Genomic DNA, 57,671 nt, shown 5'->3' with positions numbered 1-57,671 from the left:
GTGTAATTGAAACATCGAACAATTCGTCTGAGTATATACCAAAATTACGAATATTCATTTCAATATAAAATGAATCAGCCTCAGCCAAGAGTTGATTGCCATCAAATGTACCTGCTTGTAGATAGGCTTCATTGATATCATAATCTGGCTTGTCAGGTCCAAATACCTTTATAGCAGGGTCACCTTGAAGATTGATCAACTGTACTTGCGAGATAGATGATTCTGAAGTTCCAAAAGAATTGATATATCTGATTGAAGTCTCCTTTTTGATTTCGCCCAGTGTCTTGCTTATGAAATCAGGATCTGCAAAGGCCAACTCATAAAAGAGATTGGTATATCGGCGAAGATTGGATGAAAACCCAACATGACTATGTGCCATAAAAGCGAGGGCTCCAAGATCAGGAGTCAGTACCCAATCGACTCCAAAAGATTCGGTCTCACTAAAAAAGTCCCCGGCCAGGCAGCCATTGACCATAAATACCGGATATTTCCCCTTGTTGTCATATCCAAAGGCTGGATCAGAAACGGTCCCAATTTCTATGTCGGTGACACTGCCACTAGAATGGCCAAAGAAGGTGACCATCATCACTCCGTCATTGATTTCGTCCGAGATGTTGATCAACTCTACAGCGTCATTGTTGTTTTTTGATAGCTGTGTGGATGCTCCACCTAGAAGCTGCCCATCAGCTATGGCCGCAAATCCATCAATATAAGCTCTGAACGCATTAAGCTCAATTTCTGTGTTGCCACCGCTCAAATGGACCAGATTCTTTTGCCTCAAGGAATTAAATGGTAAGGATTCCTTCTCTATGACCTTATTCAAATACGCCTCAATATGATCTGGTTCAGAGGCATTGATTCTGCCGGTGGCCAATACTCCATAGCCGGAGCCACCATCAAACCCTTCAGAGAACGGAACATCTGCACCGGGATAACCATAAGTAGGAATATAATGTCTGAAAGGGGAGGTCGCTGGATCCAATCTGTAATAATTGGCCTGAACATTTGAAGCTTTTCCAATCAAAAAAAGAAATTCCGGACTTCCATTGTCATAAGCGTACTCACAAAATCGTTTGATGGCTATAGGAGATGGGTTGCCATAATTAAACTGATTGAAAATGACATCGATATCAATGTCCAGAACAGTATGCCCTCCTCCTGCAGTAGATTCTCTGTACGCCTTGTAAGCGGCCACCTGATCTCCCTGTCCGCTGCTCGTGGTACCACGTAAACCGGAATGGCTGACCATCAGATAATTGTAATCCGTCGGATCGAACGAATTGAATTCAATCTCTTTCAATTCGAAAATGCTTTTTTGACCTGATTGTGCAAGTAGCGTTCTCTGGGTATTGGTATTATTAATAATTGCGTTAAAACTTCCACCCGTGTCGTTGAAGCCTATTTCTATCGGATCACTAGCGGCAGTGATATCATATAGGACTACATTGGATGGTGAATTTTGAACTTCAATATAAGACTTGCCTCCACTGCTAGTCTTCATAATAAATTTATCTTCTGAAGCAGAAGCCATGTCGTAAGCTTTGCTATATCTCAGTTGAATGTAGGAAATAGAGATTTGATCGGCCACACCTGATACACCATTGACATTGACTCTGACGAATAGATCTCCAGCTGCCGAGATATCAGACCATGCAATATCCTGGGAGAGTAGATAGAAGTCGTCTCCCGCAAATTCGGCCACATCGATTTCGCGAAGTGAGCCTGCGCTAGGACCGATCTGAATAGAGGCATTATGATTATTGTTGTTTCTGCCTGCAAGCATGATCTCCAGGTGAGGGTTGATGTCGTCTTGAACCTGATTTGTAAGTCCGGTAAGAGTGTGATCAATACTTTGACCTAATGAGGCCAAAGCACCTGTCCAACCTTCACCGATATCGTAAGTGGTCAACAATATGCTATTGCTTGACCCATAACTTTGACCTTCAAAGTACCCAGCGGTAAACAAGACTCTGTTTTCATCAATGTGATAATTCTCTGCAGTCAATCCATCTACATTGTTTTCGGTAAAATCATCTATTCTTTTACCCGTTTCTAGGTTGAGCTTATAAGTAAGAAAGTAAGCCGAGCTATCCGAGAAAATATTATAAAAAGTATGAGGTTGTGCTGACGGAGTTTTGAACAATGGTGTATCAGTAGTGCCATCTGCCTTTTGTCCATAAAACTCAATATAGTCGGAAGGATCAAAAATACCATCCAGCTGACCTTCCAGTTTGATAGACACTTCTTCGCCTTGATGAAAAAGCTGAATTTTACGTGGATCTACACTCCCTACCGGGAATCCATAATTGGAAAGCTCAGTGCGTGTTATTCTATAGATACCGTCTTCGGCAATGCTAAATTTGAAATATCTTTGGTTTTGATCTATCCACTCATTGCCATAAGGCTGAGCCCAGGCAGATGAGAAAGCGACAAGCCACAGAAGAACTAAATAATATCTATTTCTTGTCATTGAATCCTAGGTTAAGAGATATAACATGAGAATAGGGTGTTTCGGCTTGATCACCAATATCGGTAAGTGCGTAGTCGATACTTAGCGATTTTATCTTAACTCCTACACCAAAATTGGGCTGGTAGACTGTGGAGGTCGTTCGATCAAAGTTTTGAATTTCTTGAAATTGGCCAGCGCCAAACCTTAGAAAGAATTTGGAAATAAAGCCAGCCTCTATACCGAATCTGGGATCAACAGATACTGTACTAGACTTGATGATCGTATTTCTTTCTCCGTCTAGTGTTGTCTCCAAATCCATGGAAACAAGGAAGCTAAATTTTTCTTTGATTAGAAATGTGTAGCTGGCTCCCAGAATCGCTCGTGGCAGCGTAATTTCAATTGAATTTTCAGGAATAACGTTATTCGTTTTTGTGTAGATGTCGGCTATCAATTCTGTATTATGCGACCATGAGTTGTAGGTGCCTGTGACATCTTTTAGCATTAGTGCCAATTGTAGTCGATTGATTTTTTTGGAAATGCTGAGGTCTAAACCATAGCCCCATGCCGTTGCAAAATTGCCTGCATGACGGTAGATGATCTTGGCGTTGCCGCCTACATTCATGCCTCCGAGCCAACTGATCTTTCTGGCATATGAAAATAGAAAGGCATAATCGGATGCTGAGAAGAATTGAATATTGTCATAATTCAGTGCACCATTGGCATCATATAGAAATCGCGTATCAGGGATGTCGTCGATGCCAAATCTGATCACAGATAGCCCTAAAGTACTGACTGAATCAATTTTTGTAGCAAAAGCCAGATAGTCATAATTCGCAATGCCTGCAAAATACTGTGCGTGCATCAGGGATATATCGTATTTATATTCCAATTGTGTAAGGCCTGCAGGATTCCAATAGCCTGCTGTGACATCGCCTGCTACTGACGTAAAAGCACTTGCCATTCCTAGTGCACGAGCGTTCACACCTATCGCCAAAAACTCATTGCTGTACTTTGGTGTACTTGATTGTGCAAAGGAGTATAATGTACTGAAGCATCCAATGATGATGCTGATAATAAAAATTCTTGCAGGCATTAACATATGTATATCCACAAATCTAAATACTCTCGGTCTGCTATTCAATTATATTCTACCAGTGCATCAAATATGTCGGTTGGTACGAAAGAATGATAGTCCAGTCGGAAAGTGTTTTTCGATTTGATAATCAACATTTTTTTCATATTTATAGTTCTATTATGTAATTATTATAATAATAAATTGTAAGTAATAAAGAATATTTAGTATAACTGAATATTTTTCACCTAGTACTTGGTCTTGCAAGGTACTGTTCCGTATAGGGTAATCAAGGTCAAAAACGAATTTCAAAAAATGGGATTGAATCCAACAAATTCACCCATATCTAAACTCACTTAAATTCAAGACTATGATAATTTTAATTTTTCTTTTGTTTGCTCTAGTCTTCCATTGGATAGGGAGTTTGATAGGTTGAACGGAGGCCAAGATGATTGGATATGAAGATAGAAAACACACAAATACAGATGAGAAAGGGCATTCTCGAATTTTGCATCTTGAAAATTATTTCAAGGGGAGAGGTGTATGCCTCAGACATGCTCGAAGAACTCACGTCGGCAAAAATTATGGTAGTGGAGGGTACCTTATACCCCTTGCTCACCAGGTTGAGAAAGGCCGGCCTGGTAGATTACAAATGGGTAGAGTCCAAATCTGGTCCACCTAGGAAGTATTATACAATCACAGATTTAGGTAGCGAGTTTTTAAGTAAATTAGACGACACCTGGAAGGAACTAGTCACGTCTACTAAAAAGATCAGTTCTAAAAAATCTGTGAAAACCAAGGCGGTTAAATCATGATTGCTACAGATAAAACAAACAATAGAATTTCCAGCAGGATGCCATCCTATCTGGATCAGGAATTAAATATAAGACAATGAAGAAAAATATTAGTATCAATATTAGCGGTATTATTTTTCATATTGAAGAAGATGGATATGCTCAACTAAAGGAGTATTTAGAAACGATCAATAACTATTTTTCAAACTATGAAGACAGTGCCGAAATCATTGCGGATATCGAGAGCAGGGTGGCAGAGATATTTCTCAGTAAGCTGGACGATGGGAAGCAAATCATCAATGCAGATGATGTGCAGGCGCTCATTGATACGATGGGCACCGTAGCCGATTTTGAAGCACTAGAAGATGATGAGCCAGCGAAAACTATCGAAGAGGAGAAGCAGGAAAAAGAACAGCAAAAGTCGGCCAAAAAAGAAAAAGCTGAATCTGATGCTGCCAATGATATTGGGAAGCAAAAATTGCATCGCGATGAGAAAAGAAAGGTTATTGGAGGAGTAGCCGCTGGTATAGCCTATTATTTCAGCATTGATCCCTTATGGATCCGGCTCATTGCAGTGTTGTTATTACTCAATATATTCTTTAGCTTTTTGAGTGGGGCAGTTTTCATTGTCTACATCTTGCTATGGATTGTGATTCCTGGTTCCTCAACATTAGGTGATGATGAGGAAGTCAAAAAGATGTTTCGTGATCCGGACAGTCAGGTCCTTGGGGGTGTCGCAAGTGGTATAGCAGCCTATTTTGGTACTGATGTTACACTTATCAGACTGCTATTCGTAGTTTCCATTTTTCTTGGTGGTACCGGTCTGATTATTTATATCATTCTTTGGATGATTACGCCTGTGGCTAAGTCATTAACAGACAAAATGCAAATGCAGGGTGAACCAGTCACTTTATCTAATATAGAGCAGAATGTAAAGCGCAGCCTCAATCAAAAAGACGGTGAGGAGAGTTCATTAGCCAAAGTATTACTGTTTCCTTTTCGATTGATTGCAGCATTATTTGGAGCGTTAGCCGGCTTACTGGGCCCCTTTTCCAGAGTATTAGTGGATATCGTGAGAATTTTTGCTGGCATTATTACTACCATGGTTGGTGTCCTAGGCATGATGAGCTTGTTTGTAACCGCTGGTGTATTGATGGGGCTATTTACTGGCTTTGGAGATATGATTAGTGCATCAGTCTTGCCAGTCGGAATTATGGCTGAGAGTGTATCAGGCTTTACGTTTCTGGCAATATTTCTCACCCTTTTTATTCCATTTTTAGTCATATGCCTTTTGGGGATTTCGATTGTTACCAAGCGCATGGTGCTTCGCGCACCGCTTGGATGGTCAGTATTTGGTATCTGGGTTATCTGCCTGATTAGCCTGTCAGTGGCAATACCTGGTGTAGTTGGTGAATTTAGAAATGATGGTTCCTTCAGAGAAACCAGAACCTTCGCCATGAATGCAGAAGAGCCAATTATTCTATCTCTTGATTACGTCAATTTTGCCAGCATAGAAGCTACCAGCTTAAAACTGCGAGGGCATAAAGACTCAGTTCTAATGTTGGATATGAGATATGAGTCCCATGGTCGTACACGACAAGATGCAGAGAGAAACGCTCAAATGATTGATTATCAGGTACGTCAACGCAATAATGAATTGATTTTCGACTCTAATTTTTCTTTTAAGGACAGGTCAAAATATCGTGCACAGCAGCTGAATATGACTTTGTATTTTCCATACAATAAAGTATTTATAATGGATGAGGACATGACTGAAATCCTAGAACAGACGCTCACTCGAAATGGATACAAGAGCTGGCAGGTGACCAAAACTAATGAGTGGATGTTTACAGAAGACGGACTGGATTGCATTACCTGTACAAAGAGATTTAGTAAGAGGGGTGGCGGACTATTGGATAGATCCGATCGAGCCAAAATAAAGGATAAGGCTAAAAATAAAATCAAATATAAGGGCTCAGGAATGGGAGTTTATGATGACGAGCCAATGGCCTTTGATATCAAAGATTTTAATGAAATCGAAGTGAGAGGCATTTACAATGTTTACCTCACACAAGGTGAAGTGTACAAAATAGAAGTGAAAGGAAAAGACAGGTACAAAAAAGAGGTGCTTATCAAAAAGTACGGCGATGTACTGGAAATCGATATGTCAGGAAAAAAATGGGATATGTTTAAAGATCTGGATGATGATTTTAGACTGGATGTACATATCACCCTGCCTGAATTACAGAAATTGAGTAGCAAGGGGTTGAGCTATTTTGAAGTTGAAAACTTCCGGGTGGACAATTTGGAAATAGAATTGTCGGGAGCTTCATCAGCTGAGATCAACGTCGAAGCAAGAGAATTACAAATTTACCTCAATGGTGCCAGCTCTATGGATTTGGCTGGAGAAGCAGAGTATTTGGATGCGGATCTATCCGGTGCATCTACCCTTAAAGCTTATGCTATGGAAGCTAGTACGGCAGAAGTATCCGCTTCCGGTGCGTCTAACGCTCGCGTAAACGCCCAAAGCCGCCTATCGGTGGATGCTTCTGGACTAAGTACAATCAGATATCGAGGCGATGCAAAAATCAACATCATAAATGAAGATGAACTGAGTACTGTAAAGCGCTCAGGTAGTTAGCTCTATTAAGATTTCACATTTCAAGTTTATAGTCTAACCCTGGCCACGTGTGGTCAGGGTTATTTGTTTAGTGCTCGTTGATTACAGGACTCGACCATTTCTTATATTCGGATTGATGCCAAAGGCCTCAATGAATGATCTAGATCTGTAGTCTACTACTTCAAAGTGTGTTCTGAAATTTTAATTAAGCAAGACTGAGGTTTTTTATCAATGGTGCTCTATAATCAAGAATCTCCTTTTTGGATTTCTTTAAGTATTTGTCCGCATACTTCAGGAGGAGATTGGACTGCTTCGTAATCTTGGCAAAACTCGACATGGCTTCCTGCTCGGTGCCAAATTTGATCAACTCTATAAATTTGACTGAATTCCCAGACTCATATTTAGATTTTGAATGAAATCTATCCACTACCTTCTGATATTTACTAGTTTCATTTTTGAACTCCGTCAATTTTTCAGAGGCCTCTGGATGATTGATGAGTTTGCTCCAACTAAGGAATAACAGCGCATCTATTACTCCCTGGTTAGCTTTTTTTACTAAGTCATGATAGTGTTTGCTGGCTTTATACAATTCATAATGCAACTTTCTTTCTGTTACAAGGTTTGCATAGGCTCCGTCATTCTCTTCCAGATATGTGGATGCTATCTTCTTTACTCTCTCAGGCTTTTCCTTTAGTTTCTTTTTGAGCAAATCTATTCGATGACCAATTTCTTCAATTTGAGACTCTGTCTCGTCCACCTTTTGAACTAATTTCCTATCACCTCCAAGTAGGCCAGAGAGATACTTTTCCTTCCATCCCAATTTGGAATCAAGCGACGAAGCCGTGTTGGATAGACGACCCTGTTCCTCAGATAGGTTCTTAACTTCACTTTCCATATCAGAAAACTCTTGATTAAGATCCGTAATTGACGCTTGGAGTTTTTGGGGTATAGTAGCTTCAAAGCTCATAAGATATGTGGCATGATTGTGTAAATCGAATAGTTAATAGATCCAACGCTTTGGTTTTTCACAAAGCTCTGCGGAAAATTGATAAATTTATCCGGTAGATGCAACCTCCGAACAAAGATTCGCATCTACCCCATGAATTCATAACCAATGGTTCTAAAACTAGGTCAAAAAATTACTGAATCTGAGCTGATCAGCCTGTGCAAACGGAAAGAGAGGCAGGCCCAAAAGATGCTCTATGAGCAGCAATCGCCTGTTATGCTGACTGTCTGTAGAAGGTATATCAGTGATTTGGATATGGCTGAGGAACTGATGATTAATGGGTTTCTCAAAGTCTTTGAAAAAATCGAGCAGTTTAAAGCTGAGGGAAGTTTTCAAGGATGGATCAGACGAATCATGGTTACGACCTGCTTAGAATGGATTAGAAAAAATAGGCAGTTGTATAAAGAAGTGGACTTAGATGATATCAATCCAGTAGTTGATTTTCAAACAGCGGATAAAAACCTGGAAGCCGAAGACTTGTTGCAAATGATTAGAGAGCTGCCTCAGGGATATCAAACCATCTTCAATCTATACGCCATAGAGGGGTATAGTCACAAGGAGATAGCAGAGCAATTGGGACTTTCGGTGAATACATCTAAGTCACAATTGAGCAGAGCAAGGGTACTGCTACAGAAAAAGCTTGCGGAGCATGAACGGATTACAGAATCTAAAAAAAGAGATAATGGAAGCTAGAGAGACGGATAAATTATTTAGAGATAAGTTGAAGCAAATGGGTTCAACTCCAAATGAAGATAGTTGGGCTGCATTGGAATCAAAGCTGGATCAAAAAAAGGCAACTCCGTGGTTTAGTGTCTGGCGTGTGGCAGCCATGGGGCTGATTTTGCTGGCTTCTGCTGCCGTGATTTACTATGGAAATAGAGACCAGACTCTGCCAAAATCTCAGATTGCACAAATTAAAGAAAAACCCTCTGAGTCTATCCAACCAAGCAATACGATCATTCCGGAAACTGGAGTAGAAGAGAAAAAAGCAATCGAGATAATGGATACACAAGAACGCTCTCAATATAAGGTGCCGACGAACAAACACACTAAAGATCAAAATAAAACAAAGCAGGAGAGAAGCAAGTCGGAAAATACACATGCCAGACCTGAAAATCCAGCTAAGGAGGTGCACAGTGAAGCAATTGAAGATACCAATCAAATGAGTCATACTGAGCAGTTGATAGCTCAATCAATTGATGATACAGATGACCATACAAATGATCAAGAAACGTCGTTGGTAGCATCAACTGAGGAGACCGATGGAGAGACTTCAATCTCAGAGAAGAAATATAAACCCATACGAATCACTTATAAACGTGGGAATAATAAAATCAATTCATCAGAAAAAATGATTGCAGAGCAAAAGGCAGACTCGACTGATGGAGGAAAGCTAAAGGAATTCTTTGCACAAACTCGAGAAATCAAACCTGGGGATTTCTGGGCTGATATTAGAGAGGCTAAAGACAACCTTTTTCAAAGAAAAGAGAACTCAAAAAAGAACAACGTCAAAAACTTAAATAAATAATACAATGAGACAATTAGGACTAATCATTTTCGCTTTGTGCGCGATCAGTCTGGCCTCTTTGGCCAATGATCCAGTGAAAGAAGATACTGTGGTAATAGAATTTGGTGAACGCAGCAAAATGGTAATATATGCGGAAACCGAACAGGATCTAAAAGACCTCTCCGCATATGATATAAACGCTATGATAGGAGAGATTAATGCCAATCTCGATTCCGCTTCAGCGGGTAGTGACGAGGTAAGTATTGAAGATAAAAAAGGGACAAGATATTTGAAGGAAAACACCAATTCCGATGATAATACGGGAAGTCTGAGCTACTATGGCGACGATAGGTATAGTGACGAAGATAGAGACCGCTATCTACGCAGAAATAAAAGATATGACTATGGAAGCAGACATGATGACTATGACGACGATGATTATGTGATTGTCACAAGAGATCGATCCAGAAGTAGAGGGACCTACGGCACCTTTGAGCTTGAGATTGGAATGAATAATTGGTTGGAAAATGGCTCATTTCCAGACAATGGCAACGCGGCCTATGCGGTAAAACCATGGGGATCATGGTATCTGGGAGTTGGTGGAGTTTATCATACGGCGATAGCTGGCCCTTTGAAATTGAAGTGGGGCGGTAATATGACCTGGTACAATTGGAAAATGGAAGACACGTCAGTACGAATCACCAAAACGGATGCAGCTACGACTTTCGTGCCTGATCCAACCATCGATGGAAAGAAGAGCAAACTCGCTGCTACCTATATCAACGCCATGGTGGTACCAATGCTGGAATTCAACTCACGACGTAGAACGTCAAGCCGAAATCACGGTTTCAACTGGACAAAGTACCGCCAAAAAGGCTTTAGGATTGGAGCAGGTGTCTACGCTGGATACCGGATTGATAGCTGGACCAAAATCAAATATTCTGTGAATGGAGATAATAAAAAGGATAAAGAGAAAGGCAATTACTACCTAAACAATTTCAGATATGGAATCAGAGGGCAGGTAGGCTTTAGAGGGATGGATTTGTTTTTCAACTATGATCTCAATGACGTATTCGCTACAGATCGAGGACCAGAACTTCAGGCCATTAGTTTCGGGTTTATCCTGTAGTTAATAATATGAAATGCTTGAGATAGAGTCTATTAGCAAAAAGTCAACTAACTATTCGGCTGAAGCAGCCTTGGCTCTATCTCTTTCAATTTTCTTTTTAGACTTTCCCAGAGGCGCTAAAAAATGTTTAGGGTTTTCATTGAAATGAATCAATAAGCGATCTAAATCCTGTATTGTTTGGTTGAGATTATTATACAAGCTGTCTTCTTTCATCAATTTCCCCATCGAGCCCTTGCCAGCATTAATATCTTCTATTACTATGTTTAATTCGCTCAACGTAGCGTTTAGTGAGGCAACTGCACTATCTAAGGGAAGACCCTTCACCATTGTCAATGTAGAATCCGCATTTAAAAGAATTGGTTCAAGCAAATCTACCTTAGAGTTCACATTGGCAAGCAGAGTATTTACCCCATCAAGAGACTCTTTTACTTTTACATTGTTCTGCACAATAAATTTATTAACACTCCTTAGTGTCACATTGAGAGCTTGAATCGTACGTTTGATATCTTCGCCAGCTCCCTCCATTCCCAGCAGAATTTCATTTATTCTTCTGATGGTTACCGTTAGATTTGCTGTGATTGGCTGAGCGCTTTCAAATAGAGCCTGCAGACCTTTATCAATGTCCGAAATTAGAGTGTCCCCACTTTGGATTGGCCGGGACAAGTCTCCAATATTCAATAGTATGGCTTTGCTGCCAAGAAAGTCACTATTGACCAGCTCAGCTACTGTAGAATCGCCAAGAACCACATTTTCGTCCACATCCATCTCTACGATGATTTGGTTATTTTTCTCCTGAAGAATACCAATCGAGCTTACTCGGCCCACTGCAAATCCATTGACAATTACCGGGTTGGATACATTTAACCCATCAATGTTTTTGTACAGCACATAGTATTTATTGGTAGGAGAGAAGAAGTCTTTTCCTTTTAGGTAATTGAATCCGAGATAGAGGATAGCTCCTGAAATGATGGCGAACAAGCCTACTTTTATTTCTTTGCTCACTTTGAGGTTTAGTTTTTAGATTCTATTTCGGTTTTATAATCTCGGAATGCCCGATAGATTCCGGAAGCAATATAGGTTTGTTGCAATTTATCATTTAATTCTTTTTCCTCCTTAGGATTGCTCAAAAATCCAGTTTCGACTAAGATACTGGGCATGGCCGAACTCCACAATAAATATAGGCTGGATTGTTTAACTCCGCGACTCTTTCTACCCACTCTATTCTTAAACTGGTCTTCCACATTCGTGGCCAGTAGGATACTTTGCTCTTGATAAACGGATTGAGTAAGAGAAAATAGAATATAGGACTCAGGCGAGTTAGGGTCGAATCCCTGATACGTTTCCTCATAGTTATCTTCCAAAAGAATCACTGAGTTTTCCCGTTTGGCCACTTCAAAGTTCTTATCAAAATTTTTCAAACCCATGACGTAAGTTTCTGTGCCATGGACCTGGTCACTCCAGGGTGCGTTATTGCAATGAATAGAAATAAATAAATCTGCGCCGTTTTTGTTGGCCAGATCAGACCGTTCGAAGAGGGTGGGAAAACTATCGTCCTGACGAGTATAGATAATCTCTACGTCAGGCATATATTTTTCAATAATTTTTCCGGTTTCCAGAGCGATGCTCAGCGCAATATCCTTTTCTTTAGAATACGCACCGTTGGTGCCCGGATCTTTACCTCCGTGACCCGCATCGATCACAATTTTCCTAACCGTAAAATCCTTGAGACCTGTATAATTAAAGGAGCTAAAGATAAACAGAATCGAAAAAAATGATATTGCAAGAATATTTTTCATCCAGATACGCTAGTTTAAATTATAATGGCAATATTTTTGTACAAAAATGTGAAATTTTCCCGTAACTGAAAACCTTGACGCGCATTATCAAGAACGTAGTCCTTTTTATTTTTCTCATTTCCGTTAGGTTTTCAGCTTTTGGTCAGGATCTTACTCTAGATTCCGCCTTGCTATCGCAGCAATTGCCACAACTGATAGACTCATTAGGAATTCGAGATTCGCTTGTCAATCACCCGGAATTGATCCCGATAATAGTGGATTCTGCTCAGCAGATCCTCGGTAAAAAACCGGATTTAGCAGACAGCCTTACAGAAACCGTGCCGACCAACGCCCCTCAACGCCCCAGAGGAGATATTGAAACTACGATTGAGTACAAAGCCAGAGATTCAATATTTTTTGATCTGAATAATCAAATGATGTATCTCTACGGTGATTCCAGAATTGACTATGGTGAGATCAGCCTCTCTGCAGAGCGAACCTCGCTAGATTGGGTAGAGAACTCTATTCAGGCAAATTATGTGCTTGATACAGCCGGAAATAAAATAGGGAAACCTGTATTCAGCGAAAAGCAGGATGTATACGAAACCGATGATATCAAATATAATTTCAAGTCAAAAAAAGCACTAATCAATGGAGTAATCACTGAGCAGGATGGTGCGTTTATGCATGGCGAAAGAGTGAAGAAAAATGAAAAGAACGAGATGTTTATTCGCGGCGCCAAATACACTACTTGCAATCATGCTTATCCACATTTCTATATCAAATCAAGTAAGCTAAAGGTGATCCCGAACAACAAGGTAGTATCTGGGCCATTCAATCTATACTTTGGCGAAATACCGACACCTATTGGTTTTCCATTCGGGATGTTTCCTCAACCAAAAGAAAAGGCTTCCGGTATAATTTTCCCCTCCTATGGAGAAGACCAATCCAGAGGGTTTTTCATGCGGAATGGAGGATATTATTTTGATATCAACGACTACATTGATTTGAAATTGACAGGTGATATTTTTACAAATGGCAGTTATGGAATGCAAAGTGTCTCAACCTACAAAAAGAGATATGCGTTCTCAGGAAATTTCAATCTCAGATACAACAAGACGAATAGCACTCAATTTGAAGACGATTCTTTTTCGAAAGATTTTTGGTTGAACTGGGCTCATAGCCCTCAGTCGGTAGGTTCCTCAAGGTTTTCGGCCTCTGTATCTGCCGGTACATCCACCTATACAGCTAATGCAAATAATGTAGGCTACGATTATCAACAAAGTGTAAACGCACAGTTCAATTCTAATATCTCGTATTCGAAGACTTTTCAAGGCACACCGTTTAATCTTAGCCTGAACGCACGACATAGCCAAAACATCAGTACAGAAATAGTGAATTTGACCTTGCCAGAGTTGAGTTTCAACATGAATAGGATCTATCCTTTCAAAAACATAGCCGGGTCAAATGGAGTGCTCGGCAAGTTGGGATTCTCTTACAATCTGGTTTCTAAAAATGAGCTGTCCAATGCAGCCGTGAGCAGTCCAAGTTTTGATGTGGTAAATAGAAGTGCCCTCGATGACAGCCTAATAGGTTTTAGTTCAGATAATCTTGCCCAGTTATTTGATAGAGCTAAGCTAGGAGCCAGGCATAGTATTCCCATTGCAACATCATTTAATCTGCTAAAGTATCTGACGGTGAGTCCTAGCTTCAATTATACAGAAGTCTGGTACCCTAAGGAGCTTCAATATACCTATGATAAGGATCTCAACGGGGTCAGGGTAGATACACTTCGTCAGTTTTCTCGAGCTGGTTGGTACAGTACAGGAGCATCAATGTCCACCCGTTTTTATGGAATGTATAATTTTGGTGGTGGCAAGGTGAAGGCGATCCGTCATGTGATCACTCCAAGTATTGGGTTTAGCTATAGTCCTAATTTTGGTGACCCTTCCAGAGGGACGTATAGTGAGGTGACTGTAGACGAGGATGGCAATACCCAGCTACTATCCAAGTACCAGGGATTTGCCTACGGCGGGCCAACTCTTGGAGAAAGCGCAAGCCTTTCTTTTTCAATGAATCACAATATTGAAATGAAAGTGAAGGCCAAAAATGACTCGATCGAAGAGTATAAAAAAGTAAAGATATTTGATAACCTCTCAATGTCCAGTGGGTACAACTTCCTGGCTGATTCATTCAATGTAAGTAATATCAACTGGAATGCAAGAACCAGCTTGTTTAACCAAATGGTGAGTCTAAACATGAGCGGGACCATTGACCCGTATGTATATATTCTGGACAGTATAGGGTCTAGTAATCAAGAAGTATATCAGCGTAGAATCAATCGATTGGCATGGAATGCCGGACAAGGACTTGGGAGACTTACGCGCGGCAATGTAGCCATTGGACTCAATTTGAAACCCAAAGGCAGCCAGTCAAAAGAAGGCGGACGGGATCAAGGGACTGGAATGAACCCCAATCATATCAATAATTCGGATCCGGATAATCCATTCTTGCCAGGGCAGGAAGAAAATCAAGTGGCAGGAAATGTTAACCAGTTTATTTCCAGAGATCCCAACCAGTATGTGCCCTTTGATGTGCCCTGGGCCCTCAATATCAACTATGCGTTCAACTATACAAAAAACGGGTTTGATGATGCAGTGATTACACAGACTTTAAACTTCAACGGAAACCTAAGTATCACTGATAAAACCAGGATTGGTTTCAACTCTGGGTATGATATAAAAAACAAAGAATTTACAGTCACCCGTCTCAACGTAGGTCGAGATCTGCACTGTTGGACACTCAATTTCAACTGGGTGCCATTCGGCAATCGACAGTCCTATTTTGTTGAAATCCGTGTCAACTCTCAACTGCTTAAGGATTTGAAATTAGACAAGAAAAGCCGCTCCACCTACACCAGTTTTTAGTCTGATCACTTTTTGCAATTTGCTTATAGAAAAGAGATATGAACTTCTCCAGGTTTGTGCCGTATTCGATTTAGATTTGCACGCCTACTATGAACGACAACAACCCTATTTTTACGCTCCAATTCGCTTTACTTTGCCTTAGTGGATTTCTCTTTTTTGGCAGTTTCAATATGATTATTCCCGAGCTTCCCGCCTACCTTGACAATATGGGTGGAGGAGAATACAAGGGACTAATAATTGCCCTATTTACTGTGACCGCAGGTCTTTCTCGACCATTCAGTGGGAAGCTGGCAGACAAAGTAGGTAGAATACCGGTTATGGTGGTTGGTGCGCTAGTTAGCGGTATAGCTGCCTTGATCTACCCGTTTGTCACCTCGATCATTGGCTTTTTTGCCTTAAGATTTTTTCATGGATTCTCTACTGGGTTCAAACCCACGGGCACATCAGCTTATGTGGCTGATATAGTACCAGCGGCCAGAAGGGGAGAAGCCATGGGTATTTTAGGCTTTTTTAGTAGTTTGGGTATGGCGTCCGGGCCAGCCATTGGCTCATTTATCGCCGCAAACTTGTCACTGCAAGTCATGTTTTATAGCTCTTCTGGTTTTGCTATCCTGTCAGTTATAATACTGTTGGGAATGAAGGAATCCCTGAAGAATCGAGAGCGGCTATCCGCTAGTCATTTTTATGTAAAACCTGATGAAGTATTTGAGCCCCGCGTAGTGGCTCCCTCGCTGATGATGATGCTATCGGTGTTTTCTTTTGGTGCCATTCTTACTACGATTCCAGACCTAAGCGATGAACTGGGATTTAGCAATCGTGGTCTCTTTTTTACGGTCTTTACGATTGCCTCCCTACTAGTACGAATTGTGGCAGGCAAGGCTTCAGATAAGTATGGTAGAATTCCGGTGCTCAGAATTGGTAGTATGATTCTGCTGGCTGCCATGCTACTCCTCGCAAATACCGAAAGTCAGATTATGTTTATCATCAGTGGAGCCGCCTTCGGGTTTGGTGTGGGTATTTGCTCACCAACCATATTTGCTTGGACTATCGACTTGAGCAACGAGGCACATAGAGGAAGAGGCATAGCCACGATGTATATTGCCCTTGAGATAGGTATAGGAATGGGTGCGTTTCTATCTGGTCTCATCTATCAAAACGATCTGAGCAACCTCTCTCTTGTTTATTATATTTCAGCCTCTACCGTATTGTTTGGTCTCATCTATTTATATTCGAATCCAGTAAAAAAACTTGCGTTAGCCAGTAAAGTGGAATAAAATGAATGACAATAAAACCGCCCAAATTCTTAAATATGTATTTGTGGTCATTACTGTGGTAGAATTGGCCAGCCATGCTTTTGGTTGGAAATTTCTGAATGAGTTTACCAAACCCTTACTGATGCCAGTGCTTTTGGTATATCTACGCAAGGGCATGAAAGTACCAGTCAATCTGTCCTTTATCTTTGCAGTTTTTGCACTTGTATTTTCCTGGTTTGGCGACGTGGCCTTGATGTACGTTCATAAAAGAGAATGGTTTTTTCTATTAGGACTGGGGGCTTTTGCTGTTGCTCAGTCCCTGTATTTCTTTTCTTTTAAGCACGCAAAGACAAGTGGAGGGGATGATAATTTTACTCCTTTTCAGCACGTGTTGAATGTGTTTCCTTTCGCTGTATTCGCAATTGGCTTGCTGTGGACTCTTTGGCCATCTTTAGGGGGGCTGAAACTTCCTGTCACTGTATACGCCTCACTTATTGTAACAATGGCCTTAGGTGCTATTTATAGAAACGGAAGAACAAGTACGGAAAGTTTTAATCAGGTAGTCTTTGGAGCGATATTATTCATTCTATCGGATTCTCTGATCGCCATCAATAAGTTTTATGCCCCGATGGAAAACGCCTCTATTTGGATCATGAGTACCTACATCCTGGCGCAGTGGAATATTATTAATGGGTTGCAGAAGCATTATAACAATCAATTATAATTATGACTTATCAGTGTTGTCAAAAGCATAGGTGAAAGGCAATACCATATTTAATCATTGTGAAAATTATTCTTGACCAGCAATTTTTGAAATGCTTGGCTTAATATATTCTATTTTACTTCCATCAAATGAGACTAACCCTTCTTGATGTATTTTATAAACAGTTTCTTTAATCTGTGTTTCATTGTAATTGCTTACTTGATTACAAAGGTCATCAATTGTAATTATTGTTTTCTCTGTAATACACCCAATTACTGAAAATCTTAAGTTATTCGGTTCACTCGTGTTTGTATCTCCAACTGAAGAATTAAATATATGTCTTTGCATAGCATCTAGCTGTGTTTTTAATGCTCCAAATGTATCTGTATATGTACGATTATACAGTTGATCTAATTTTTCAATTGCATTTTTAATATCAACTTGCATTAAGGCAGTTTCCTTATTCTGCTTATTGCTTTCTCGATAAAACCAAATTGAGAGTAAGATTGCTCCTATTGACAGAATTGTCGAAATAGAAATAGTGACTATATTTAAAATTTCTTGTGTTCCCATAGTTTAATAATTTCTATCCTTCATCCACTTATATTCTTCATCTGTATGTCCAGTGGCCCACCAATGTTTGTGAACTTGAATTACTATTATTTTATCCTCATTTTGTAGATGGTTGTTGAGATTATCTAAAATTTGCTTAGCGGACTGGCTTGACTCAATAAGCCAAGTGGATTCAGACTGATGCCACCAAATACCATATGCTTGGATTGCATCAATCAAATTCTCATAATTTTCGCTCTTTAAGTCATAAGAAATGCAGTATACTGACATGTTAAATCCTATTTATTGGTTTAATTATGTATGATTTTAAGTTTAGATTTTTTCTTCAAGAATTGCTACGGTTAAGTCAGTCTATCGGCGGGCACGGTCTGGTTGCTAATAAGATCGAATGACAAGATATGTGATTAGTTAGAAAATCACAAGATGATCAAACTTACTTTCCGTCATTGCGAGGCTACAATTCGATGCGAATCGAATGTATAACGTGGCAATCTTAAACTTCGTAAGTTGATACGTGCTGGCTGCAGAAGAATCCCGAAAGGGATGGCCACGTCTCATGCTTACTTAGCTTAAAGTTTGTAAAATTGTCAGTGCTCCTCGCTATGACGTGGTTCGCGCTTTTATTATGCCACTTTGCGCATTTATTGCGGCATCCTTTGAGGCATCTCTGAAACTTGGGGAAAAGCGTCATCGCCTTAGCTCCTGTCTGCCGACAGGCAGGTGTCATGGCGATCTGTTGGTTTGAGTGCTGAGGCTATGGAGGCAGTCTGCCAACCGCGAGTGATTACCCGAATGCCGTCTCCTTCGTCGACTTCATCGGGTAATGACGTTATTATAGTTGGGCATAAAAAAACCTCAACGTATGCTGAGGCTTTTGATATTTTAAATCTGTTGGAGTTTATTAACTCGCGCAGAATTCTTTGAGTCTCTGATTCTTAGACGGTTCTCTTAATTTCTGTAGAGCTTTTTCTCTGATCTGTCTTACTCTTTCCCTTGTCAATCCCATGATATCACCGATTTCTTCAAGGGTGAATGGGTTATCAGATCCAATCCCGAAGCTCATTCTTACTACTTCTCTCTCTCTTGCAGTCAAGGTAGAGAGTGCTCTGATGGTTTCTACTTTCAATGAATCATTGAATACCATCTGGCCATCAGTAGGAACAGTAGTTTTATTTTCTAAGACGTCAAGTAATGAACCAGATTCATCTTCTCCGAAAGGAGCATCCATAGACATCTGCTTTACTTCTGCACCAAGTGTATTTCTCACTTCACTAGGCTTCATGTCTAGAATCTCAGCCAGTTCCTCTTCGGTAGGCTCCCTCTCGTACTTCTGCTCTAGTTCTGCATAAGCCCTTCTGATCTGGTTGATCGCACCAGACTTATTCATTGGCAATCTTACAATTCTAGATTGTTCGGCCAATGCCTGCATGATCGACTGACGAATCCACCATACGGCATAAGAGATAAACTTAAATCCCTTGGTTTCATCAAATTTCTTTGCTGCCTTGATCAGACCCAAGTTGCCTTCGTTGATCAAATCATTCAAAGGCAAACTTCTGTTTTGGTACTGCTTAGCTACAGACACCACGAATCTAAGGTTCGCTTTTACTAATTTTTCAAGTGCTAGATCATCCCCTTGTTTGATTCTTTGTGCTAACTCTACTTCCTCGTCAGGAGTAATCATTGGCACACTACTAACTTCAGTAAAATACTTTTCTAAGGTATGACTTTCACGTCTGTTAGTAATTGATTGTGTGATCTTAAGCTGTCTCATATGATATATTTTTCCTTTTTATTAGGGTTCTTTCTCTACAGGAATTAACGAACCCGCAAATTTAATATTTTATACGGTTTATTTCTAATAAGAGGTTAACTATTTGAGATAAATAACACACCCCTATTAATAAAGTTCATTAAGTAGTTTTATTGCTGATTGAAAAGGCTTGAAGTCAAAGTACTAAACTATCAGCATAAATCCTATTAGAATTGGATTTTATAAGGATATTGCTTGCTATTCGCTTAAAAATATGGTAATATAAGAGTTCGTCATAATTTCAACTTCAAACAAAATCAACCATGGTTATGAATTTTAAGGGTGCTCAGGTAGAGAAAGAGCAGGGGATTAAATATGAGACTATAGCTGACTACATGGCTAAGGATCTAATTACGTTTACTCCAGACCAGGAAATAGCAGAGGCTATTGATATTATGCTTAAGAAGAGAATATCGGGAGGTCCGGTGCTGAATGAAAAGCGTGAATTGGTCGGTATGCTTTCTGAAAAGGATTGCTTAAAAGTTCTTGTCCAGTCATCCTATCATAATCTACCTAGTGGAAAAGGAACTGTAGAGAGCTATATGTCCAGCAATGTAAAAACCTTAGAGATGGATATGGACGTAGTAGCATGTGCAAATGAATTTTTGAATACATACTTTCGAAGATTTCCTGTGACAGAAAATGGAATTCTGAAAGGTCAGATCAGTAGGAGAGATATTATGCGTGCTGCACAAAAAATAAAATCTACCACCTGGTAGATTTTATTTGACCCTACTTGGGTTGTCTGTCAAAAAAGCCTTCCAACTTTTTGTCGTTTTTTGAGTGTTTCCGCCTTGGTAGTAATGACAAAGTGCAACAGCCAATGCATCTGAAGCGTCAAGCAATTTTGGTATTTCTTTTAACTTTAGAATAGATTGTAGCATGGCGGCCACTTGCTCCTTGGAAGAATTTCCATTGCCTGTCACTGATTGTTTAACCTTTTTGGGAGCATATTCTGTAATAGGAATTTCTCGCATCAGAGCCGCTGCCATAGCCACTCCCTGTGCACGCCCCAGTTTTAGCATGGACTGTACGTTTTTTCCATAAAAAGGAGCCTCTAATGCCACTTCATCAGGCTCAAATTCAGAGATGACATGTGAAACACGCTCAAATATTTTTTTTAGTTTCAGCTCATGAGTTTTGTATTTGCTCAAATGTATCACTCCAAGTTGCAGTACTGATAGCTTCTTGCCTTCCACCAGAATAACTCCATAGCCCATCACTGTGGTACCTGGGTCTATCCCTAAAATTATTTTTTCTTTAACCTTCATCTAGCGTATGACTGTAGCAACTCTCCATTCCGATTGTTTATTTCAACTCGAAGTCTCAATGCCGTTCTGACTTGGTCGAATTCTTCATTGATTTCTATCAAAAGATCAATAGCATTGTAAGATAGAAATATTACCTTTCATATAGGTATAACTGAATGATCAGAACCGTGAGAAGCCCTGAATTGTCAGCCCTGTTAATGTTAATAGTGAATATTGAATTGACAGAATTAATAGTTTAGCTCAATAGGTCAAAGTTTTATGAATAAAAGTTCCATACGTCTGTCAAGATTCCATGATTAGAGTCCCATCAATTTATGCAAATGCCCTTTGGACAAAGGCTCTTTGGCTGATTTGGGTTTGGATCATACCTATCATCATACTTGCAGCCATTGGTTATAAGGTAATGGCCAGCCCTGACAAGCTGAACTTATTGATCGAAACAGCAGTGGTTGATTGGAGTTGGATGATGTTGAGCATTGTACTTCTTCCTCTCAACATCCTTCTGGAGGCCAAAAAATGGAAAGTAATTCTAGGTGCAATAGAGAATAGCAGTCTTTGGATTTGTACTAAAACGATTTTATCCGGCAAAAGCTTGAACGTCATCAGTCCTTTTGGTATCGGTGACGCCTTTGCAAGAATAATGGCAGTGCCCGTCAGAAGAAGAAAATCAATTATTGGAGGAGTTCTGATAGATCGAGTTTCTCAAATGTTACCTACACTGATTTTAGGTCTATGCTCAGGGTATTATTTGATGAGAAACGGATATGACTGGTCAGTTCAGACCATTCTGATTCCAATGGGTATTGGGGCAATGCTGATGCTAAGCACTGTAGTCTTAGTAAATTCCTACAGAGGTAAATTGATGGCCTATTTGGTTCTTTTAAAAGGCCTTACACTGAACATAGCCCTTTACGTTGCCTCGATTTCATTTGCTCGATTTACTGTCTTTGCACTACAGTTTTACTTTGTTTTTTTGAGTTTCGGAAGCGAATCGCCCGCCATAGTTTTATGGTTGGGTATAGGATGGATCTTTTTTGTGAAGACCATTTTCCCCACTCTATCTATTCTGGGTGATTTGGTCAAGCGTGAGTTGTCAGCTATACTCTTTTTTAGTTTTTTTGCTGCCGATATGGGTATAGTGATTGTGGCAAGTTTCACATTATGGATTATCAATATTTTGGTGCCATCAGCATTAGGAATCTTTTTTATAGGAGATATAAAGAAAAGGTTTTGATTTATACATTGGTTTTAATAGCTACGGCCGCTTATGTTCTATTTATAATTATCCTCATAATCGGCTGGATCAGAACACCCGCAACGAACCTGTTACCAGCTAGTGGAAGTTTTGCTACTATCGTTGTGCCAGTTAGAAATGAATCCTCTCATTTGACAAGACTCATTAATTCTGTACTCAAAGGGTCTACTGAGCCGAGTCAGTATGAAATACTGATTGTGAACGATCACTCCGAAGATGATACATTAGAATTGGCTGAGCAACTGGCGGACAAAAACTCAAATATTCTGGTACTCGATCTACCTGAACAAATGCATGGAAAGAAGGCTGCAATTAACCATGCCGTTCAACAGGCAAACGGCGAATTAATTGTTTGTACTGACGGAGATGGAATAGTACCAAAAGACTGGCTGAACTACCACATGTCTTCATTTGAACAAGGTGCTGAACTTTCATTTGGTCCCGTGGCATTTCTTGATGAAAATCATTCTCGATTTACCGAATTGCTCAACCTGGAGCTGTCTGCGCTGGTGTCTATAGGAGCAGCTACCTTATCATTAGGAAAACCATCTATGATTAATGGATGTAACTATTCTTTTTCAAAGACTGCTTTTTTGGAGGTTGATGGATTCTTGGGCAATGAAAACCTACCAACAGGTGACGATGAGTTTTTACTAAGAAAAGTATTCAAGAAATACCCTGGCAAGATCAGATTTATAAAACAAGACGGTGCTCAAGTGCTTAGTCAATCGCCATTGGCAGTGACAGAGTTTTATCATCAGCGCAAACGTTGGGCTTCAAAGTGGAGATTTCATACTGATGGTTTTTCTCTTGCCATGCCAGCCATTTTATTTACCTGTTATGCTCTGTGGCTCCTGTTAGTTTTGCAATCAATGGCCACCAACAACTACTCTCCATTGTGGGTGCTAGGAGTGAAGTTTCTGACAGATTTTGTATTTCTAAATATCGCCAGGCTTGGTCAGAACGCAGGGATTTCTATCGTCAATTTCTTTTTGCTTCAAATTATTTATCCGTTTTATGTTGTATTCTTTGGGGTTGCTTCTAATTTTGGTAAATACAGCTGGAGAGAAAGAACCTACAAAATCTGACCTAACCTTAAAAAATCTGGTATGAGTGATCTCGAATTTGACATATTGGATGAGTTGTATTTTTTGATTCATTTTGATGATTTGAAAAAAGCATTGGGTCTTTCGGACGAAGACTTGAAGCCGCTATTGTCTAAAATGGCAAGGAAGAAATGGCTGAGATGTTATTCAGAACCGGACGTCGAACTGGATGCGGCAAGCATTGACATTGAAATTGGCTATAGAAACTACTACTATCTCGCTTCAAAAGAAGGACTCAAAGCACACAATAGCTAAATGAAGCAAACCAAAACCATAGAATCCAATCTAAAAGAACTGGAGCTCAACTCCCTGCTCGAAGTGACTGAGGCCATCAATAATAATTTGCCGGAAGAGTCCTTATACAAGATTTATCATTTCACTTTATTGGCTAATTTAAAGGTGAAAAAACTTGCTCTATTCGTAGCGCTGGAAGATCAGTGGAACTGTAAGGTTTTTTTTGGAGTCGATAGTGAAGTCATTGAAAAAATACCCGTAAGAGATTTTGAAGGGCATGAGAGGATTCAAACGCTTGAAGATTCAGAATGTATTGATTTTGATCATATCATTCCAGTCATGCACAAAAAGCAACTACTCGCTTTGGTTTTTGTGGGGGATATTGCTGAAACTGATCATGGGATATCTGGTAATTCGGCCACCACATTTCTTGAGGCCCTGACCAATATAATATTGGTAGCTATCGAAAACAAGAAATTAGCACGCCAGCAGCTAGAGCAAGAAGCATTCAAAAAAGAACTTGAGATTGCCAAGCAAGTGCAGAATTATCTCTTTCCGAAGGATCTGCCAGCAACGGACAGTTTCGAAGTGGCAGCCTACTACCAGCCACATCATAATGTTGGTGGAGATTATTATGACTACATACAAATCGACGAACACAAATTCCTATTATGTATAGCCGATGTGTCTGGTAAGGGAGTCCCAGCTGCCCTTATGATGTCCAATTTTCAAGCTTCACTAAGAACACTGGCCAGGCAAACGGTAGACTTGGAAACCATTGTATCCGAATTGAACTACCAGATCAAGTTCAGTGGAAACGGTGAGATTTTCATTACATTTTTTGCTGCTGTTTATAATTCCGAAACCAAAGAATTTAAATATGTGAATTGCGGCCATAATCCTCCGTTATTTCGAGGAAATAAAGGCTCGATTGGAACATTGAAATTGGGAACAACCGTGCTTGGCATGTTTGCTCCATTGCCGTTTATTGAAATTGGAATATTAAATGATATTAAAAATTTTGATCTGTTTTGCTACACCGACGGACTCAATGAAGCTATAAATCAGGAAGAAGAGGAATTCGGAGAAGAGCAGATTGATAAAATCGTTGAGGATTTAATAGATACTTGTCCTCATGAACTCAACGAGACAATGATGCAGGCAGTTAATCAGTTTCGAGATGGAAAAGAGTATCGAGATGACGTAACCATTCTCTCCGCTAAATTTAAATCCTGATTCTTGGGTTTTTACCTTCATAGAATTCCGACGATTGCCAGTCGTATTTTTCCAAGCTATCGCTGGTCAATACCGAATGCAAATCGAGAAATATATCTAACCTTTGATGACGGACCGACTCCAAAAGTGACGGAGGACGTGCTTCAGGTCTTGCAAGAAAAAGAGGTTTTGGCTACTTTTTTCTGCTTGGGTAGCCAACTCCATAAATATCCTGATCTGGCTAAGAAAACTCATTTCAATGGACACCGGATAGCCAATCACGGTTTTGACCATTTTAGTGGATGGAGGCATTCCAAGCAACAATTTTATGAAAATAGGAGCAAAGGGCATGATGTTTTGTGTGAGCTTTTTGGCGAAGAGAAATATGCGTTTAGGCCGCCGTATGGGCATTTTCGAGTGCCATCCAGTGGAGTCATGTGGAGTCTGATGAGTGGTGATTTTGATTCGAAATTATCAAAAGAAAAATGTTTGGAGGTATTGAAAAATCAGACTCGCCCGGGTGATATCATCGTATTTCATGATAATACAGCTGCTCATCACAAAATGAAATGGGTATTACCGAGATATCTTGACTTCTGTTTAGCAAGTGGGTTTAAATTTGGACTCTTACCTAATGATTGAGTATCTCTCTATAATTGTGGTTGTATGCTGGATGATTCTGCTGATAGATCTCCTTATCAGACGACCACATACTCAATCCTCTGGACATAACGAGGAATGGCCAAGGGTCTCAATTTTAATTTCAATACGAGACGAAGAAAACCATATGGTCGCTCTTTGCGAAAAGCTAAAACTTTTATCATATCCTCTAGAAAAGCTGGAAATACTATTTGGCGACGATGCTTCGACAGATCGCACTGTTGAAATACTCAAGGCCAACCAACCAAAGAATTCTAAGATATTTCTATTTGCAGAGCACGAGACAGGATTGTTTGGAAAGCAAAAGGTATTGTCCTCCCTGAGTAAAAAAGCTAGCGGCGAATTCTTGCTATTGACAGATGCTGACATGTCATTTGGATCAGATTGGATACAGGCGATGCTAAGTAGGGTCTCATCAGAAGATCAAATAATAGTTGGGTTCACTAAAGTGAGTGGTTTGAAATTATTAGATCGGATGCAAAACCTGGATTGGCTGTTCAACGAAACTGTCGTTTCGCATTTTGCCAATCTTGGGATTCCTCTGACAGCATGGGGAAATAATATGATGGTCAAAAAAGCACTTTTCCAGAAAATTGACACTGGTGGCCTAATGGAGAACAGTATAATTGAGGATTTAGAGCTCATGAATAAAGTAATAGAAAAGGGTGGCAAATTAGTTATCAATGATAGCCCAGCAGCAGTGGGGGTAACCCACCCCGAAAAGAGTCCGGTCGATTTACTACAGCAAAGGAAAAGATGGCTTGCGGGAGTAAAAAAAATTAATCGTATCTTCATCCTGGGAGCTATCATCAAATTGATGCTTTGGCCAGCCATCATTTACCTGGGCTGTATCAACCCTCTCTGGATTATAGTACTGCCGTTGTTAATAGTATTGAGACGACTATCACTTCAACGGACTCTAAAAATGGTTAATAGTAACACTTCATTAGTTGATCTTCTCCTGTTTGAAGTCTATGATTTCGTATTTTATTTAATCACATTTGCGTTTCATCTTTTGCCCATCAAAACAGTTTGGAAAGGTAGAAGATATTAACCCAAAAAATGAATGAGCTCCATGCAGCTAGTAGAAACCCATGCGCATATATATCTTGATCAATTCAAAGAAGATATCGATGAAGTAATCGAGTCGGCACGTGCAAAAGGTGTAGAGAAAATTTACCTTCCCAATATAGATAGTAGGTCGATTGATGCTATGCTGGAGCTCGAATACCGTTATCCGGGATATTGTATCCCTATGATGGGGCTGCATCCCTGTTCGGTCAATAAAGACTTCGAAAAAGAACTTTATGTAGTAGAAGAATGGATAAACCGAAGAGACTTTGTTGCAATAGGAGAGATGGGAACGGATCTTTTCTGGGATAAGTCGTTTTACGAAGAGCAGAAAGAAGCTTTTAGAATTCAATCTCGCTGGGCGATTGAGAAAAATATACCAATTGTTATTCATTGTAGAGAGTCTATTGATGAAACAATTGACTTGGTGTCTCAGCTAAATAGTGATAAATTTCGAGGAATTTTTCACTGTTTCACTGGCACTTCAGACCAAGCAAAACAAATCATTGACATGGGGTTTTTGTTAGGAATAGGAGGAGTAGCCACATTTAAAAATGGAGGTATGGAACCTGTGCTTGAAGCAATACCCTTAGATCATTTGGTATTGGAGACAGATAGTCCTTATCTTACGCCTGCGCCTCATCGAGGAAAAAGAAATCAACCAGCTTATCTAGAATTAGTAGCTCAGAAAATAGCCACGGTAAAAAACATGACTATAAATGAGGTTGCAGAAGCTACATCTGCAAATGCTTATCGCATATTCAATTAAACAACATCAATGACCCAAACAAGTAAATTCAAGACCGTTAACATTGCTACCACCTCAGAGGATCCAAAATCATCGATATTATTGATTTATACTGGAGGCACCTTTGGTATGGTCTATGACGACGAAGGTTCATTGGCGCCGTTCAACTTTAGCTTGGTGTTGGAAAAAATCCCCGAGCTTCACAAGTTAGATCTGAGACTGACAGTGATTTCATTTCCGGATCCAGTCGATTCATCAAATATCAGTGTGGAACAATGGAGAGATATGGCTTCTATTCTGACCGAAAACTATCATCAGTTTGATGGCTTTGTTATTTTGCATGGTACTGATACTATGGCCTATTCTGCCTCAGCGCTAAGTTTTATGTTAAAGGGAGTCAATAAACCCATTATTTTTACAGGAGCGCAGATTCCAATAGGAGCAACTCGATCTGATGCCAGGGAAAATTTAATTACCGCATTAGAAATAGCTTCAGAGCGCAATGGAGACCATGCCATGGTCACAGAAATTTGCCTATATTTCAATTACTATCTACTCAAAGGCAATAGGGCACAAAAAATTCGAAGCAGCAATTTCGCAGCATTCGAATCAGAGAATTATCCATATCTTGCCGAGTCAGGTGTTGAGATTGTATACAATGAATCGTTTCTGAAAAAATTTAAAGACGAACCATTGAAGTATAGTCCCAAGCTGGATTCCAATGTAGTTATTCTAAAAATTTTCCCAAATATTTCACCCGCAGTAGTCCATGGTATTTTGAGTATTGAAGGCCTGAGAGGTGTAATACTAGAGTCTTATGGATCAGGAAATACAATGAATTTCGATTGGTTTCACGATTTATTGACTGACGCTGTAAACCGTGGAATTGTCATTCTCAATGTTTCTCAGTGTATTGGTGGTAGCGTGATTCAAGGGCGATATGAAACGAGTAAGAAATTGACTGAAATTGGTGTGATCAGTGGGCTAGATATTACTACAGAGGCGGCAGTATCGAAAATGATGCATTTATTGGGCAATGAAAAGTCCATAGAGCAAGTGAAAAAGAAACTTAGCATTCCCATACGTGGCGAAATGACCATTTAAATAACCTATTCCAAATTAATATAGAACAATTTGCAAATAGTGTATTTTTATAATTTATTTGTCGCTTGGAGAAAACTAAAAAAGTTATAGAGAGGTGGCCGAGTGGCTTAAGGTGCTCGCTTGGAAAGCGAGTGTACCCCACAAGGGTACCGGGGGTTCGAATCCCTTCCTCTCTGCACTGAATTAGTATTTTTGACTAAAAAGAATAACTTTTAAACCTTTATTAAAGATTTACTAAAAATTAGACTATGAAAAGATTAGTAATTTTATTGATGTTGACTGGTGTGTTTACAATGACCCACCTACAGACAATGGCACAAGAAGATGCGGCTACTGAAGAAGTAGCAACTGATTCTGCTGAGATGGTAGCTGATGACAGTCTTGCCACTGAGGAGTATGCTGAAGAAGAGTATGTGGAAGAGGAAGTCGCTGCAGCTGACTATGAAGAAGCAGTAGCAGAGGAGCCTAGTTTTCATCAAATCGTAAAAGATCAATTCATCCAGGGTGGATGGCAATTCATGGGCATCGTTTTGTTGTGTCTAATTTTAGGATTGGCTGTATCGATCGAGAGAATTATCACTTTGAATCTTGCAACTACCAACACAAAGAAATTGTTGGAGCAGGTAGAAGGAGCATTGAATTCTGGTGGAGTTGAAGCAGCAAAAGATGTATGCAGAAACACACAAGGTCCTGTAGCTTCAATCTTCGTTCAAGGATTGATGAGAATGTCTGAAGGCGTTGAAATGGTTGAGAAATCAATTATCTCATACGGTTCTGTGGAAATGGGTAAATTGGAAAAAGGAATGGTTTGGATTTCACTATTCATCTCGTTGGCTCCGATGCTTGGTTTCATGGGTACTGTAATTGGTATGATCGATGCATTTGATGCTATCGCTGAAGCTGGTGATGTATCTCCTGCCTTGGTTGCCGGTGGTATTAAAGTTGCACTTTTGACTACTGTTGGTGGTTTGATCGTTGCGGTTATACTTCAGTTGTTCTACAACTACCTAGTTTCTAAAATTGATTCACTAGTTAACTCTATGGAGGATGCTTCTATTTCTTTAGTAGATATCTTGGTTAAGCATTCTGCTAAATAAGATTTTCACTTAAAAAGAAAGAGATATGGATTCTATAGATATAGCATTATATGTGTCATACACATTGACGATCCTAGCAGGATTAGCTGCGATTGTCTTTCCAATAATAAACTCCGTGAGTGATCCAAAATCTTTAACTAAAGCAGGAGCAGGTGTTGCTGGATTAGTTGTAGTTTTTGTTCTTTCGTGGGCATTATCCGGTTCTGAAGTGACCGCTTCTGCACTTGAAAAAGGTGTGGACGAAGGACTCTCTAAGTTTGTAGGAGGTCTTTTGACAATGATGTACATTTTGATCATTGGCGCACTTTGCGGAATTGTTTATACAGAAGTTTCTAAAGCAGTAAAATAAGATTATGGCGAAAGGTAAAAATAGACCTGCGGCCGAGGTGAACTCGGGTTCGATGGCGGATATTGCCTTTCTTTTGTTGATTTTCTTTCTGGTAACTACCACGATTGCGAATGACAAAGGAATTGCAATGCTTTTGCCTCCGAAGCCGGATCCCAACGAGCCGCCACCAGAGGTGAAAACTAATGATAGAAACATCTTTAAGATTTTGGCTAACTCCAATGATCAATTGCTGGTCGAGGATGAGCCAATGAGAGATGTGACGAAGCTAAGGCCGATGATCAAGGATTTTGTTTTGAACTTCGGAAAACCTTCAGCTGACGGTAGATTACTATACAACCAACTTCCGGCAACTTTGAGGAGTCATGTCAATAGCAGGGGTAGAAAAGCATCGTCTTCCGATGAGCCCGGCAAAGCTATTGTATCCTTCAAAGCGGATAGAGGTACGAGCTATGAGCTCTATGTAAGGGTGCTTGACGAAGTCAATGCAGCATACAATGAGATCTATGGCGAGAGAGTAGGTATCTCAGCAGAGGAGTTTTTGCAACTGGATAAAAAAGAACCAGAGCAGAAGGAAATGTATTTAAAAGCAAGATCTGGTATACCTAGAGCGATATCTATTGCTGAACCAAATAAAATAGGAGGTTGATATGGCAAAGTTTAAGAAAAGTTCAGGGACTACTCAGGAAATTCCAACGGCTGCACTGCCAGATATTATCTTTATGTTGTTGTTCTTCTTTATGGTAACAACCGTATTGAGAGAGACAACTATCATGGTGGAGCAGACACTTCCAAAATCTACTCAATTGAGTAAACTGGAAAGAAAATCGTTGGTGAGCTATGTATACATTGGTAAACCTAAAAGGACAGCAGTATATGGTGTTCAACCAAAGATTCAAGTCAATGATGTATTCATTGAGGTGAAAGACGTGGTAAGGTTTGTAAACCAAGAGAAGGATAAATTAAGTGAAGTAGAGAGAGATCAGATTACTATGTCGTTAAAGGTTGACATAGATGCCAAAATGGGTATTGTAACTGATGTGCAGCAGGAGTTCAAAGAAGCGAACGCTAGAAAGGTGCTTTACAGTTCTTCAAAAAGAGTTGATTAATTACTAATCTTTAATAATATAGAAAGGTCTCGATTTATCGAGACCTTTTTTTATGAATATGCAGCAAAACCGTAAGATTCTAAACGCCTGGTGTATGTATGACTGGGCCAATTCCGCATACCTGTTGGTGATTACATCAACGATCTTTCCAATATATTTTAACGGCGTAACAAGAGCAGCTTTCAAATCAGAATCCGTACAATTCTTTGATTTTGAAATCGTCAACTCTGTTTTGTACTCTTATGCTGTGGCTGCAGCTTTTCTTATCGTAGCTCTCATTTCTCCTTGGTTATCAGGAATGGCTGATTATGGCGGGAAGAAAAAATTATTCCTGAGGCTGTTCACATATCTGGGTTCAGCAGCCACAGCTGCTTTGTTCTGGTTTCGAGGTCCCAATGTTGAGTATGGTATAATATGTTCGGTACTGGCAGGTGTAGGCTATTCTGGTAGTTTGGTGTTTTACAATTCATATCTTCCAGAAATCACCACAGAAGATAAGTACGACAAACTAAGTGCCAGGGGATATGCGTTCGGGTATATTGGAAGTGTATTGTTGCTTTTAGTGAGCTTTGTGATCATTCAATTTCACCAAAGCTTGGGCTTCGCTGTCGAGACTGGAGCAGTACGCGTTTCATTTCTATTGGTAGGTATTTGGTGGTTTGGTTTTGCACAATATAGCTTCTATTACTTACCGAAAAACGTCAATAGACAAAAGCCTGATGAAAGCTTATTTTGGAAGGGAGTGAAGGAACTAAAGATCGTCTATCACTCCTTGGAAAACTTACCAAATATGAAAGCCTATCTATTGGCCTTCTTTTTCTACAGTGCAGGTGTTCAGACAGTGATGCATCTAGCGGCTATTTTTGGTGAAAAGGAGCTTAGACTGGAGGCTTCAAAATTGATTGTTACCGTTACTATTATTCAGTTGGTGGCCATTGCCGGAGCATATTTTTTTGCGACACTTTCAAAAAAGTACAACAATGGAATCTCTATTCTGACCATGCTTTTTATTTGGATTGGCATTTGTGGATATGCCTATATTCTAAAAACAGAGTTTCAGTTCTATGGACTTGCCGTAATAGTAGGCTTAGTAATGGGAGGCATTCAATCAATGTCACGATCTACATTTACAAAACTGATTCCAGCCAATACTATTGACAACACCTCTTATTTTAGCTTTTATGATGTGGTAGAAAAGCTTTCGATTGTGGTCGGGACTTTTTCATTTGGGTTTATAGAGCAACTTACAGGCTCAATGAGAAACAGCACCATTGCACTGATGTTATTCTTCATCGTCGGAGTAGGACTACTTTTAAAATCCAGAATTCATAAGACTAGTCAAACCTCATATGCTTAACGGAATCGCCTGAATTATAGAGTTCTAGTAAGGCGTCGATACCTATCTGAATGTGCTTGTCAACAAAATTCCCAGTTACCTTTTTGTCAGAGGCATCCGTTTTAACGCCAGCAGGAGTCATAGGATTGTCTGAAACCAAGAGAAGTGCCCCCCTGGGGATTTCATTAATGAAGCCAACTGTGAATATTGTAGCGGTCTCCATGTCGATACCCATAGCGCGAATTTTTCTTAAGTATTTTTTGAACTTTCGATCATGCTCCCACACACGGCGATTTGTAGTATAGACCGTTCCAGTCCAATAGTCTAGTTCATGTTTTTTGATCATAGAAGACACAGCTCGTTGCAATCTGAATGAAGGTAATGCTGGGATTTCAATTGGAAGATAGTCGTTAGATGTACCCTCACCACGAATGGCCGCTATAGGCAAAATTAAATCTCCCAGCTGCGTTTTTTTCTTTAATCCTCCACACTTACCAAGAAACAGTACAGCTTTAGGATTGAGCGCTGATAATAAATCCATGACGGTAGCAGCCATGGCACTTCCCATTCCAAAATTGATGATCGTGATATTATTGGCCGTTGCGGATTGCATAGGCTTGTCCTTACCTTGTACTTCTGTGCCAAATTGTTCGGCAAAGATTTCTACGTAATTGGCAAAATTTGTGAGCAATATATATTCTGCAAAATCTTCTAATTCAACTCCTGTATATCTGGGTAACCAGTTGTCTACAATTTCTTTTTTGGTTTTCATATTTGGTGTGGCGTTTGAAATTTGCTGTCTTCTTACAAAACGATTGGTGGCTCTGTTATGCTAGAGCTGAGACAGTTTTAATACTGTGGCCTAAAAGTAACTGAATTGTATTAATATTGGAAGCTAAACAGGAAGCCATAATGAAAGAGTTAAATCTTCCGAGATTTAAGTTTAAAGTGAAAGAGTCTGATCATGGGACAGACATCTGGGACGAATTTCGAAAAAAATATGTTGCTCTGACTCCTGAGGAGTGGGTTCGTCAACATTTTCTCAAGTTTCTGAGTGAGAATTTGGGGTATCCTAAATCACTACTCAAATCAGAATTTGAAATTAAATATAACAGAATGCGTAAGCGACCTGATATTGTTGCCTACAGCAATCAGGGGCAGCCGCTGTTGGTTGTTGAGTGTAAGGCACCAGAAGTAAGTATTTCAAATGAAACATTCAGCCAGGCGACTGTTTATAATCAGGTCTTAAAAGCAAAATTTGTGGTGATCACTAATGGTTTACAGCATTTCTGCTGTGAACAGAGTATAGAAACCGGAACCTTTCAGTTTCTTGAAAAGATTCCGGCTTATAAAGATTATATGAATTTGTCCAATGGAGTATAAGGTAGATCAAAGGCGTCAGATACAGCTTTGTAGACTACTTCACCCTTAATTACGTTCAGCCCAAGCTTCAACTCATTATTCTCCTTACATGCTTTTTCCCAGCCCTTATTAGCCAACTGAATGGCATAAGGCAACGTAGCATTGGTCAGTGCCAGCGTAGAAGTGTAAGGTACTGCACCAGGCATATTAGCTACACTGTAGTGAACCACATCGTCTATGATATAAACAGGATCCTGATGAGTAGTCGGCTTAGTAGTTTCAAAACATCCACCTTGATCTACAGCTACATCTACAAGAACAGTACCCTCTCTCATATCCTTGAGCATGTCTCTAGTGATCAATTTTGGTGCTTTTGCTCCAGGAATCAGAACCGCTCCAATGATTAAATCGTGATCTTTGATCATTTCTCTAATGTTATATTCACTTGACATTAGAGTTTTAACATTAGCCGGCATTACGTCGTCCAGATATCTAAGCCTTGGTAGACTCAGATCAAGAATAGTGACATCAGCACCCAGTCCGGCAGCCATTTTAGCAGCTTCAGTTCCAACTACGCCACCACCTAGAATCATTACTTTGGCAGGACGCACGCCAGGTACTCCACCTAGTAGTATGCCTCGGCCTTTCAAAGGTTTTTCCAAATATTTGGCGCCTTGCTGGATAGACATTCTTCCTGCTACCTCTGACATAGGCACTAATAGCGGAAGCGAACGGTCAGCTTTTTCTACAGTTTCATAAGCAAGACAAACCGACTTACTATCAATCATCGCTCTGGTCAATGGTTCGTGAGATGCGAAATGAAAATAGGTAAATACAAGCTGATCTTCTTTGATCAATTTGTATTCAGCTTCAATCGGCTCTTTTACTTTGATGATCATTTCTGCTTTCGCATACACATCCTCAATAGTAGGAAGTAATTCTGCTCCTACACTAACGTACTCAGCATCTGCAAATCCACTTCCTTCCCCGGCTGTGGCTTGTACGTATACTTGATGGCCCTCTTTTTTGAGTTCCTTTACTCCGGCAGGCGTCAAGGCCACACGGTTTTCATTGTTTTTAATTTCTTTGGGTACCCCGATAATCATGGTAAAAATTTTTAAATACTGTTCTACATTTTACAATAATTGCGCTGAATAATATACATAAACTGAATCATCTTCAAAAGATAATTGGCCTATCAGTTCAGGGTTTAGAAATATAAATTTCAAAAAACGGGGATCGTTTATGATTATATCTAAAAAACTAACATAAACCAAATAATATTCTGTTTACATATTTTATTTAGTCTCAAATATAATATTATTTTGTATTCTTCATAAAAATATTTGATTGATGTGGCGGCTTTGTTAAATTTGTGAAGTCAGATTCTTTTATAATCATCCTAAAAATCTTATCTTGAAATGGTGAAAGTCTCAGAGAAAACTCCCCAGATAATGTCTTCTAAAAAGGAAATTTTGAATGATTATAAATTAGCCGTAGAAAGTAGGGAGGATAGCTATATCGGACGAAAGGAAGTTTTCATGGGTAAGGCGAAGTTTGGAATTTTTGGTGATGGCAAAGAATTACCTCAGATTGCCATGGCTAAAGTTTTTAAAAACGGTGACTTTAGATCTGGTTATTATAGAGATCAAACTTTTATGATGGCTATTGGAGAGTTAACCTCTCAGCAGTTTTTCGCTCAACTCTATGCCCACACATCGATAGATGATGAACCTGCTTCAGCTGGCCGGATGATGAATGGCCATTTCGGGACTAGACTCATTGATGAGAAAGGAGAGTGGAAAGATCTCATGAAAATGAAGAATTCAAGTTCCGACATTTCTAACACCGGCGGGCAAATGCCAAGACTGTTAGGGTTGGCGTATGCCTCAAAATTATATAGAAACAACCCTGAACTCGGAAAATTCAAACAGTTTTCAAGCAACGGTAACGAAGTAGCTTTTGGTACTATTGGAAATGCCTCCACTTCTGAAGGCCACTTTTTTGAGGCTATGAATGCAGCAGGTGTGCTGCAGGTACCCATGGTAATGGCAGTATGGGACGATGAATATGGAATTTCTGTCCCTAAAGAATATCATACCACTAAAGGAAGCATCTCTAAGGCACTAGCCGGTCTGCAAAGAACGGCCAAAGAGAATGGATTCGAAATTCTAACCACTAGAGGCTGGGACTATATGGATCTTTGTGAGACCTTTAAAAAAGCAGAGCAGATTGCAAGAAATGAGCATGTGCCTGTATTGGTTCATGTAGAAGAAGTGACACAACCACAAGGACATTCTACCTCAGGTTCCCACGAGCGCTACAAGTCTAAAGAGCGATTAGAATGGGAAGCTAAATATGATTGCCTCAAAAAAATGCGTGAGTGGATACTCGATGAAAAAATTGCATCTGGCAAGGAGTTAGATGCTATCGAAGAGGAATCAAAGAAAATAGCTAAGACGGCTAGAGTAGCGGCATGGAAGGCCTACTCACAAGCCATATCAGGTGATACTGTTTCGCTGGTTGGAATGATCGAATCAGTCGCCGAACGAAGTGCAGAAAAAACAAAACTACTGTCCATTGCTAAAAGCATAAAGGAGGGTCTTAATATCAATAAACTCGAGCTTACTAAGGGAGCTAAGAAAGCGCTGCGCTTGACCAGGGAAGAGCCTTCTCGTAGCAGAGACATGCTAATCCATTGGCTCAAAACCAATACGCAGAAAAGGCATGACGAGTACTCCTCGCACTTATATAGCCAGTCACAATATTCGGCATTGAATATTGGTACAGTGCCTGCTACATACTCTGATCAGTCCAAAATGGTAGATGGAAGAGAGGTGCTGCAAGCGTGTTTTGATGAGATTTTGAAAAGAAACCCACTCGTTTTTGCTATTGGTGAAGACGTAGGTAAAATTGGAGATGTAAATCAGGGATTCGCTGGTTTACAAGAGAAATATGGGGAATATAGAGTAACAGACACCGGTATTAGGGAGACCACCATTATTGGTCAGGGGTTGGGAGCTGCACTGCGCGGATTACGACCTATTGTAGAAATTCAGTATCTGGATTATCTACTCTATGCTGTACAGACTTTGTCTGATGATTTGGCGACCCTTCAGTATCGGACAAAAGGAGGACAGAAAGCACCTTTGATTATACGATCCAGAGGCCACAGGCTAGAAGGAGTTTGGCATTCGGGTTCACCGATGGGTATGATCATTAATGCGCTGCGTGGAGTATTTGTATTGGTCCCTAGAAATATGACTCAGGCCGCCGGTATGTACAATACGTTACTCGAGTCCGATGATGCTGCTCTATTGATAGAATGCTTAAATGGCTATCGATTAAAGGAAAGACTACCTGAAAATATTGGCGAATTTAAGGTGCCACTTGGTATTCCGGAGGTGATCAGAGAAGGGAGTGATGTTACTATTGTGACTTACGGCTCTATGTGTAGAATTGTTATGGATGCGGCTAACGAACTCGCCAGGTATGGTATTGAGGTCGAAGTAATTGATGTTCAGACCTTGCTGCCGTTTGATCGTCATCAAAGCATAATATCATCGATTCAGAAGACCAACAGACTTATAGTTGCGGACGAAGATGTGCCAGGAGGTGCTTCCGCCTATATTCTTGAAAAGCTCGTGGTACAACAGGAATGCTATAAGCATTTGGATAGCCAACCACAGACGATTACGGCAAACGAACATCGTCCGGCTTATGGGTCTGATGGAGACTACTATTCTAAGCCTAGTACAGATACAGTATTCGATAAGGTATATGAGATGATGGCCGAAAGTGAGCCTAACAAATATCCTGATATTTACTGACCATCCAAAAATGTGAATAGCTATTGGCTGGAATTACCTTCAAGAGGAGTAGGTAAAATATTTATCTGAGCAATTGATCTAAGGTCAGGTCCCCGGTGTCAGCTACATTACTCCCATGCAGCCCTCTATCTATTATTTGAAACTGAAGCTTGAAGGTGTCTTTTCTAAGAACAGTTCTAAAACCAGTAGAGACCATAGAGTATTTTATGACGCCTTCTAAGGAGCTGCCGTCTATTGCGCTTTCTATGTCCAAGATGGGGAATCTGCCATCAAACGAAATACCGCAGCCATATTCGCTGGTCAGATAACGCCAATTAATTTCTTCATACTCGTCGGTACCTCTTTTGCGGAAATATTTTACGATAATGTTGTTTTCGTATGGGTTTCTTTGAATATAAACAGTGTCCTTATAAAATTCCGTTAAGTCAATTTGATCCAAAGGTGTGCCAGGTAGATACAGATCAGACCTGTCATTTTTGATGTAGAGCGTGTCATAATTTGCGCAGTCGAATGCTGGTCGATTGTCTTCATCACTGAATCTACCCACAACACCAAATCGAGGTGTAAATAGAAATAAAGGTAGCTCCACTTCTGGTTGGCCGATCGTCACCACCTTGCCTTCATTGTCCAGGACTATGTCAAAATCGTGAAAGGGAGCCAGGTCCTCATCACCTTCAATGCCAAGGTCTCCATCACCATCCTGAAAATTCAGATAGAGTATAAGAGAATCGGGACTACCATTTTCCAGCAGCTCCACATATTCCATGTTATTGAATTGGATTTGAGGTATTATTGGGAAAGGGTCTGGTTCTGTGCAGGAGGGCAATGACACCACAGTGGAAGCAAATATCACAAATTGGATAGACAACGAAATTTTATTCCAGTATTTTGATTTCCCCTTCATTCAATTAAAATTACATTTGCTAAAATTACTGATAATAATACAATTGAGCCAGCGCAATCCCTTACTATTTATAACTTATGGAGCTTTTAAATAGTTTCAAAAAAAAGACTATAAAAGTTAATTCTGAAACTTTTGAAACACTCGCGCTGGAAGTTTTCCAGTATCAAGCCAAGGCATGTGACGTTTATGCTGAATATATATCACACTTAAGATTAGATCTAAACAAAATTAACCACCTGGAGAAAATCCCATTCCTACCAATAAATCTTTTCAAGTCACACAAAATAAAAACGGACTCATGGAAAACACGCAAGGTTTTTCAAAGTAGTGGTACCATGATAACGGGATTTCGTAGCAAACATCATATAGAGGATGTAGAATATTATTTAAATAATGCACAATCGATCTTTGAAAACTTTTATGGACCACTGGAAGAAAAGATTTTTTTTGCATTATTACCATCCTATCAGGAGCAGGGAGATTCTTCATTGGTCCAAATGGTAGAATTTTTTATAGATAAGAGTGGGTCGTTTACCAATGGTGGATTCTATCTTAATAAGACAGAGCTACTCATTGCCGATTTGCTAATACAGCTTGAAAACAATACTAAACAGGTGATCTTATTTGGAGTAGGCTATGCGCTTCTGGATTTGGCAGAACTGGCTTCATCCCTTGATGTTAAGCTCGATGGATTGACAGTTATTGAAACTGGAGGTATGAAGGGGAGAAGGAAGGATATGGTAAAGGAAGAATTCTATGGAGAACTCAAAGCAAAACTTGGAGACATTAAAATTCATTCAGAATATGGCATGACCGAATTGCTTTCTCAAGCCTATTCGATGAATGAAAAGTCTTTTGTTTTACCTGATTGTATGAAAATATTGATCAGAGATTCTGAGGATCCTTTTAGTTACCTGACCCCGGGTCGGGCCGGTGGAATCAATGTCATAGACTTAGCCAATGTGCATTCATGCTCATTTATTGAAACGAGTGACCTTGGAAAGATTTTGTCTGATGGAACTTTTACTATACTCGGACGCTTAGATAATTCAGATATTCGTGGATGCAATTTGATGATAGAATAAGCGTTCATCAAAATAGCCAAGGAATATTGGATAGATATTCAATATTTCACCTAAAGTGTAATATTTTTTATATATTTATGTTCTAATATTGAAGCAGGTAATTGATAATAACGAAAGATGAAAGTAAAAATACTTATAGTAGCCCTTGTAGTTTTTGCCATGAGTGCATGTACTCAGAGAACTTGTCCTACATACGCAAAAGCTGATACGAATTCGACAGAATTATCCAAGTAAAAGGTTGAAAATATTGTATGCGGATAACATTATTGTATATCCGCATATTTTTTTACGTCCGCAGCGGTGATCTCATCACCACTCATGATTATCAGTCGCTCAACCACATTCCTTAATTCCCTAATATTTCCGGTCCATTTTCCTTTTTGGAGTTGCTCAACAGCATCTTTGGCTATTTCTTTTTTGTTAGTGCCATAGTCACTGGCAATGTCTTGAAGAAATTTATCAACCAGCAAAGGAATGTCTTCACTCCGTGCACTTAGTGGTGGTACTTTTATTACAATAACACTCAATCTGTGGTATAAATCTTCTCTGAATCGCTTCTCCTTAATCTCTTCCTTAAGGTCCTTGTTTGTAGCCGCAAGTACTCTTACATTGACTTTGATTTCCTTCTCACCGCCTACTCGAGTGATTCGGCCTTCTTGTAGCGCGCGTAGTACCTTGGCTTGAGCAGGGAGGCTCATGTCGCCTATTTCGTCAAGAAATAAAGTACCCATATCTGCCTGCTCGAATTTCCCTATGCGTTGTTTTACCGCAGAGGTAAAAGAACCTTTTTCGTGACCGAATAGCTCACTTTCTATTAACTCAGATGGAATAGCGGCACAATTTACCTCTACAAGCGCCTTCTTGCTTCGCTGACTCAATTTATGCAAGGCATTTGCTACGAGCTCCTTTCCTGTACCGTTTTCACCGGTAATCAATACTCTGGCCTCTGTACCTGCTACTTTCTCTATCGTTTCTTTGACTTCGAGTATCGGCTTAGATTCGCCCACAATTTCCAAAGACTTAGAGACCTTCTTCTTAAGAATTTTTGTCTCCTGGATTAAATTTGATTTGTCCAGCGCATTTTTTATGGTCAGCAGAAGTCGGTTTAGATCCGGTGGCTTTTGAATAAAATCATAGGCGCCTTTTTTTGTTGCATCCACAGCCGTATCTATAGTGGCATGTGCTGATATCATAATAAATTGAGGAGTGTGATCGAGAGTTCTGGAAGCCTCCAGGACTTCGATTCCATCCATCTCCGGCATTTTTACATCACATAAGACTACGTCGAAGTCTTTTTCTTTGAGTCTTTCGAGTCCTACCTTTCCATTTTCAGCCTCTTCTACGTCGTACTTTTCATATTCCAGAATTTCTCGTAGGGTATGACGAATGCTTTTTTCGTCATCAATGATTAAGATTGTTGTCATATTATAATAAAATAAAATATAGGCCTGTAAGCCGGGTTCTGTACCCCTGAGGGGGCCCTTATCATTTATCTGGTCTTGACATCACTGCCAAAATCTATCAATCTACCCATTCTACATTCTGATCATCAGCCAAAAGCGAGATGAACACAGCGAAGCGAGCCACTTCTTGCAGAACCTATTTGATCTTTCAACTCGCAAGGTTTACCATGCCTTTGATATCGCTATCAAAGCGGTGAGCTCTTACCTCACCATTTCACCCTTACCTACAGTTGCCTGCAGGCGGTTTACTTTCTGTTGCACTTTCTCCCCCTGAATAAATCAGAAGACTTCCCGTTAAGAAGTACGATGCTCTGTGTTGCCCGGACTTTCCTTTCTGTCACGATAATTATCGAGATCAGAACGATAAGGCGGCCTATCGGACAAAACTAACAAATATAGATTTAGTAAGATTGTGCGGGACAACTAAAAAATGTCACTTCCGGTTATTTCCATCTCCCACTTATCGGCAAGCTGGGCGACTTCTTGAATGGCTCGTTTTAATGTTTCAGGAGAAACAATGTCGGCCGGTGATCTGGACTCTACTTTTAGGAAATCATTAACTATAGTGAACTTCCCAAAAGTAGACTTGTGGTTTTCTTTTAGCAACTCACGAAACTGGATCGTATCGTCTGCCATACACACTTTTGAGGAAATGGAAATGAGATTGTTATCGGCATCAATTTCTCCTACAACTGCCTGTTGTCTATCCAAGTCAAGAGGTACTACTATCACAAATCTCTGATCATCATATTGTGAAAAGTTGCCTTTGATTTCTTCGGCGTAGGACTTCATGAAATTATTCAATTCCATCGTTGTAAGTTTTCGTAAGTGTATTTAAAAATACACATAATAATGGGTTAGATAAAATCTGGTTAAGGTTAATTTATTAGATCTGCTCTTTCTTTTCTTTATCTTCCTTTGATGTCTTTTTTTGAGAGATGTTCTTTTTCCTATTATCAGATAGAATTTGGCTCAACTGATCAAAACTTTTTATGTATTGTAGGCTGAATCCCGTCTCAAAATTGCTCTCTCCAAGTTGCTGATCTATGGTATTAAGATCGGATCTGCTATACATTTTCACTCTGAATCTGCCGTCTTCAGTCAAGAGGTACTCCACTGTCCAATCTCCTATGATATTGGATACATCCCGTTGAGTCTCCTGATTGGCCAGACTACTCCCTCTGGTCACTCGTAGTCTACCGTCCAAAAATGTATAAGAGAGTCTTAGTTGGAAGGTATTAAAGGCATCTTCTGACAGTCCGGCGAGGTCTACGTCTACCTCAAGGTTGTCATCCACCTGAGTAGCCCAATAGCTGAGCTGGTTGGAAACGAATTCACTCAAACTATTGCCAATGGTTTGTCCATTGATCTGAAAGCTGTTTTCCTCAGAAAACTTTCTTAATACGATCAAACTGAAAACCTGACGATTCATTTCCTGTTCATTGTTGCCAATACTAGCTTTAAATGCCGTAACTACTTCATCAAGTGTCACGGCACTGTTAGGTAGCCGATTGTTTTGAGGATAATCCTCTATGGAGATCCCAAATTTTATTTCTGGAGTGAGTAGGTTACCGCTTAGTTTCAGATCTACAATTGAAGGGTATTTTTTTCTTGTTTCAGCAGAATTGAGGTCGTCCGGGTCAAGAAACCTAACCATTAATGGAGCCAGAGATGCCAATTGTCGATAGGATGCAGAAATATTTAGATTCGCACCATATGGATCCCCGTACCAAGAAATAGTGCTCCCATTTTTGATTTCAAATTCTTTGTTTATGATGTTATACATGGTGAAGTTGTATCCACCTTGTTCTATTACAAAGTCACCAAACATAGTGAAATCTCCATCCGTATTAATTTGTAATTCAATGTTGCCATTACCACGTCCCCGTATAATATCTCCTGATTGCACATCGAATATGAGTTCTACATAAGCGTCATTTGTTATTTCAATATCAAAATCTAATTCGATACCCCGGATTTTTAGCTTTTCCCGTTGGTGCACCTCTTCGAATACTCCCTCGATAGTAGCATGATTCTTGAGATCGATGAATTCAATGTATTCTTTTTGTTCGATTCTTGAATCAGATGATTCATCGATTGGAATGGATAATCGGGTGCCCTTGGCCGTTTGTGCTTCCGCACTAATTTTGATGTTACTCAAAGCTCCAAGTAGGTTGATGGTGCCTGTGCCGAAGGCAACACCATAATAGCCGCTGTTGTCTGCTGCAGTTGTATTTAGAAGCTTAAAATTTTCGAATTCACCCTGAAAGTCAATAACGGCATTTTTAAAACCATCATGAAAAATACCTCCACTAAAATGAGCTATGTTTTGCTCATTGTCGCGAAGCAACAGTCGCTGTGTACTGATTTCGTTCTCCTCAAATATCAGGTTCCCATTAAATTCATACTTAGTATTTAAATAATTGACCAGAACTTCACCATCGGTGATTGAACCTTTGCCTTTAAGTATGGGGTAACCGAAGTTGCCATGAATGGTGAATTGGCCCGACGCAAACCCATTCAACTGACTAAACTTGTTTTGGAGAAACGGTTCTGCAATTTTGAGATCAGCACTGTCAAACTTTGCTTGTAAATTGAACTGATCGAAATCATTTTTAGGGTAGTACAAACCTTTAATTTCGATTTTTTTCTTGTCATTCTGAACGAGATCCAAATTGACCGCTAGATTGCTATTGTAGCTATCCCATCTGGTGACTCCGAAAATATTGCCCACCAGAAAGTCCTTTATTTTGACTGCCCTGGCAACCACATTACCTTCAATCAAGTCATTTTCGGGCTGTCTTTTTATTTTTATTCTTCCATCAAGAGTACCTTCTAACTTTGAATTGATGAATGCATCCGCATTTTGCAAGTTAAATTCCTTTAAATCAATGAAGGCCAATTTACCAGGAGCTTCCGAATAACTACCTGATAGCTCGAGTCTTTCGAGGCCATTAGATACCTTGACATTGGTAAACTCCCATTCTTCATCCTTATAAATAATCTCATTATCTTGCTCCCAACTCCATGTTTTGCCAAGCAATTTGATATCCGATCGATTAAAATGAAGCCGCGTTGAATCTGGATAGAAAAGCACAGATGTTTCGATTTCTACTTGGTTGTCAGTATCGGGTTGTTCTATATTCAATGCAACTGTCATGCTATCTTCAAACCATATGAGGTCAGTGTAAATATTCTCTGTTTGAAATTTTTCGGACCAAACCTGACTGCCAGAAGAAACAAACGCTGATGCAAGTGTGCTCTTGTCAAAATACTCTTTGGATACATTGATGTCTATGTAGTTTTTAGCCCAAACAGTTTCCGATACAAAAAGAGAATCCACCACACTGTAGAGGTTTAGTCTGGAAACACTGTCTTGAAGAAATGATCCACGTAAATTCACTTCTTTTGAAAAGCTGATATTAGGATAAAAAGGTTCTATGAATCTGTTGAGATCGCGGAAGCTAAACTCCATCTGAATATGATACTTTTCTAATGGAGCATCTTTTTTCTGTATGTAATACATTTCTAATTCTTCCTCGTCATTGCGAATATTGAGTTTGATTTCATTATAAAACTCCAAGACAGTCCTGATAAACACACTGTTTCTGAATTCACCATTCATTTCGGCTGTAAGGCCATCCGTATCTAGGTGAATAATTCTATTTTCTCCTATGAGTGTTGAGAGCAACTTAACCGAATCTATGTATAATTCTTTCTCCTCATATATGATTTGGCTGTTGTAGAGTGATACATATCCTATGAGATCATCTGTTTTTAACCCCTTGAGATCTAAATCTAAATGAGAGGCCACTCTTATGTCTTGGTTGCTAATGTTGATTTGCTTCAAATTAGCCTTTTTAAGATCTGCTTGAATATTGATTTTGTTTCTATCTTCTTTCAGATCTAACTCAAGTGTACTGCTAAATTCCAGATTAGGGTCTGCAGCCGTTAATTTCCCTGCAAAAAAACCAACCTTAAAAGAGCCATTCGTATAGAGTTTGGTATAAGTGTAATCATTTAGCGAGACTGAGTCGACCGCCGCATTTAGGTTGAAATTAGCGTTTGCTATTTGCAGACCAGAACCCTTAATTTTTCCTTTTAGAGTTATGTGTTTTAATTGGTTTTGGTCAGGGAAAATACTCCTCAAATCGAAATGTTGCAGGTGTAAGTTGCCCGTGTATCGGGCCCGTTTTGTTCCGTCTATTTTAAAATTAATATCTGTATCAATTTTGCCTACGGATGAGGTCACTTTTGCTTCGGCAACAAAATCCGAGAGAAATCCCAGAAATTGTCCTTCCACTTCGACGGCACCAAGGTTTAATACTTCTTTCTGAATTTTGTCACTAAGCAATTCACTGTGATCACTTGGGTCAATGATAGATTTTTTAACGTCAAGATCGATAAATGTCTCGGTGATTTTAGGCAAGCCGTTGAGTTGGGCATTCCCCGTTATGATGGTGCGGTTTCCAGTTTGTAGTGTGAATTCTTTGATTTTTAGATTATTAACAGCTCCATAGAGTTTACCCGAAAACAACACCTTTTTATCAACTGCTTTGAGGTTATGATTGAATAGAGCGAGCTCATTTGTGCTTAGAGTTGATTGATCCAGATTTGCAAAAAAAGTTATGCTATCGTTAAAATATTTAAAATTTGAAGGGTGACTGTAACTGAAGGTGATCGAATCAGTAATGAAACTCTCCTCGGTTTCGAGAGCCAGGTTAGAAAAGATCATTTGTTTTTTAGTAAATGAAAACTTGCTGATTAGGCTTTTGATATTTAGGCCGTCACTGGAGTCTATCGAAGTGAAATAATCAATTTTCATTCCGAGACTATCGTCTATGAAGCTGAAGTCCAGTAGATCTGCCTGAATAGATTTATATTTGAAATGGTGATAGTCTTTGCCCGTTTGGATGGAGTCATAACGCATATCGTTGTATGAAAAGATACCATCATTGATTTCGACGCGATCCAAACTGATGGACGTTTTTCTCTCCTTGTTTTTCCTGTTTTTCCTGAATAGTTCCTTTAGATCGGCCAGAAGCCTGGAAATATTTACTTCAGTAGAGTCAGTTTCTTTAATGATATGAAGGTAGGGTTGATTGAGTTCAAGCTTATCAGCATTAAGTCGTCTATGAACTATAAAATCATATAGCTTTAGATCAATCTGAAGTTCCTTGATATGTATTAGGGTACTGTCATTTTGATGATCATACAGTCTTACATTTTTTACAACCATGTAATCAAACCAAGTAAGATTGGCATGACCGATTTTTACGTCGAATCCGGTGTTTTCTGAAATTAAAAACGAAACTTCGTTAAGTACTCTGGTTTGAACTTTTGGAATTTGGAAAACGGAAAAGAGCAAGATACCAAGAGCAAGGAAAAGGATCGGAAACCATAGAAATAGTCTCGACAAGATTCTTCTCAGTGTTAATGTATTGCGGGATTTTTCCTTCATGAAACTTCAGTTCCTCTAAAGCTGTTAGGGTCATATTTTTTAATATGACAGGTAATTACGGAACTTTGAATGATGGTACAAAAAATATGCCCAATTTTGTGCTGAAAAGTACTACAATATCAGAGCTTCAAAAAATTGTTATAGTGAAAAATGTAATTCTGGCTATCGAGTCATCATGTGACGAAACTTCCGCTTCCATTTGTATCGATGGTAAGGTGATGAACAACGTAATAGCCACCCAGGAAATACACAGCAAATATGGGGGTGTAGTCCCTGAACTAGCCTCAAGGGCACACCAGCAGGCTATAGCGGCTGTAGTAAAAGAAGCTATGGCATCTGCAGAGGTGGAAATGAGCGAGCTCAGTGCTATTGCCTTTACTCAGGGTCCAGGATTGCTCGGAGCTCTGCTGGTAGGAGGGGCATTTGCTAAGTCGATGGCTCTCGCTTTGGGCATACCATTGATCGGTGTGCATCATATGAAAGCTCACATTATTGCTCATTTTATTGAGGATCCGAAACCGAAATTTCCCTTCTTGTGTCTAACGGTTTCTGGTGGGCACACTCAAATCGTGAAAGTAAATGACCATCTCGATATGAGTGTTCTAGGTCAGACCACAGATGACGCCGTAGGAGAGGCCTTTGATAAATGTGCAAAACTGATGGGACTGCCTTATCCTGGAGGACCACTGATCGACAAACTGGCCAGTGCTGGAGATAAAAACAAATATCATTTTAATGAAACCAGCATGCCTGAGTTAGATTATTCGTTTAGTGGTATCAAGACTGGCTTTATGAATTTTCTCAATAAAGAGAAAATGAAGAACGCCAATTTTGTAGAGGAAAACAAAAACGACCTCTGTGCTAGTATTCAAAGACATTTGATAGACATGCTGATCGAGAAGTTGGAATTGGCTGCTCGCCGTGAAAAAATTAATCAGATTGCCATTGCTGGTGGAGTATCTGCGAATAGTGGCCTAAGGCTAAGGCTGGAGGAGCTTGCCGCTGAAAAAAAATGGGATGTCTACATTCCCGCCTTTCAGTATTGTACTGACAACGCTGGTATGATCGGGATTTCAGCATATTATCAGTGGATGGCTGGGGATTTAGTCGATTTGTCGGCAGTTCCTATGCCTAGAATGCAGTTTTAACAAAACCTTTTCTCATTTTTGAGTAGAGTGTAGAATTATTAAGGATAATAAATTTAATTTGAAGAGATAAAGATGAGCAAGGGAAGGTTTTCAAATCAGGTAAATATCCGCAACAAAAAAGCGAGCTATGAATTCGAATTTATAGACAAGTATGTAGCGGGCCTTGTGCTGAAGGGAACGGAGATAAAATCTTTGAAAGAAGGAAAGGCAAGTTTGCAAGAGGCTTACTGCTATATCTCTAAAGGAGAAATGTTTATCAAAGGAATGCACATTGCTGTATATGAGCAAGGTACATTTAATAATCACGAACCTTTGCGTGAAAGAAAGTTGCTGTTGAATAGAAATGAGCTGGACAAGATTGACTCCAAAAGTCAAGAAAAAGGCCTTACAATTATTCCAACAAGACTTTTTATTAACGATAAGGGGTATGCCAAATTAGAATTGGCGCTAGCTAAAGGAAAGAAGATCCATGATAAAAGAGACAGCATCAAAGAGAAAGATGTAAAAAGAGAGCTAGAACGAAATCGATATTAGTATGAACGAAGCGCCTAAAGGAATCTGTAGATTGAGCGTGATTCCTATGAGAGCCACACCAAAGCAGGAGGCAGTTCTGGTATCAGAGCTACTGTTTGGGGAACATTATCAAGTACTGGAAGAGAAGATGGACATGTTGCGCATTCAGCTTCACTTTGATAACTCGGAGGGGTGGATTCGTGCCGATCAGCATACGCCGATTAGTGAGGAGTACTTCCAACAAGTGAACCTTTCTGATTACAAAGTGTGTATTGATTTGAGTGGTACGATATTTTTTCAGAAAAAACATGTACACATTTTGTTTGGAAGTGTACTTCCTATTACCACCAATGAGTTGTTTAAATTGGAAGAGCAGGTGGCTTTCAATGGTGAATCGAAAAGTCTGGCTCAAAAAAGAGAGTTTGAATATTTGCGTGAGCTGATGAAAAAATACCTCCACGCACCTTATTTGGCTGGTGGAAAAACCCCATTTGGTGTAGATGCAGGAGGTTTTATCCAACAAGTCTTCAAAGTAAGCGGATACAAACTGCCAAGAACAATTGCAGATCAAAAATTGTCAGGTCAGGAAGTGTCTGAAATGGATTCAATTATACCAGGTGATTTGGTTTTTTCAAAATCTACTAATGAAATTGGATATATCTTTCTTGGAGGAGACGACATCGCAGGATTACATGGAGGCGAGGTGGCCAAATTGAGTTTACAGAATCTCGATGCCGGTGATTTAATTGCACGCCGAATTCTATTTAAGAATCTGGCACCCGAGCAACTCTAAAGCTGTTCATTAAAGTTTCATTTTACATTTCATTTTTTATTGGCTATTTTCATTGTAGGATAAGCTACTGTATGGTAGTTTGACAAATGCATTGATTATGTCAGGAAAAGTACTCGTATTGAATCAGGATTATTCCCCGCTGGCGGTATGTACAGTACAACGAGCCTTCTTGCTGGTATTTCTGGATAAGGCTGAGCTGCTCGAGGCGGATTCGGAATCTAAACTACGAACAGTGTCCCGCAGTTATCCTTCGCCAGCGGTGATCAAAATAAAACAATATGTAAATGTACCCTACCGCGGCGTGGTACTTACCAGGCAGAACATCTTCAAGCGAGATCATGGCCGATGCCAGTATTGTGGGACTGACCGTGATCTAACACTGGATCACCTTGTGCCGCGATCGAAAGGAGGGAAGTCCACCTGGAATAATCTGGTAACTGCCTGCAAGTCATGTAATGCAAAAAAAGGAAACGACTCGCTTGAGCAATCTGGGTTTGTGCTAAAAACTCCTCCTTTTAAGCCTTCTTATATTATGTTTCTCCGCAATAATCTCGGGTCCATGAAAAAGGAGTGGATTCCCTATCTGGATGCTCCTGCCGTTGCCTGATTTTCATGATTTATTAGCCACAGATTTTCTCATTTTTTAGTTTATTATTCCATGAGATGTTAGTTATATTCACTCATTTATAATGTACATAAACCGATCTAATCCATGAACAATACCTTTGATATTGACCATATCAATGAGCAAATGCTAGCTGCGTGTCGGCTTCGAACGGACCCTCAAGCCGATGAGGTGATTGCTAAAGTGATCAGTGCCGGTTTCGAAAAACAGATCAATCAGGTATTTATGACTATCGTGCAAAACGATAGATTCGATAAAGAAACCTTTTCTCCTCTGGGACAAGAGTTGGGTGGTATCCTCTTCGAGTACTTTGAGGATACACATCGCTTACCTGCTTGGGCAGATCCTGAATTGATACTGCAGGGAGAGCAGATTTTTGCTAAATATGGACCTGAAATATTCTTGTTGCTCAATGTGAGCTCCCTTCCGCTGTGCTACACATGTGCTAATGGGGCACAGGTATTATATGATACAGGCAGACTTCTCACTCACAAAGAAAATGTAGACCCTTTGGCCAGGAGGCTAATGGAGACCGCTCAGATGATCACTAATGTGATGTCTCCGGGTGGGTTGGCTACTGGTGGACATGGGATTGTAACGATCCAGAAGGTACGACTCATTCATGCATCCATTCGATATTATCTTAAACAGCGAACCGGAGATGATTCCTGGGATTTGGAGAAATTCGGAGAACCTATCAATCAGGAAGATTTGGCAGGCACATTGATGTCGTTTGGTCCGGTTATCTTATCAGGGCTGAGTCAATTGAATGTTGAGCTATCTGAGGATGAAAAAGCTGCATACATGCATGCATGGAAAGTGATTGGTTTTCTGATGGGCATTGAAGAAGCATTATTACCTGATACCTTTGAAGAGGGATTTGAGCTTGCCACAGCAATTTTGAAGCATCAGGCTGCGGCTTCAGAAGCAGGACAGGCGTTGACACAATCATGCATTGATTTTGTCAATCATATTATTCCCGGTGATACGTTTGACGAACTGCCGGCTTTTTTCATGCATACTTTTCTTCAGGATTACACCAAATCTTCTGGGGTTGATCTTGATTCATGCATCGGTTTGTCTCATGATCATGATCGGGCGGACGACTTACTGCTCAGACTGACAAAATTCATCGTCGGAACGGTAAGTCTTTTTGAAAAGGGTCATCTGGTTAGCGACATTGCCAAGCCATTCAATAAACTATTGTTAGATGGGATTATAAAATTCTATAATGATGGTAAAAAAGTAAATTTTTTCATTCCTCCTTCGCTTCGAAAAAACTGGGGTGTGGAGGATGACCAATAAATTCAGCTAAAACATGGAAAGAACTTTGATAAACGGAATGGATCGGCGAACTACACGCGTAATTTTGGCATCCTCTGCAGTGCTAGTCCTATGGTCATTGATGAGTTCAGTACTCAAATTGGGACCGATTACGGCGAGCATTATTACCTATTCGCTTTACATCTTTTATTGGTTATACGCTGTTCGCTTCAAAAATCCCTTGATTATCAGATTGTTGGTGATTGGCACGATTGCAGGATTGTTGGAGTTAGCAACTGACCACTATTTGGTTGATACAATCGGCAGTTTGGTCTATCCCGGTAATGAGCTCATGATATGGAGTTCGCCAGCGTATATGCCATTTGCCTGGTCCAATGTACTTCTACAACTTGGATTTATTGGTGTCCTGCTTACCAGGAAATTTGATATTCCCAAAGCTTCCATTATGCTTGGCATCGCAGGTGGCATGTATATTCCGCTCTATGAGCACCTGGCGAATAATGCAGGATGGTGGTGGTATCACCCTAATGCGCCTTTCGTATTTAATGCACCAGTTTATGTGATTTTGTGCGAAGCATTGATTTCCTTGTCCTTGCCATGGTTGATCCAGCATGCTGAGAATCATACGCTCAAAAAGACGCTTCTATTAGGATGTATTTGCGGTGTTTGGATTTATGTAAGTGCCTATTTGGCATTTAATATTGCCGGTTGAAAGATTCTTATTAGTAGGAAATTATCCTCGTTCAATCAGCATTACTGCATATATTAGTGGTAGGAAAAGGTTGATTGTAACACAAAAAAGCTATGCATGAAGGTCTCAGTACTTATTGACTTTTTCATTCATCAAGATTACTATTCTTCTCCCAATCTTTTGAGGAGAGTTCGACTATTTGTTCGGGCGTGTCTCTTGACGAGTATATTTTCTACTTCCTATATCTGGCTGAGTGCTTACTTTGGCTTTGACAAGGGTGTTCAACTCATGATTTTCAATGCTGTTGGATTTCTAATCTTGCCTATGCTGGCAAAAACAAAAATACAAATCGCTGTCTTAGGCAATTTATACATCTTCATTGGGGCCATAGCGATTTTTGTACTCACTTATTTTTCTGGCGGCATCTGGTCTGCTATCTACCCCTGGATAGTGGCAATACCGGTTTTGGCTATTCTGGTCGTGAATCGGTTGTCAGGATTAGCCTGGGGTGGTATTTCCTATTTGGTCATGCAGTGGTTTGGACTGCTGGCGCTCGATGGCGAATCACTACCGATAGAATACAACCCAGAAATGAAAACTATGTGGTTTGTATCCGTACTTCCAGGGTTACTATTGATCGTGCTGTTCATAGCTTATGTGTTCGAATCGATACAGCGTAAGGCATTGACATCAGTCGAAGAAAAAAACACGATTCTGAAAACACAATCGGAAACCATACACAAACAGTCTATTGATCTCAAAAAGCTGATTGAGGAGAAGGAGTATATTATTAGGATATTGGCTCATGATCTAAAAAACCCATTATCCAACATTACAAGTCTAATCCACTTGTTGGCTATAGAGGATAAGACGGAAATGAGGGAGAAATATATAGAAATGATCAATCAGTCCTCTACTAAGTCACAGCACCTGATCAACCGAGTGCTTGAAATGGAATTGTCAGATCAAAGCAACCTGAAGATTGAGTGGGAAATACTCGACCTTAAATTAGTCATCGATGAGATGATCGATCAGATGAGAATTGCTGCTGAGAAGAAGGGTATCAAGCTACTGTTGAAAGATGAGGCCTCACATTCTTTGATCAATGGAGATAAGACCTACCTGCCTCTGATATTTGAAAATTTCATTTCGAATGCGATTAAATTTTCGGAGAAGGACACAGAAATAAAAGTGGAATTAACAAATGAAGATGGTTTGGTTCAGGTCAAAGTTTCAGATCAGGGTCCCGGAATCAGGAAAGAGGAAGAAATTGATTTATTTAAGAAGTTTTCTAAGCTCAGTGCGCGACCAACTGATGGAGAAAGTTCATCCGGCCTGGGGCTCTCCTTGGTGAAAAGGTACGCAGATCTACTCAATGGGAGAGTTTGGTATGAAGGTGAATTTGGTGTCGGAGCGACCTTTGGAGTTGAATTTCCACAAAGCGCATAGATAGGTTCCCCGCCAGATAGAGCTTCTAACTGACGGGAAATCTCTTGCTTCTCTATCGACTTGACTATTCAGATAGCATTTGACCAATCACAGATTCGACCTTTTCAGCTGATGGTATCATCGCTGCCTCCAAGGTAGAATTTAGCGGAATCGCAGGCATGTTTTCAGATCCAATAGTTCTAACAGGTCCATCCAAATACTCGAAGCAATTTTCTTGAATACGAGCTGCCAAACTTTGTGCAAAAGTATTGTTGACAGGCTCCTCAGTTACCACCAGGCATTTGCCATGTGTTCGTACAGAGTTGAATACCGTCGTCGTGTCTATTGGGTGAATCGTTCTGAGATCCACAATTTCCACCATTCCCTTATACTTTTTTGCTGCATTGAGTGACCAGTGTACGCCCATGCCATAGGTGATGATCGTCATGGTCTCACCGATTTCTAAAGCTTCTCCTGAGGCCTCCAATGCAATCCTGGCTTTACCGAATGGTATGATATAGTCTGCATCCGGTTCGGTAGTTTTGGCCGCGTCGGTACCTTTGACCTTCGACCAATAGAGTCCCTTATGCTCGAAGATCACAACCGGGTTTGGGTCGTAGTAGGCTGATTTCATCAGTCCTTTCATATCGGCTCCGGTACTGGGGTAGGCGATTTTGATTCCACGAATATTGGCTACTACAGATTCTACACTTGATGAATGATAAGGGCCACCGCTGCCATAGGCTCCGATTGGAACTCTAAGTATCATACTCACAGGAAATTTACCATTGGTAAGATAGCAGGATCTACTGACCTCTGTAAAAAGCTGATTCAATCCCGGCCAGATATAGTCCGCGAATTGGACCTCCACAATGGGTTTTAGACCTACGGCTGACATGCCTACCGTACTTCCCACTATAAAAGCCTCCTGTATCGGAGTATTGAATACTCGATCTCTACCAAATTTTTGTGCCAGGGTGGCTGCTTCACGAAAAACACCACCAAGTCTATGTCCAACATCCTGACCATAGAGGAGACATTCGTCGTGTTGCTCCATCAGCTCTTGTACCGCAAATAATGCGCAGTCAACCATGACAGCTTTTTCTTTTCCCTTAGGTGCTCTGACACCACGCTCTTCAGTAATTGGAGTAGGCGCAAAATCATGTGTAAACAGATCCTGAGGACTTGGATCTTCTGCCTTTAGCGCCATGTCATAATGATCATCTACCAACAAACGAGCATCCTCTTCGTGATTGTCCAGAACTGAGGATTTGACTCGGAGATCTTCCAATTGTTTTCTAAAGAAAGGATAGGGATCAAATTTCATATGTTCCTCGAGATCGTCTCGGTACCATTCTTTTCTTACACCAGAGGTGTGATGGTTCAAGAGGGGAACTTTGGCATGAACCAGCACTGGCTTTCGTTCTTTACGGACGTAGGAGATGGCCTCCTCCATGGTTTCATAACATTTAAGAAAGTTAGTGCCGTTGACCTGCATGGCCTTTATGCCAGGAAATCCTTTGATATAGTCGGAGGCGTCACCAGATCTGATTTCGCTGGCATGAGCAGAGATGTCCCACTCGTTGTCCTGTACAAGATAGATGATTGGCAATTGCTTGAGTGCTGCCATTTGGAAAGCCTCGGCTACTTCGCCTTCCGTGATACAGGCGTCACCTAACGAGCAGACGACGACGGGCGCCTCTTTATGTTTGTCGCCTATTTTTCTGAGTTCTTTATATTGGATGCCCATGGCTATACCCGTCGTCGGAATGGCTTGCATTCCGGTGGCGGAGGACTGGTGAGGGATTTTTGGTTTGTCATCGTCCTTTAGACTGGGGTGGGCATAGTAGGTACGACCTCCAGAAAACGGATCGTCTTTCTTGGCCATTAACTGCAGCATAAGGTCGTACGGTGTACATCCTATAGCCAGTAGCGTAGCATCATCCCGATAGTACGCAGATAGGAAATCCTGTGGTAGGAGTTGCATTCCTGTGGCAATCTGAATCGCCTCATGACCACGCGATGTGGCGTGCACATATTTGGATACTACCTTGAAGGTCTCCTCGTACTTGTCCGCCAGGGTCTTAGCGGTTGCCATCAATTTGTAGGCTTTTAGCAGCTTTTCCTGACTAATGTTAGTTAGTTTTTTTTTCGCCTTTTTAGTCGTTGCCATTCTTGGTATTTAATATTTAGTTCAACCGTACTATAATAGGACGGAAGGTTTGATTTACTTGTTTTTAAACTTGTTAATTGCCTGGCGGGTGAAATCTGATAGTACTAGTTTTCCACTCATGCCGGCACGTTCGTCTAGCAATTCATCCCAGTGCTCGGTACCTTCCCAGAATATTTTCTTTAGTAGGAGCATGGCTTCAGGATTGGAGGCTGCTAGTTTTTCGGCCAGTTTATCAATAGCCTCATCCATGGTTTCAGCGCTATCGAATAGCTCGGTATACAATCCTTTCTGCTTAGCCCACTCAGCTGTTTGCCATTCTGTCGCGTCTATAGCTAACTGTGACATAGCCGAAACTCCGATTTTCCTTTCTACCGCTGGGCCTACTACGAATGGTCCAATGCCAATCGCAAGTTCACTCAGCTTGACCGATGCAAATTTTGTCGCCATACAGTAGTCTACGGCGCTGGCAAGTCCAACTCCACCACCGACTGCTTTGCCTTGCACTCGCCCAATGATAAGTTTTGGGCATTTCCTGGAGGCGTTGATTACTTTGGCAAATCCTGAAAAAAAGGTTTTACCGGTTTCAAAATCTTCTATTGATATTAGCTCATCGAAACTTGCCCCTGCGCAAAAAGCTCTTTCTCCTTCACTTTTGAGTACAATTACTTTAATATCTTGATTTTGACCTGCTGCGGTAATTGTGTCTGCCAGGAGATTTAATATTTCCCCGGGTAGGGAGTTGCTTTGTGGGTGAAAAAAGGTGATTGTTCCTATTCCGGCTTTGATTTCTATGTTTACGCTTCCGTTCATTTCTAAGTCAGTATTGAATACTATATAATTACACTATTTGTCTTTTTTTCTAATTAAGATTGATCAATTTTCCTGATCATAGTCAAAATTGTAGCTATTGCCACTGTCTCTCCAGTCTCGTCATAGACGTCTACCAAAAATTTCACAATGCCTTTGGCTATATCGTCCTTTTTCTCCTGATCGATTTTTTCTTTTACCGTCAGCCTCACACCTATAGTGGTTCCTGCATATATCGGCTTGGTAAATCGACATTCTTCCAATCCATAATTGAGTAGTACTGGGCCTTTTTTTGCTTGCACAAATAATCCGGCTGCGGCTGATAGTATGAAATAGCCATGAGCCACTCGTTGTTCGAATATGGTGCCGTCTAGTGAGGTCACATCTGTGTGAGCATAGAAGTGATCCCAACTTACGTTGGCGAAGTTTACAATATCGCCTTCGGTCACAGTTCTTTTGGCAGTGATATAAGTTTCTCCAATCTCAAGTTCTTCCCAATGCTTGCTGAACGGATGAGATTCGTATTCTTTGTAGGCACCTCCATATTGATAAACGTTCGTTATTTCGGTAACGGTGGTGGGGTGGCCTTGTACAGCACATCGCTGCATGTAGTGCATGACACCTCTTTTACCGCCCATTTCTTCGCCTCCGCCAGCACGGCCGGGGCCGCCATGTGTAAGAAGTGGCATTGGCGATCCATGACCAGTACTTTCTTTGGCTGAGTCTTTATTTAGTGCAAGAATTCTTCCATGGTAGGCAGCTGCTCCTAATACATATTGCTTGGCTGTTTGATCATCGGCAGTCACAATAGATGAACATAATGAGCCCAGACCTTTTTTCGATATTGCGATGGCTTCTTCCAGATCCTTGTAGGGTAAGATGGTGCTGACCGGTCCAAATGCTTCTATGGTATGCACCTCGTTGCTATTCATAGGATCTTTATTTAGCATAAGGGTAGGAGAGATAAATGCGCCTTTGTTTTTGTCTGCACCTACTACTTCAAAATCGTCCTTACCATAGACCACCTCACAGGTCTTCTTAAGTGCCTCTATCTGCTTTTTGACTGTTTCGACTTGTACCTGACTGATCAGTGCGCCCATGCGTACGCCTTCTACGTCTGGGTCACCAATGGTAGTTTTTTCGAGGGCTTTACCTAAAGCGATCTGAACATCTTCCACCAGTTTTTCCGGTACGATGATTCTTCTGATAGCGGTACATTTCTGACCACATTTGACTGTTATTTCTTTCCTTACCTCTTTGATGAATAGGTCAAATTCTGCCGTACCAGGCACTGCATCTTCTCCCAACACTGAGGAGTTTAGCGAATCCGCTTCCATGGTGAAAGGTACAGAGTGCTCGACCAGATTTGGATGCTGCTTTAGCATCCTACCGGTGGTGGCCGATCCGGTAAAGGTGACAACATCCTGCATACCCACATGATCAAGAATTCCTTTGCCTGATCCTGCTACGAGCTGAAGTGCTCCGGCTGGTAGAATATTGGAATCTATGATTTCTTTGACCATTAGTTCGGTCAAAAAGCAGGTCTGCTCCGCAGGTTTTACTACTGCAGGCATTCCGGCCAACCAATTGACGGCTACTTTTTCAAGCATACCCCAAATTGGGAAATTGAAGGCATTGATATGAACAGCCACTCCCTCCTTAGGTACCATGATATGCTGTCCTATAAAGCTACCTCCCTTGGAAAGCGGGGCAGTTTCTCCATCAATATAGTGTGCTTCGTTAGGGAACTGTCGTCTGAGACTGGCATAAGCAAATAGGTTTCCAATGCCGCCTTCTATATCTATCCAAGAATCAACTCTGGTAGCACCTGTAGCCTTGCTTAGCTCGTAGAACATTTCTTTTTTAGCATGTAAATGCATGGCGAGTGCCTTGAGCATCAATCCGCGTTCTTGAAAAGTCATTTTTCTCAA

General features: G+C 40.3%; 50 protein-coding genes, 1 tRNA gene and 1 other RNA gene (2 of these 52 cut by a window edge). 33 read left to right on the top strand and 19 right to left on the bottom strand.

Annotated features, from left to right (window positions below; all coding sequences use genetic code 11):
* Positions 1–2,470: the 5' portion of a C25 family cysteine peptidase gene (locus ABJF11_RS01670; RefSeq protein WP_348117532.1), read on the bottom strand. The gene continues 2,567 nt to the left of window position 1, outside the view; the window shows 2,470 of its 5,037 coding nt (coding positions 1–2,470); the start codon lies at positions 2,468–2,470; the stop codon falls past the left edge of the window.
* Positions 2,457–3,542, bottom strand: coding sequence for a PorV/PorQ family protein (locus tag ABJF11_RS01665; RefSeq protein WP_348117529.1), 1,086 nt, complete (start codon positions 3,540–3,542; stop codon positions 2,457–2,459). The genes ABJF11_RS01670 and ABJF11_RS01665 overlap by 14 nt, the downstream gene beginning before the upstream one ends.
* A gap of 437 nt (positions 3,543–3,979) precedes the next feature.
* Here ABJF11_RS01665 and ABJF11_RS01660 point away from each other — a divergent pair, with 437 nt between their 5' ends.
* Together ABJF11_RS01660 and ABJF11_RS01655 are read left to right on the top strand one after the other, a co-directional pair.
* Positions 3,980–4,336, top strand: coding sequence for a PadR family transcriptional regulator (locus ABJF11_RS01660; RefSeq protein ID WP_348117526.1), 357 nt, complete (start codon positions 3,980–3,982; stop codon positions 4,334–4,336).
* A 76-nt stretch (positions 4,337–4,412) separates the two neighbouring features.
* On the top strand, positions 4,413–6,956 hold the full coding sequence (locus ABJF11_RS01655; RefSeq protein WP_348117524.1) for a DUF2807 domain-containing protein: 2,544 nt from the start codon (positions 4,413–4,415) through the stop codon (positions 6,954–6,956).
* A 184-nt stretch (positions 6,957–7,140) separates the two neighbouring features.
* Here the strand turns inward: ABJF11_RS01655 and ABJF11_RS01650 are convergent, their stop codons facing one another.
* Positions 7,141–7,830 (bottom strand): hypothetical protein, encoded by a 690-nt coding sequence (locus ABJF11_RS01650; RefSeq protein ID WP_348117522.1) that lies wholly within the window; start codon positions 7,828–7,830, stop codon positions 7,141–7,143.
* Between the two features lie 219 nt (positions 7,831–8,049).
* Here ABJF11_RS01650 and ABJF11_RS01645 point away from each other — a divergent pair, with 219 nt between their 5' ends.
* The 3 genes from ABJF11_RS01645 to ABJF11_RS01635 are packed head-to-tail and all read left to right on the top strand — an operon-like array spanning position 8,050 to position 10,577.
* On the top strand, positions 8,050–8,634 hold the full coding sequence (locus ABJF11_RS01645) for a sigma-70 family RNA polymerase sigma factor (RefSeq protein ID WP_348117520.1): 585 nt from the start codon (positions 8,050–8,052) through the stop codon (positions 8,632–8,634).
* Positions 8,624–9,469 carry a hypothetical protein gene (locus tag ABJF11_RS01640; RefSeq protein ID WP_348117518.1) on the top strand — a complete coding sequence of 282 codons (846 nt, stop codon included), beginning with the start codon at positions 8,624–8,626 and terminating at the stop codon, positions 9,467–9,469. The genes ABJF11_RS01645 and ABJF11_RS01640 overlap by 11 nt, the downstream gene beginning before the upstream one ends.
* A gap of 4 nt (positions 9,470–9,473) precedes the next feature.
* Positions 9,474–10,577 carry a hypothetical protein gene (locus ABJF11_RS01635; protein ID WP_348117516.1) on the top strand — a complete coding sequence of 368 codons (1,104 nt, stop codon included), beginning with the start codon at positions 9,474–9,476 and terminating at the stop codon, positions 10,575–10,577.
* Positions 10,578–10,628: 51 nt separating this feature from the next.
* Here the strand turns inward: ABJF11_RS01635 and ABJF11_RS01630 are convergent, their stop codons facing one another.
* Positions 10,629–11,579: an MlaD family protein gene (locus ABJF11_RS01630; RefSeq protein WP_348117513.1), complete on the bottom strand. Its 951-nt coding sequence runs from the start codon at positions 11,577–11,579 to the stop codon at positions 10,629–10,631.
* A gap of 8 nt (positions 11,580–11,587) precedes the next feature.
* On the bottom strand, positions 11,588–12,373 hold the full coding sequence (locus ABJF11_RS01625) for an N-acetylmuramoyl-L-alanine amidase (RefSeq protein ID WP_348117511.1): 786 nt from the start codon (positions 12,371–12,373) through the stop codon (positions 11,588–11,590).
* A gap of 74 nt (positions 12,374–12,447) precedes the next feature.
* Here ABJF11_RS01625 and ABJF11_RS01620 point away from each other — a divergent pair, with 74 nt between their 5' ends.
* The 3 genes from ABJF11_RS01620 to ABJF11_RS01610 all read left to right on the top strand — a co-directional run bounded on the left by ABJF11_RS01620 (position 12,448) and on the right by ABJF11_RS01610 (position 17,256).
* Complete coding sequence (locus ABJF11_RS01620) at positions 12,448–15,279, top strand: putative LPS assembly protein LptD (protein WP_348117508.1); 2,832 nt, start codon at positions 12,448–12,450, stop codon at positions 15,277–15,279.
* Positions 15,280–15,368: 89 nt separating this feature from the next.
* Positions 15,369–16,553: an MFS transporter gene (locus ABJF11_RS01615; RefSeq protein ID WP_348117506.1), complete on the top strand. Its 1,185-nt coding sequence runs from the start codon at positions 15,369–15,371 to the stop codon at positions 16,551–16,553.
* Position 16,554: 1 nt separating this feature from the next.
* Positions 16,555–17,256: a lysoplasmalogenase gene (locus ABJF11_RS01610; RefSeq protein WP_348117504.1), complete on the top strand. Its 702-nt coding sequence runs from the start codon at positions 16,555–16,557 to the stop codon at positions 17,254–17,256.
* Positions 17,257–17,322: 66 nt separating this feature from the next.
* On the opposite strand, the gene ABJF11_RS01605 is transcribed toward ABJF11_RS01610, so the two are convergent.
* From ABJF11_RS01605 to ABJF11_RS01595, 3 genes are all read right to left on the bottom strand, one after another.
* Positions 17,323–17,808, bottom strand: a complete 486-nt coding sequence (locus tag ABJF11_RS01605; RefSeq protein ID WP_348117502.1) for a hypothetical protein — start codon at positions 17,806–17,808, stop codon at positions 17,323–17,325.
* A gap of 3 nt (positions 17,809–17,811) precedes the next feature.
* Positions 17,812–18,078, bottom strand: a complete 267-nt coding sequence (locus tag ABJF11_RS01600) for a hypothetical protein (protein WP_348117499.1) — start codon at positions 18,076–18,078, stop codon at positions 17,812–17,814.
* 631 nt (positions 18,079–18,709) lie between these two features.
* On the bottom strand, positions 18,710–19,582 hold the full coding sequence (locus tag ABJF11_RS01595) for an RNA polymerase sigma factor RpoD/SigA (protein WP_348117496.1): 873 nt from the start codon (positions 19,580–19,582) through the stop codon (positions 18,710–18,712).
* Between the two features lie 308 nt (positions 19,583–19,890).
* Between ABJF11_RS01595 and ABJF11_RS01590 the strand changes: the two genes are divergently transcribed.
* Entirely contained in the window at positions 19,891–20,340 is a 450-nt protein-coding gene (locus ABJF11_RS01590; RefSeq protein WP_348117492.1) for a CBS domain-containing protein, read from the top strand.
* A gap of 3 nt (positions 20,341–20,343) precedes the next feature.
* Here ABJF11_RS01590 and ruvC read toward each other — a convergent pair whose 3' ends face one another.
* A complete protein-coding gene (gene ruvC, locus ABJF11_RS01585) occupies positions 20,344–20,892 on the bottom strand; it encodes a crossover junction endodeoxyribonuclease RuvC (protein ID WP_348117489.1) in 549 nt (182 codons plus the stop codon).
* Positions 20,893–21,184: 292 nt separating this feature from the next.
* On the opposite strand from ruvC, the gene ABJF11_RS01580 reads away from it, so the two are divergent.
* From ABJF11_RS01580 to ABJF11_RS01515, 14 genes are all read left to right on the top strand, one after another.
* A complete protein-coding gene (locus ABJF11_RS01580) occupies positions 21,185–22,126 on the top strand; it encodes a lysylphosphatidylglycerol synthase domain-containing protein (protein WP_348117486.1) in 942 nt (313 codons plus the stop codon).
* Positions 22,054–23,235: a glycosyltransferase gene (locus tag ABJF11_RS01575; RefSeq protein WP_348117484.1), complete on the top strand. Its 1,182-nt coding sequence runs from the start codon at positions 22,054–22,056 to the stop codon at positions 23,233–23,235. The genes ABJF11_RS01580 and ABJF11_RS01575 overlap by 73 nt, the downstream gene beginning before the upstream one ends.
* Positions 23,236–23,256: 21 nt before the next feature.
* Positions 23,257–23,508 carry a transporter gene (locus ABJF11_RS01570; RefSeq protein WP_348117482.1) on the top strand — a complete coding sequence of 84 codons (252 nt, stop codon included), beginning with the start codon at positions 23,257–23,259 and terminating at the stop codon, positions 23,506–23,508.
* On the top strand, positions 23,509–24,723 hold the full coding sequence (locus ABJF11_RS01565) for a PP2C family protein-serine/threonine phosphatase (RefSeq protein ID WP_348117480.1): 1,215 nt from the start codon (positions 23,509–23,511) through the stop codon (positions 24,721–24,723).
* 3 nt (positions 24,724–24,726) lie between these two features.
* On the top strand, positions 24,727–25,344 hold the full coding sequence (locus ABJF11_RS01560) for a polysaccharide deacetylase family protein (protein WP_348117478.1): 618 nt from the start codon (positions 24,727–24,729) through the stop codon (positions 25,342–25,344).
* Entirely contained in the window at positions 25,337–26,416 is a 1,080-nt protein-coding gene (locus ABJF11_RS01555) for a glycosyltransferase (RefSeq protein ID WP_348117476.1), read from the top strand. The genes ABJF11_RS01560 and ABJF11_RS01555 overlap by 8 nt, the downstream gene beginning before the upstream one ends.
* 21 nt (positions 26,417–26,437) lie before the next feature.
* The gene (locus tag ABJF11_RS01550; protein ID WP_348117474.1) at positions 26,438–27,202 is read left to right on the top strand and encodes a TatD family hydrolase; all 765 of its coding nucleotides are present in this window, start codon (positions 26,438–26,440) and stop codon (positions 27,200–27,202) included.
* Positions 27,203–27,211: 9 nt separating this feature from the next.
* On the top strand, positions 27,212–28,285 hold the full coding sequence (locus tag ABJF11_RS01545; protein WP_348117472.1) for an asparaginase: 1,074 nt from the start codon (positions 27,212–27,214) through the stop codon (positions 28,283–28,285).
* Positions 28,286–28,373: 88 nt separating this feature from the next.
* A tRNA-Ser gene (locus tag ABJF11_RS01540) sits at positions 28,374–28,461 on the top strand.
* 72 nt (positions 28,462–28,533) lie between these two features.
* Entirely contained in the window at positions 28,534–29,382 is an 849-nt protein-coding gene (locus ABJF11_RS01535) for a MotA/TolQ/ExbB proton channel family protein (RefSeq protein WP_348117470.1), read from the top strand.
* Positions 29,383–29,407: 25 nt separating this feature from the next.
* Positions 29,408–29,731: a hypothetical protein gene (locus ABJF11_RS01530; protein WP_348117468.1), complete on the top strand. Its 324-nt coding sequence runs from the start codon at positions 29,408–29,410 to the stop codon at positions 29,729–29,731.
* Between the two features lie 4 nt (positions 29,732–29,735).
* The gene (locus ABJF11_RS01525) at positions 29,736–30,377 is read left to right on the top strand and encodes a biopolymer transporter ExbD (RefSeq protein ID WP_348117466.1); all 642 of its coding nucleotides are present in this window, start codon (positions 29,736–29,738) and stop codon (positions 30,375–30,377) included.
* A gap of 1 nt (position 30,378) precedes the next feature.
* Entirely contained in the window at positions 30,379–30,837 is a 459-nt protein-coding gene (locus tag ABJF11_RS01520; RefSeq protein ID WP_348117464.1) for a biopolymer transporter ExbD, read from the top strand.
* A 52-nt stretch (positions 30,838–30,889) separates the two neighbouring features.
* Entirely contained in the window at positions 30,890–32,194 is a 1,305-nt protein-coding gene (locus ABJF11_RS01515; RefSeq protein ID WP_348117462.1) for an MFS transporter, read from the top strand.
* Here ABJF11_RS01515 and ABJF11_RS01510 read toward each other — a convergent pair.
* Positions 32,172–32,945 (bottom strand): AMP nucleosidase, encoded by a 774-nt coding sequence (locus ABJF11_RS01510; protein ID WP_348117460.1) that lies wholly within the window; start codon positions 32,943–32,945, stop codon positions 32,172–32,174. The genes ABJF11_RS01515 and ABJF11_RS01510 overlap by 23 nt on opposite strands.
* Positions 32,946–33,085: 140 nt before the next feature.
* Here ABJF11_RS01510 and ABJF11_RS01505 point away from each other — a divergent pair, with 140 nt between their 5' ends.
* The gene (locus ABJF11_RS01505; protein WP_348117457.1) at positions 33,086–33,556 is read left to right on the top strand and encodes a type I restriction enzyme HsdR N-terminal domain-containing protein; all 471 of its coding nucleotides are present in this window, start codon (positions 33,086–33,088) and stop codon (positions 33,554–33,556) included.
* Here the strand turns inward: ABJF11_RS01505 and ald are convergent.
* A complete protein-coding gene (gene ald, locus ABJF11_RS01500; protein ID WP_348117455.1) occupies positions 33,529–34,641 on the bottom strand; it encodes an alanine dehydrogenase in 1,113 nt (370 codons plus the stop codon). The two genes, ABJF11_RS01505 and ald, sit on opposite strands and share 28 nt — an antisense overlap.
* A gap of 348 nt (positions 34,642–34,989) precedes the next feature.
* On the opposite strand from ald, the gene ABJF11_RS01495 reads away from it, so the two are divergent.
* Positions 34,990–37,365, top strand: a complete 2,376-nt coding sequence (locus ABJF11_RS01495; RefSeq protein ID WP_348117453.1) for a thiamine pyrophosphate-dependent enzyme — start codon at positions 34,990–34,992, stop codon at positions 37,363–37,365.
* 61 nt (positions 37,366–37,426) lie between these two features.
* Here the strand turns inward: ABJF11_RS01495 and ABJF11_RS01490 are convergent, their stop codons facing one another.
* Positions 37,427–38,269 (bottom strand): hypothetical protein, encoded by an 843-nt coding sequence (locus ABJF11_RS01490; protein WP_348117451.1) that lies wholly within the window; start codon positions 38,267–38,269, stop codon positions 37,427–37,429.
* Positions 38,270–38,604: 335 nt separating this feature from the next.
* Here ABJF11_RS01490 and ABJF11_RS01485 point away from each other — a divergent pair, with 335 nt between their 5' ends.
* The gene (locus ABJF11_RS01485; protein ID WP_348117449.1) at positions 38,605–39,354 is read left to right on the top strand and encodes an acyl transferase; all 750 of its coding nucleotides are present in this window, start codon (positions 38,605–38,607) and stop codon (positions 39,352–39,354) included.
* A 263-nt stretch (positions 39,355–39,617) separates the two neighbouring features.
* Here ABJF11_RS01485 and ABJF11_RS01480 read toward each other — a convergent pair whose 3' ends face one another.
* The 4 genes from ABJF11_RS01480 to ABJF11_RS01465 form a co-directional block, all read right to left on the bottom strand.
* Positions 39,618–40,778 carry a sigma-54 dependent transcriptional regulator gene (locus ABJF11_RS01480; RefSeq protein WP_348117447.1) on the bottom strand — a complete coding sequence of 387 codons (1,161 nt, stop codon included), beginning with the start codon at positions 40,776–40,778 and terminating at the stop codon, positions 39,618–39,620.
* Between the two features lie 11 nt (positions 40,779–40,789).
* Positions 40,790–41,195: RNase P RNA component class A (gene rnpB / locus ABJF11_RS01475), an RNA gene on the bottom strand.
* Between the two features lie 45 nt (positions 41,196–41,240).
* Complete coding sequence (locus ABJF11_RS01470) at positions 41,241–41,627, bottom strand: hypothetical protein (RefSeq protein ID WP_348117444.1); 387 nt, start codon at positions 41,625–41,627, stop codon at positions 41,241–41,243.
* A 76-nt stretch (positions 41,628–41,703) separates the two neighbouring features.
* A complete protein-coding gene (locus ABJF11_RS01465) occupies positions 41,704–46,278 on the bottom strand; it encodes a translocation/assembly module TamB domain-containing protein (protein ID WP_348117442.1) in 4,575 nt (1,524 codons plus the stop codon).
* Positions 46,279–46,421: 143 nt separating this feature from the next.
* Between ABJF11_RS01465 and tsaD the strand changes: the two genes are divergently transcribed.
* The 7 genes from tsaD to ABJF11_RS01430 all read left to right on the top strand — a co-directional run bounded on the left by tsaD (position 46,422) and on the right by ABJF11_RS01430 (position 52,781).
* The gene (gene tsaD, locus ABJF11_RS01460; protein ID WP_348117904.1) at positions 46,422–47,426 is read left to right on the top strand and encodes a tRNA (adenosine(37)-N6)-threonylcarbamoyltransferase complex transferase subunit TsaD; all 1,005 of its coding nucleotides are present in this window, start codon (positions 46,422–46,424) and stop codon (positions 47,424–47,426) included.
* A gap of 72 nt (positions 47,427–47,498) precedes the next feature.
* Complete coding sequence (smpB, locus tag ABJF11_RS01455; RefSeq protein ID WP_348117440.1) at positions 47,499–47,960, top strand: SsrA-binding protein SmpB; 462 nt, start codon at positions 47,499–47,501, stop codon at positions 47,958–47,960.
* A 1-nt stretch (position 47,961) separates the two neighbouring features.
* Positions 47,962–48,732, top strand: coding sequence for an NlpC/P60 family protein (locus ABJF11_RS01450; protein ID WP_348117437.1), 771 nt, complete (start codon positions 47,962–47,964; stop codon positions 48,730–48,732).
* Positions 48,733–48,829: 97 nt separating this feature from the next.
* A complete protein-coding gene (locus ABJF11_RS01445) occupies positions 48,830–49,339 on the top strand; it encodes an HNH endonuclease (RefSeq protein ID WP_348117435.1) in 510 nt (169 codons plus the stop codon).
* 105 nt (positions 49,340–49,444) lie between these two features.
* Complete coding sequence (locus tag ABJF11_RS01440) at positions 49,445–50,662, top strand: oxygenase MpaB family protein (protein ID WP_348117433.1); 1,218 nt, start codon at positions 49,445–49,447, stop codon at positions 50,660–50,662.
* A gap of 13 nt (positions 50,663–50,675) precedes the next feature.
* Positions 50,676–51,353: a hypothetical protein gene (locus ABJF11_RS01435; RefSeq protein ID WP_348117431.1), complete on the top strand. Its 678-nt coding sequence runs from the start codon at positions 50,676–50,678 to the stop codon at positions 51,351–51,353.
* Positions 51,354–51,449: 96 nt separating this feature from the next.
* Positions 51,450–52,781 carry a HAMP domain-containing sensor histidine kinase gene (locus ABJF11_RS01430; protein WP_348117428.1) on the top strand — a complete coding sequence of 444 codons (1,332 nt, stop codon included), beginning with the start codon at positions 51,450–51,452 and terminating at the stop codon, positions 52,779–52,781.
* Positions 52,782–52,845: 64 nt separating this feature from the next.
* Here the strand turns inward: ABJF11_RS01430 and ABJF11_RS01425 are convergent, their stop codons facing one another.
* The 3 genes in view from ABJF11_RS01425 to paaZ are tightly spaced (at most 54 nt apart) and all read right to left on the bottom strand, a layout consistent with a single transcriptional unit that may run on beyond the window.
* Complete coding sequence (locus tag ABJF11_RS01425) at positions 52,846–54,933, bottom strand: thiamine pyrophosphate-dependent enzyme (RefSeq protein WP_348117426.1); 2,088 nt, start codon at positions 54,931–54,933, stop codon at positions 52,846–52,848.
* A gap of 54 nt (positions 54,934–54,987) precedes the next feature.
* Complete coding sequence (locus ABJF11_RS01420) at positions 54,988–55,743, bottom strand: enoyl-CoA hydratase/isomerase family protein (protein WP_348117425.1); 756 nt, start codon at positions 55,741–55,743, stop codon at positions 54,988–54,990.
* Positions 55,744–55,796: 53 nt separating this feature from the next.
* Positions 55,797–57,671, bottom strand: the 3' portion of a protein-coding gene (gene paaZ / locus ABJF11_RS01415) for a phenylacetic acid degradation bifunctional protein PaaZ (protein WP_348117423.1). Its footprint extends 168 nt past the window's final position; only the last 1,875 of its 2,043 coding nucleotides appear in the window; the start codon falls outside the window, past its right edge; it ends in the stop codon at positions 55,797–55,799.

The sequence above is a fragment of the Reichenbachiella sp. genome, assembly GCF_039941815.1.
In the GTDB taxonomy this organism is placed as follows: Bacteria; Bacteroidota; Bacteroidia; order Cytophagales; family Cyclobacteriaceae; genus Reichenbachiella.
This window is presented reverse-complemented; position numbering and strand designations above follow the sequence as displayed.

Coding starts and splice junctions, on each gene's coding strand:
- ABJF11_RS01665 (WP_348117529.1), bottom strand. CDS start 3,542: ATGCCTGCAAGAATTTTTATTATCAGCATCATCATTGGATGCTTCAGT.
- ABJF11_RS01660 (WP_348117526.1), top strand. CDS start 3,980: ATGAAGATAGAAAACACACAAATACAGATGAGAAAGGGCATTCTCGAA.
- ABJF11_RS01655 (WP_348117524.1), top strand. CDS start 4,413: ATGAAGAAAAATATTAGTATCAATATTAGCGGTATTATTTTTCATATT.
- ABJF11_RS01650 (WP_348117522.1), bottom strand. CDS start 7,830: ATGGAAAGTGAAGTTAAGAACCTATCTGAGGAACAGGGTCGTCTATCC.
- ABJF11_RS01645 (WP_348117520.1), top strand. CDS start 8,050: ATGGTTCTAAAACTAGGTCAAAAAATTACTGAATCTGAGCTGATCAGC.
- ABJF11_RS01640 (WP_348117518.1), top strand. CDS start 8,624: ATGGAAGCTAGAGAGACGGATAAATTATTTAGAGATAAGTTGAAGCAA.
- ABJF11_RS01635 (WP_348117516.1), top strand. CDS start 9,474: ATGAGACAATTAGGACTAATCATTTTCGCTTTGTGCGCGATCAGTCTG.
- ABJF11_RS01625 (WP_348117511.1), bottom strand. CDS start 12,373: ATGAAAAATATTCTTGCAATATCATTTTTTTCGATTCTGTTTATCTTT.
- ABJF11_RS01615 (WP_348117506.1), top strand. CDS start 15,369: ATGAACGACAACAACCCTATTTTTACGCTCCAATTCGCTTTACTTTGC.
- ABJF11_RS01610 (WP_348117504.1), top strand. CDS start 16,555: ATGAATGACAATAAAACCGCCCAAATTCTTAAATATGTATTTGTGGTC.
- ABJF11_RS01605 (WP_348117502.1), bottom strand. CDS start 17,808: ATGGGAACACAAGAAATTTTAAATATAGTCACTATTTCTATTTCGACA.
- ABJF11_RS01600 (WP_348117499.1), bottom strand. CDS start 18,078: ATGTCAGTATACTGCATTTCTTATGACTTAAAGAGCGAAAATTATGAG.
- ABJF11_RS01595 (WP_348117496.1), bottom strand. CDS start 19,582: ATGAGACAGCTTAAGATCACACAATCAATTACTAACAGACGTGAAAGT.
- ABJF11_RS01590 (WP_348117492.1), top strand. CDS start 19,891: ATGAATTTTAAGGGTGCTCAGGTAGAGAAAGAGCAGGGGATTAAATAT.
- ruvC (WP_348117489.1), bottom strand. CDS start 20,892: ATGAAGGTTAAAGAAAAAATAATTTTAGGGATAGACCCAGGTACCACA.
- ABJF11_RS01580 (WP_348117486.1), top strand. CDS start 21,185: ATGATTAGAGTCCCATCAATTTATGCAAATGCCCTTTGGACAAAGGCT.
- ABJF11_RS01575 (WP_348117484.1), top strand. CDS start 22,054: ATGGATTATCAATATTTTGGTGCCATCAGCATTAGGAATCTTTTTTAT.
- ABJF11_RS01570 (WP_348117482.1), top strand. CDS start 23,257: ATGAGTGATCTCGAATTTGACATATTGGATGAGTTGTATTTTTTGATT.
- ABJF11_RS01565 (WP_348117480.1), top strand. CDS start 23,509: ATGAAGCAAACCAAAACCATAGAATCCAATCTAAAAGAACTGGAGCTC.
- ABJF11_RS01555 (WP_348117476.1), top strand. CDS start 25,337: ATGATTGAGTATCTCTCTATAATTGTGGTTGTATGCTGGATGATTCTG.
- ABJF11_RS01550 (WP_348117474.1), top strand. CDS start 26,438: ATGCAGCTAGTAGAAACCCATGCGCATATATATCTTGATCAATTCAAA.
- ABJF11_RS01545 (WP_348117472.1), top strand. CDS start 27,212: ATGACCCAAACAAGTAAATTCAAGACCGTTAACATTGCTACCACCTCA.
- ABJF11_RS01535 (WP_348117470.1), top strand. CDS start 28,534: ATGAAAAGATTAGTAATTTTATTGATGTTGACTGGTGTGTTTACAATG.
- ABJF11_RS01530 (WP_348117468.1), top strand. CDS start 29,408: ATGGATTCTATAGATATAGCATTATATGTGTCATACACATTGACGATC.
- ABJF11_RS01525 (WP_348117466.1), top strand. CDS start 29,736: ATGGCGAAAGGTAAAAATAGACCTGCGGCCGAGGTGAACTCGGGTTCG.
- ABJF11_RS01520 (WP_348117464.1), top strand. CDS start 30,379: ATGGCAAAGTTTAAGAAAAGTTCAGGGACTACTCAGGAAATTCCAACG.
- ABJF11_RS01515 (WP_348117462.1), top strand. CDS start 30,890: ATGAATATGCAGCAAAACCGTAAGATTCTAAACGCCTGGTGTATGTAT.
- ABJF11_RS01510 (WP_348117460.1), bottom strand. CDS start 32,945: ATGAAAACCAAAAAAGAAATTGTAGACAACTGGTTACCCAGATATACA.
- ABJF11_RS01505 (WP_348117457.1), top strand. CDS start 33,086: ATGAAAGAGTTAAATCTTCCGAGATTTAAGTTTAAAGTGAAAGAGTCT.
- ald (WP_348117455.1), bottom strand. CDS start 34,641: ATGATTATCGGGGTACCCAAAGAAATTAAAAACAATGAAAACCGTGTG.
- ABJF11_RS01495 (WP_348117453.1), top strand. CDS start 34,990: ATGTCTTCTAAAAAGGAAATTTTGAATGATTATAAATTAGCCGTAGAA.
- ABJF11_RS01490 (WP_348117451.1), bottom strand. CDS start 38,269: ATGAAGGGGAAATCAAAATACTGGAATAAAATTTCGTTGTCTATCCAA.
- ABJF11_RS01485 (WP_348117449.1), top strand. CDS start 38,605: ATGATAACGGGATTTCGTAGCAAACATCATATAGAGGATGTAGAATAT.
- ABJF11_RS01480 (WP_348117447.1), bottom strand. CDS start 40,778: ATGACAACAATCTTAATCATTGATGACGAAAAAAGCATTCGTCATACC.
- ABJF11_RS01470 (WP_348117444.1), bottom strand. CDS start 41,627: ATGGAATTGAATAATTTCATGAAGTCCTACGCCGAAGAAATCAAAGGC.
- ABJF11_RS01465 (WP_348117442.1), bottom strand. CDS start 46,278: ATGAAGGAAAAATCCCGCAATACATTAACACTGAGAAGAATCTTGTCG.
- smpB (WP_348117440.1), top strand. CDS start 47,499: ATGAGCAAGGGAAGGTTTTCAAATCAGGTAAATATCCGCAACAAAAAA.
- ABJF11_RS01450 (WP_348117437.1), top strand. CDS start 47,962: ATGAACGAAGCGCCTAAAGGAATCTGTAGATTGAGCGTGATTCCTATG.
- ABJF11_RS01445 (WP_348117435.1), top strand. CDS start 48,830: ATGTCAGGAAAAGTACTCGTATTGAATCAGGATTATTCCCCGCTGGCG.
- ABJF11_RS01440 (WP_348117433.1), top strand. CDS start 49,445: ATGAACAATACCTTTGATATTGACCATATCAATGAGCAAATGCTAGCT.
- ABJF11_RS01435 (WP_348117431.1), top strand. CDS start 50,676: ATGGAAAGAACTTTGATAAACGGAATGGATCGGCGAACTACACGCGTA.
- ABJF11_RS01430 (WP_348117428.1), top strand. CDS start 51,450: ATGAAGGTCTCAGTACTTATTGACTTTTTCATTCATCAAGATTACTAT.
- ABJF11_RS01425 (WP_348117426.1), bottom strand. CDS start 54,933: ATGGCAACGACTAAAAAGGCGAAAAAAAAACTAACTAACATTAGTCAG.
- ABJF11_RS01420 (WP_348117425.1), bottom strand. CDS start 55,743: ATGAACGGAAGCGTAAACATAGAAATCAAAGCCGGAATAGGAACAATC.